The organism is Acidovorax sp. Root568 (genome assembly GCF_001427445.1).
In the GTDB taxonomy this organism is placed as follows: Bacteria; Pseudomonadota; Gammaproteobacteria; order Burkholderiales; family Burkholderiaceae_C; genus Acidovorax; species Acidovorax delafieldii.
Genome location: NZ_LMGP01000004.1, coordinates 111,908 through 162,640 on the forward strand (window position 1 = coordinate 111,908; position 50,733 = coordinate 162,640).

General features: G+C 57.5%; 48 protein-coding genes and 3 pseudogenes (1 of these 51 running past the window's edge). 30 read left to right on the plus strand and 21 right to left on the minus strand.

The window, feature by feature from the left end:
• From ASD75_RS05460 to ASD75_RS05500, 9 genes are all read right to left on the minus strand, one after another.
• Positions 1-315, minus strand: the 5' end (the start) of a protein-coding gene (locus ASD75_RS05460; protein WP_056743881.1) for an ABC transporter ATP-binding protein. It extends 474 nt beyond the left edge of the window; only the first 315 of its 789 coding nucleotides appear in the window; the start codon lies at positions 313-315; the stop codon falls past the left edge of the window.
• Entirely contained in the window at positions 308-1,603 is a 1,296-nt protein-coding gene (locus ASD75_RS05465) for an ABC transporter substrate-binding protein (protein ID WP_082564897.1), read from the minus strand. Before ASD75_RS05465 ends, ASD75_RS05460 begins: the two co-directional genes overlap by 8 nt.
• Positions 1,604-1,688: 85 nt before the next feature.
• A complete protein-coding gene (locus ASD75_RS05470) occupies positions 1,689-2,747 on the minus strand; it encodes a branched-chain amino acid ABC transporter permease (protein WP_231940635.1) in 1,059 nt (352 codons plus the stop codon).
• On the minus strand, positions 2,744-3,628 hold the full coding sequence (locus ASD75_RS05475; protein WP_056743883.1) for a branched-chain amino acid ABC transporter permease: 885 nt from the start codon (positions 3,626-3,628) through the stop codon (positions 2,744-2,746). The genes ASD75_RS05470 and ASD75_RS05475 overlap by 4 nt, the downstream gene beginning before the upstream one ends.
• Complete coding sequence (locus ASD75_RS05480) at positions 3,625-5,592, minus strand: long-chain fatty acid--CoA ligase (protein ID WP_056743885.1); 1,968 nt, start codon at positions 5,590-5,592, stop codon at positions 3,625-3,627. Before ASD75_RS05480 ends, ASD75_RS05475 begins: the two co-directional genes overlap by 4 nt.
• Complete coding sequence (locus tag ASD75_RS05485; RefSeq protein ID WP_056642819.1) at positions 5,589-6,386, minus strand: ABC transporter ATP-binding protein; 798 nt, start codon at positions 6,384-6,386, stop codon at positions 5,589-5,591. Before ASD75_RS05485 ends, ASD75_RS05480 begins: the two co-directional genes overlap by 4 nt.
• Before the next feature lie 112 nt (positions 6,387-6,498).
• Positions 6,499-7,260 carry an SDR family NAD(P)-dependent oxidoreductase gene (locus ASD75_RS05490; protein WP_056642823.1) on the minus strand — a complete coding sequence of 254 codons (762 nt, stop codon included), beginning with the start codon at positions 7,258-7,260 and terminating at the stop codon, positions 6,499-6,501.
• 33 nt (positions 7,261-7,293) lie between these two features.
• Positions 7,294-8,532 (minus strand): thiolase family protein, encoded by a 1,239-nt coding sequence (locus ASD75_RS05495; protein WP_056642825.1) that lies wholly within the window; start codon positions 8,530-8,532, stop codon positions 7,294-7,296.
• A gap of 129 nt (positions 8,533-8,661) precedes the next feature.
• Positions 8,662-9,723, minus strand: coding sequence for a CaiB/BaiF CoA-transferase family protein (locus ASD75_RS05500; RefSeq protein WP_231940634.1), 1,062 nt, complete (start codon positions 9,721-9,723; stop codon positions 8,662-8,664).
• 95 nt (positions 9,724-9,818) lie between these two features.
• On the opposite strand from ASD75_RS05500, the gene ASD75_RS05505 reads away from it, so the two are divergent.
• From ASD75_RS05505 to ASD75_RS05515, 3 genes are all read left to right on the plus strand, one after another.
• Positions 9,819-10,631, plus strand: a complete 813-nt coding sequence (locus ASD75_RS05505; RefSeq protein WP_231940633.1) for an enoyl-CoA hydratase/isomerase family protein — start codon at positions 9,819-9,821, stop codon at positions 10,629-10,631.
• Between the two features lie 12 nt (positions 10,632-10,643).
• Positions 10,644-11,867: a phenylacetate--CoA ligase family protein gene (locus tag ASD75_RS05510; RefSeq protein ID WP_056642827.1), complete on the plus strand. Its 1,224-nt coding sequence runs from the start codon at positions 10,644-10,646 to the stop codon at positions 11,865-11,867.
• A gap of 69 nt (positions 11,868-11,936) precedes the next feature.
• On the plus strand, positions 11,937-12,989 hold the full coding sequence (locus ASD75_RS05515) for an MBL fold metallo-hydrolase (RefSeq protein ID WP_056642830.1): 1,053 nt from the start codon (positions 11,937-11,939) through the stop codon (positions 12,987-12,989).
• A gap of 371 nt (positions 12,990-13,360) precedes the next feature.
• Here ASD75_RS05515 and ASD75_RS05520 read toward each other — a convergent pair.
• A pseudogene (locus ASD75_RS05520) lies at positions 13,361-14,035 on the minus strand (DDE-type integrase/transposase/recombinase); the annotation flags it as partial.
• A gap of 119 nt (positions 14,036-14,154) precedes the next feature.
• Between ASD75_RS05520 and ASD75_RS05525 the strand changes: the two are divergent.
• The 3 genes from ASD75_RS05525 to ASD75_RS05535 all read left to right on the plus strand — a co-directional run bounded on the left by ASD75_RS05525 (position 14,155) and on the right by ASD75_RS05535 (position 15,712).
• Positions 14,155-14,397: a hypothetical protein gene (locus ASD75_RS05525; RefSeq protein ID WP_056642833.1), complete on the plus strand. Its 243-nt coding sequence runs from the start codon at positions 14,155-14,157 to the stop codon at positions 14,395-14,397.
• A gap of 233 nt (positions 14,398-14,630) precedes the next feature.
• On the plus strand, positions 14,631-15,287 hold the full coding sequence (locus ASD75_RS05530; RefSeq protein ID WP_108499779.1) for a tyrosine-type recombinase/integrase: 657 nt from the start codon (positions 14,631-14,633) through the stop codon (positions 15,285-15,287).
• The gene (locus ASD75_RS05535; RefSeq protein WP_020228498.1) at positions 15,284-15,712 is read left to right on the plus strand and encodes a hypothetical protein; all 429 of its coding nucleotides are present in this window, start codon (positions 15,284-15,286) and stop codon (positions 15,710-15,712) included. Before ASD75_RS05530 ends, ASD75_RS05535 begins: the two co-directional genes overlap by 4 nt.
• Here ASD75_RS05535 and ASD75_RS05540 read toward each other — a convergent pair.
• Together ASD75_RS05540 and cadR are read right to left on the minus strand one after the other, a co-directional pair.
• Positions 15,709-16,416, minus strand: a complete 708-nt coding sequence (locus ASD75_RS05540; protein WP_082564899.1) for an SOS response-associated peptidase — start codon at positions 16,414-16,416, stop codon at positions 15,709-15,711. The two genes, ASD75_RS05535 and ASD75_RS05540, sit on opposite strands and share 4 nt — an antisense overlap.
• Entirely contained in the window at positions 16,388-16,825 is a 438-nt protein-coding gene (gene cadR, locus ASD75_RS05545; RefSeq protein ID WP_020228496.1) for a Cd(II)/Pb(II)-responsive transcriptional regulator, read from the minus strand. Before cadR ends, ASD75_RS05540 begins: the two co-directional genes overlap by 29 nt.
• A gap of 76 nt (positions 16,826-16,901) precedes the next feature.
• Between cadR and ASD75_RS05550 the strand changes: the two genes are divergently transcribed.
• The 6 genes from ASD75_RS05550 to ASD75_RS24270 all read left to right on the plus strand — a co-directional run bounded on the left by ASD75_RS05550 (position 16,902) and on the right by ASD75_RS24270 (position 20,398).
• Positions 16,902-17,948, plus strand: coding sequence for a cation transporter (locus ASD75_RS05550; protein WP_056642836.1), 1,047 nt, complete (start codon positions 16,902-16,904; stop codon positions 17,946-17,948).
• Positions 17,945-18,259 carry a DUF3703 domain-containing protein gene (locus tag ASD75_RS05555; protein ID WP_020228494.1) on the plus strand — a complete coding sequence of 105 codons (315 nt, stop codon included), beginning with the start codon at positions 17,945-17,947 and terminating at the stop codon, positions 18,257-18,259. Before ASD75_RS05550 ends, ASD75_RS05555 begins: the two co-directional genes overlap by 4 nt.
• Positions 18,260-18,372: 113 nt before the next feature.
• Positions 18,373-18,873: a signal peptidase II gene (lspA, locus tag ASD75_RS05560; protein ID WP_020228493.1), complete on the plus strand. Its 501-nt coding sequence runs from the start codon at positions 18,373-18,375 to the stop codon at positions 18,871-18,873.
• 82 nt (positions 18,874-18,955) lie between these two features.
• Positions 18,956-19,573: a hypothetical protein gene (locus ASD75_RS05565; RefSeq protein WP_020228492.1), complete on the plus strand. Its 618-nt coding sequence runs from the start codon at positions 18,956-18,958 to the stop codon at positions 19,571-19,573.
• Positions 19,574-19,595: 22 nt separating this feature from the next.
• Entirely contained in the window at positions 19,596-19,841 is a 246-nt protein-coding gene (locus ASD75_RS05570) for a hypothetical protein (protein ID WP_199227788.1), read from the plus strand.
• Positions 19,842-20,104: 263 nt separating this feature from the next.
• A complete protein-coding gene (locus ASD75_RS24270; RefSeq protein ID WP_366931137.1) occupies positions 20,105-20,398 on the plus strand; it encodes an HNH endonuclease in 294 nt (97 codons plus the stop codon).
• Between the two features lie 212 nt (positions 20,399-20,610).
• Here ASD75_RS24270 and ASD75_RS05575 read toward each other — a convergent pair whose 3' ends face one another.
• A complete protein-coding gene (locus ASD75_RS05575) occupies positions 20,611-21,645 on the minus strand; it encodes an IS630 family transposase (RefSeq protein WP_056642839.1) in 1,035 nt (344 codons plus the stop codon).
• Positions 21,646-22,037: 392 nt separating this feature from the next.
• Between ASD75_RS05575 and ASD75_RS05580 the strand changes: the two genes are divergently transcribed.
• The 5 genes from ASD75_RS05580 to ASD75_RS05600 all read left to right on the plus strand — a co-directional run bounded on the left by ASD75_RS05580 (position 22,038) and on the right by ASD75_RS05600 (position 26,918).
• Complete coding sequence (locus ASD75_RS05580; RefSeq protein ID WP_056642842.1) at positions 22,038-22,367, plus strand: helix-turn-helix transcriptional regulator; 330 nt, start codon at positions 22,038-22,040, stop codon at positions 22,365-22,367.
• Positions 22,368-22,582: 215 nt separating this feature from the next.
• On the plus strand, positions 22,583-23,587 hold the full coding sequence (locus tag ASD75_RS05585; RefSeq protein WP_056642845.1) for a CBASS cGAMP-activated phospholipase: 1,005 nt from the start codon (positions 22,583-22,585) through the stop codon (positions 23,585-23,587).
• A 12-nt stretch (positions 23,588-23,599) separates the two neighbouring features.
• Positions 23,600-24,769, plus strand: coding sequence for a cyclic GMP-AMP synthase DncV-like nucleotidyltransferase (locus ASD75_RS05590; protein WP_056642848.1), 1,170 nt, complete (start codon positions 23,600-23,602; stop codon positions 24,767-24,769).
• A 3-nt stretch (positions 24,770-24,772) separates the two neighbouring features.
• On the plus strand, positions 24,773-26,488 hold the full coding sequence (locus ASD75_RS05595) for a ThiF family adenylyltransferase (protein WP_056642852.1): 1,716 nt from the start codon (positions 24,773-24,775) through the stop codon (positions 26,486-26,488).
• Positions 26,460-26,918 carry a Mov34/MPN/PAD-1 family protein gene (locus tag ASD75_RS05600; RefSeq protein ID WP_158276489.1) on the plus strand — a complete coding sequence of 153 codons (459 nt, stop codon included), beginning with the start codon at positions 26,460-26,462 and terminating at the stop codon, positions 26,916-26,918. Before ASD75_RS05595 ends, ASD75_RS05600 begins: the two co-directional genes overlap by 29 nt.
• A 69-nt stretch (positions 26,919-26,987) precedes the next feature.
• Here the strand turns inward: ASD75_RS05600 and ASD75_RS05605 are convergent, their stop codons facing one another.
• From ASD75_RS05605 to ASD75_RS23135, 7 genes and pseudogenes are all read right to left on the minus strand, one after another.
• Positions 26,988-27,572: a hypothetical protein gene (locus ASD75_RS05605; RefSeq protein ID WP_056642858.1), complete on the minus strand. Its 585-nt coding sequence runs from the start codon at positions 27,570-27,572 to the stop codon at positions 26,988-26,990.
• Positions 27,573-28,612: 1,040 nt separating this feature from the next.
• On the minus strand, positions 28,613-29,917 hold the full coding sequence (locus ASD75_RS23120; protein WP_233250702.1) for a hypothetical protein: 1,305 nt from the start codon (positions 29,915-29,917) through the stop codon (positions 28,613-28,615).
• Positions 29,918-29,992: 75 nt separating this feature from the next.
• Positions 29,993-30,460 (minus strand): annotated as a pseudogene (locus ASD75_RS24275) (TniQ family protein); the annotation flags it as partial.
• 36 nt (positions 30,461-30,496) lie between these two features.
• A complete protein-coding gene (locus tag ASD75_RS23125) occupies positions 30,497-32,362 on the minus strand; it encodes a TnsD family Tn7-like transposition protein (RefSeq protein ID WP_082564902.1) in 1,866 nt (621 codons plus the stop codon).
• 32 nt (positions 32,363-32,394) lie between these two features.
• Entirely contained in the window at positions 32,395-33,789 is a 1,395-nt protein-coding gene (locus tag ASD75_RS05615; protein WP_056642864.1) for an ATP-binding protein, read from the minus strand.
• Positions 33,786-35,990 (minus strand): DDE-type integrase/transposase/recombinase, encoded by a 2,205-nt coding sequence (locus ASD75_RS23130; RefSeq protein ID WP_082564903.1) that lies wholly within the window; start codon positions 35,988-35,990, stop codon positions 33,786-33,788. The genes ASD75_RS05615 and ASD75_RS23130 overlap by 4 nt, the downstream gene beginning before the upstream one ends.
• On the minus strand, positions 35,987-36,577 hold the full coding sequence (locus ASD75_RS23135; RefSeq protein WP_082564904.1) for a TnsA endonuclease N-terminal domain-containing protein: 591 nt from the start codon (positions 36,575-36,577) through the stop codon (positions 35,987-35,989). Before ASD75_RS23135 ends, ASD75_RS23130 begins: the two co-directional genes overlap by 4 nt.
• A gap of 831 nt (positions 36,578-37,408) precedes the next feature.
• Here ASD75_RS23135 and ASD75_RS05620 point away from each other — a divergent pair.
• The 4 genes from ASD75_RS05620 to ASD75_RS24025 all read left to right on the plus strand — a co-directional run bounded on the left by ASD75_RS05620 (position 37,409) and on the right by ASD75_RS24025 (position 40,226).
• Positions 37,409-38,173, plus strand: coding sequence for a glucose 1-dehydrogenase (locus tag ASD75_RS05620; RefSeq protein ID WP_056061838.1), 765 nt, complete (start codon positions 37,409-37,411; stop codon positions 38,171-38,173).
• A 5-nt stretch (positions 38,174-38,178) separates the two neighbouring features.
• Complete coding sequence (locus tag ASD75_RS23140; RefSeq protein WP_143227254.1) at positions 38,179-39,204, plus strand: AraC family transcriptional regulator; 1,026 nt, start codon at positions 38,179-38,181, stop codon at positions 39,202-39,204.
• Positions 39,205-39,214: 10 nt separating this feature from the next.
• Positions 39,215-39,724 (plus strand): hypothetical protein, encoded by a 510-nt coding sequence (locus tag ASD75_RS05630; protein ID WP_056061844.1) that lies wholly within the window; start codon positions 39,215-39,217, stop codon positions 39,722-39,724.
• Between the two features lie 151 nt (positions 39,725-39,875).
• The gene (locus ASD75_RS24025; RefSeq protein ID WP_156400946.1) at positions 39,876-40,226 is read left to right on the plus strand and encodes a hypothetical protein; all 351 of its coding nucleotides are present in this window, start codon (positions 39,876-39,878) and stop codon (positions 40,224-40,226) included.
• A gap of 71 nt (positions 40,227-40,297) precedes the next feature.
• Here ASD75_RS24025 and ASD75_RS05640 read toward each other — a convergent pair whose 3' ends face one another.
• Positions 40,298-40,651, minus strand: coding sequence for a hypothetical protein (locus ASD75_RS05640; RefSeq protein WP_056061850.1), 354 nt, complete (start codon positions 40,649-40,651; stop codon positions 40,298-40,300).
• Between the two features lie 444 nt (positions 40,652-41,095).
• Between ASD75_RS05640 and ASD75_RS05645 the strand changes: the two genes are divergently transcribed.
• From ASD75_RS05645 to ASD75_RS05685, 9 genes and pseudogenes are all read left to right on the plus strand, one after another.
• Complete coding sequence (locus ASD75_RS05645; protein WP_082564905.1) at positions 41,096-43,108, plus strand: ATP-binding protein; 2,013 nt, start codon at positions 41,096-41,098, stop codon at positions 43,106-43,108.
• A gap of 38 nt (positions 43,109-43,146) precedes the next feature.
• Positions 43,147-43,905, plus strand: coding sequence for a response regulator transcription factor (locus tag ASD75_RS05650; RefSeq protein WP_056743889.1), 759 nt, complete (start codon positions 43,147-43,149; stop codon positions 43,903-43,905).
• Between the two features lie 204 nt (positions 43,906-44,109).
• Positions 44,110-45,315 (plus strand): ABC transporter substrate-binding protein, encoded by a 1,206-nt coding sequence (locus tag ASD75_RS05655; RefSeq protein WP_056743890.1) that lies wholly within the window; start codon positions 44,110-44,112, stop codon positions 45,313-45,315.
• Positions 45,316-45,433: 118 nt separating this feature from the next.
• Positions 45,434-46,294, plus strand: a complete 861-nt coding sequence (locus ASD75_RS05660; RefSeq protein WP_056743891.1) for a branched-chain amino acid ABC transporter permease — start codon at positions 45,434-45,436, stop codon at positions 46,292-46,294.
• 5 nt (positions 46,295-46,299) lie between these two features.
• Positions 46,300-47,310, plus strand: coding sequence for a branched-chain amino acid ABC transporter permease (locus ASD75_RS05665; RefSeq protein WP_056743892.1), 1,011 nt, complete (start codon positions 46,300-46,302; stop codon positions 47,308-47,310).
• Positions 47,307-48,083, plus strand: a complete 777-nt coding sequence (locus ASD75_RS05670; RefSeq protein WP_056743894.1) for an ABC transporter ATP-binding protein — start codon at positions 47,307-47,309, stop codon at positions 48,081-48,083. The genes ASD75_RS05665 and ASD75_RS05670 overlap by 4 nt, the downstream gene beginning before the upstream one ends.
• Positions 48,080-48,781 carry an ABC transporter ATP-binding protein gene (locus ASD75_RS05675; RefSeq protein ID WP_056743896.1) on the plus strand — a complete coding sequence of 234 codons (702 nt, stop codon included), beginning with the start codon at positions 48,080-48,082 and terminating at the stop codon, positions 48,779-48,781. Before ASD75_RS05670 ends, ASD75_RS05675 begins: the two co-directional genes overlap by 4 nt.
• A gap of 39 nt (positions 48,782-48,820) precedes the next feature.
• Complete coding sequence (locus ASD75_RS05680) at positions 48,821-50,305, plus strand: M81 family metallopeptidase (protein ID WP_056743898.1); 1,485 nt, start codon at positions 48,821-48,823, stop codon at positions 50,303-50,305.
• A 24-nt stretch (positions 50,306-50,329) separates the two neighbouring features.
• Positions 50,330-50,733 (plus strand): annotated as a pseudogene (locus ASD75_RS05685) (M20/M25/M40 family metallo-hydrolase); the annotation flags it as partial.

Below are 50,733 nucleotides of genomic sequence, written 5' to 3' on the forward strand. Positions count from 1 at the left end.
CACCACCAGGTTCTGCTCCACTGTCATGTGGCGGAGAACCTTGCGCCCTTCCATGACATGTACCAACCCCTTGCGAACGACATCGACGGGGTTGGCACCGGTGATGTCCGCACCATCAAATTGAATACTCCCCGCCGTCACACGACCATCCTCTGTCCTGACCAGGTTGGAGATGGCCTTGAGCGTGGTGCTCTTGCCAGCGCCATTGGCGCCCAGCAAGGTCACGCACTGTCCAGCGGGGACTTTGGCGGTAATGCCTTTGACAGCAAGAATGACGTCGCTGTAGAGGACTTCAACGTTGTTCAGTTCAAGCACGGGTAGCTCCAGATGATGTGGCCTGGGTCTCGGTGGCCCGAGACCCAGTCAACACAGGAACCGGAACGTTCTGCTCGAGAAGTTTGTACTTTCCCTTTTCGACGGTGCCGATGTTGACGGCTGTGCCCGAGGTCGGGAACGGCGCATCATTGTTGAACTTGATATTGGGCAACAAGCCAAAACTGCGCTCGGTAGGCATGGGGGTGGACAGCAGTGCAGCGCGAACCTCTTCGCCCGTCACACCGCCAGCACCTTTGACCTTGACAACATTTTCAACGGCACGAACCGTCAACATCGCTTGGCTCATGCCCATAATGCAGGCAGAGTTATAGGCGGCTTGCAACTTGTATTGGCTGCGCAGTTTCTCGAAGAAGTCCCGTGCCGGTGTTGCGCCTTCGGCGGCCATGGCCATGCCATAGACCTCATAGTTTCCATCCATTTGGCTCAGGTCACCCAGCGCTTTCCCCGACGAAAGCAACCCGTTATGAGCGCTAACCACTATCGGAATATTGGTTTTTCCAAGGCTTTGCAGGGCGCGCCGTGTCGCCACTACCGATGCTGTATTGTTGAACACCTGCAGTACCGTGGCCCCCTTGCGGACCAGGCGGCTGACCTGCTGGGTAAGGTCGGTCGGCTGTGCTTCGGTATAAATCGTTTCAACGACTTCAATGATCTTCGGATTGTCCTTAGCGAACTTCTCGACACCTTTGTGGATGTCCACGTAGGCCGGCGATACTTCCGATGAAATCACCCCCACCTTGAGAGGAGCAGACGAACCCGACTTCTTCTGCATCCACACATAAAACGCAGCCGCTTCGTGCGGGTAAGTGGCACGGGCATTGAACACCCAGTTATCACCCTTCCAAGCAAATCCATATCCTGCTGTCGACTGGACAAGAGGCACCTTGTCACTAGGCAAGCGCTGCTGCAGCGCATTGGTATCTGCACCGCCCACACCCAGAACAGCCACCGGGTTGAGCTCGGACTTGATGCCTGGCCAGAGGCTGGCCACTTGGGCGACGTCATAGCGGGTGTCGAAATCCTTGATTCGCAATGCGACGCCCTGCGCTTTACCGACCTCTTCGCTCCACCAGTCGAGCACCGCACGGCGGCATCCCGTCATATCTTTCATGATGTCTGCGAAAGGTCCGGTGAAGTCAGCCAGGCCAGCCACGTTGTAAGTAGTCTGAGCTTGTGCCATGCCGCCAAGGCACAAGGCTGACGCCAGTAAAGCGCCGCGTTGCCCCAGTTTGACCATTGCCGACAACTTTGCTCGATTCGTTTTCATAAAAAAAGTCTCCTTTTGTAGTAGCGCTTTGCATTGGAGCAGCCCTTCCCAGCGCCTAAGGTGGCTGCAGAAAACAGGATTGCGGTCAATATGGGTAAGGCCACATGCGATAAGACCGCTTGACGATGTTCCACCGGTGCATCAGACCGCGTGGCTCAAAGATCAGAAAGGCCGCGATGACTCCACCCAGGAAAATATTCATCACTGCGAAAACAACATCTCCGCTCAGGAAGGAAAAGTTCTCGACCAGTGAAGGGCCCACGATGGTGATCGTCTCCTGGGCAGTACGGATAACAAACACGCCGATCAGCGCGCCCGTCACCGACCCCATGCCACCCACAATGATCATCGCGATGAACCATATCGAGTGGATCAGGGTGAACTGGTCAATCGCCACGAACCTGACGTAGTAAGCCCAGAGCCCTCCACCGATGCCCGCGTAAAACGCACCCAGCAAGAAGGCAAGTACCTTGGTGCGCACGACATTGATGCCCATCATTCCTGAGGCCACGTCGTCATCGCGCACTGCCGCAAAAATTCGACCATGGCGGCTGCGTGCGACGCCGTAGGCGCCCGCAATCATGATGAAGGCCACTACCAGACACAGGTAGTAAATGCGGGTATCGGTGTTGAAAACGAAACCAAGGAGCTGTGCTGGTTCCAGAGTGATGCCGTTAGATCCCCCCAGCCACTTGGCAGGCAGGTTGAGCACAAAGAAGTGGAACAAAATCTGCGCAGCAATCGTGGTCAAGGCAAGGTAAAAACCCTTTATGCGCATTGCGGTTAATCCAAACACCAGCCCAAAAAGCGCCGCGCACAGCCCGCCGATGGGCAAAGCCAGCCAGAAAGGCAGGTGGCCTTTCGTCGCTAGGAGCGCTGTTGCATACGCACCAACCCCCATGAACGCAGCTTGACCCAAATTGATCTGACCCGCTAGACCAGTATTGATCTGCAGCCCCATGACCACCACTGCAGTAATCAGCATAGAGGTCATGATCGCCACCCAGCGGACCTCGCTGATCAGGGGCAGCGCAAACAACGCTATAACAAACAGGCCCAATGCCACCGCCTGGCTGCGCGTGCGAATTAGTGCTTGGTCTTTGGCGAAAGAAGTCGCGAATACACCTGCGGGATCCATGCTCATACCCTCTCAATGGTTTTCCACCCGAACATGCCGGTGGGACGAATTAACAACACCACCAGCATGATGATGAAAGGAAAGACGGAGCCCAGCGCTCCCCCCACCAGGGGATCGAGATAGGCCGAAGCCAAACCCTGAATCACACCCACCAAAACACCGGCGATCAGCAAACCTGCGAGGGACTCCAACCCAGCCAGCAAGGCCACCGGCAAGGCAGCCAGGCCGATGTCGGAGCTCATCATGTTGATGGAGCGGCCACTCAAATGCACTATCGCCCCCAGTGTGGAAAGCACGGATCCCAGCACCCACGCAAAGGCAATGGAACGCTGCACCGAGATGCCCATGGACATGGCCACCTGGTGGTCTTCCGCCACGGCCGTCATGGTCAAGCCAGCCCTTGTCCGGTTGAAAAACCAGGAGAGGCCAACGCCGATGAAGATGGTCATAATTCCACCGTAGAGCATCGAACGGGAGACGATGAGATCGCCAACGATGATCGGATCCAGAGGAAAGATGATCGGAAAAGCACGCACCTGTGGACCAAAAAGCACCAACACAACGCCTCGGATCAGAATCAAGAGACCGATCGTCACCATGACCATCGAGAAGACGGATTCCCCAACCAGACGGGCAAAAAATATCCGCTCAATCATGAAACCAAAAATTGCAGCACTAACGAATGCCACGGGCAATCCGACCCACAGCGGTAGACCCATCTGAATAATCGTCCACCACACCATGTAGCCGCCAAAGACCACCAACTCACCTTGTGCAAAGTTGAACACCTTTGACGCGCGATAGATCACGACGAAACCCATGGCGATCAACGCATACAGAAGCCCTGACAGCGCACCGTTTATCAGGTAGTTAATAAAATCGATCATTTCCGTCCTCTGCTTCGGGCTGCGCCCAGGTGGTCTGACCCTGCGGCGTCCGTGTCATGGATGGACACCAGAGCCTCGAAATTGCCGCGCCGACCGTCCTGGTAGGTCACAGGAATATCGATACGCACGGCGTGCAAGCCGTCATATAAACCGTTGATCAGCGTGGCGTATCGCACCTCCAGGAATTCGCGCCGCAGCTTTCTCGAACGTGTTAGTTCGCCCTCGTCCGGATCAAGCTCTTTTGGAAAATTGGCGAATCGCTTGACCCGCGCATGCGCCGGCAAAAACTGATTCACACGGGTAATTTCCTGACTGATCAACTCTGCGACCTCTGGCCGCTGTGACAAATCGGTAAAGGTTGAAAATCCGATCCGCTTGTCTTCTGCCCACCGCGACAGAACAGCCATGTCGATATTGATGAGAGCGGCCACGAAGTCCCTCGTCTCGTCTCCCACCGTCATGATGTCCTTGATGAAGGGACTGAACCGAAGGCGGGTCTCGACGAACTGCGGCGGGAAGGTTTCTCCGCTGCGCAAACGCTTGAGGTCCGACAACCGCTCCAGGAACACGAGCTCGCCTAGCTCAGTTTTCGTTACGGCATCGCCCGTGTAGAACCAGCCATCTTTCACCTTCGACTCTACGGAACCCTCTCTGCGGTAGTAGCCCAGAAACGGGCTTCCGCCACGAATCTGCAGCTCTCCGTCCGCACTCAAGCGCCATTCCAATGGTGGGCCCGCCTCTGGATGCGCCTTCATCCAGTGCCCTACGGTCTCCAGATCAAATCGGTCACCCTGGTGGCATGTCAGCAACCCGGTTTCGGTGGAGCCATAGATGTTGCGCAGAGGTATACCCATGGCATGGAACATGCGAAACACATCCGGTGCCATGGTGGCACCACCGCAGCTGGCACAGCGCAGCCGGGTCAGGCCGAGCAGATCTCGCAACGGGCGCAGAACCAGTGCATTGGCGATAGGAAACAGCAACCGGTCCAGCAGGCCAACGGGTTTTCCATCCAAGCGCCCCACATTAACGGTGTGACCGATCTTCATGCCCCACTCGTAGACACCTCGTCGAATGGGTCCTGCGTCGAGCATGTGCGCCTGCACAGAGGACGCCATGCTTTCCCACTGGCGCGGAGCAAATGTCATACCTTCCACCGCCAATTCCCGAATGTTGGACAACACCTGCTCCGGGCCCTCGGGGAAGTTCACTACCATGGGCAATCCCAATCCCATGGTGATGCCATATATTTGTTCAGTGGCCCAGGATGGCGCGATGTAACTCAGGTATTCCATACCCGGCTTCACATCCATGGAATCGATCAAGCGCTGGGCGTTGTCGATCAAAAAGCGATGCGTGAGGATCACGCCCTTGGGCTGCCCCGTCGTGCCGGAAGTGTAAGAAAGAACCGCTATGTCATCGGGGGCTCCCGCATCCACTAGCGCGTCGTACATCTTTCCGTTACGTTGATGGATTTCACGCCCTTGCCGCTGCATGCCATCGAAGGTTTGCAGGATGGGGTCGTTATACGACCACATACCCGTTTCATCCCAATACACAATGTGGCGCATCTTCAACGTCTTGTTCCGGACATCCAGGCCCTTGTCAACCTGCTCTTGGTCCTGCGCGAACAAGATGACTGCTTCGCTGTCGTCCAAAAGATAGGCCACCTCCTCCGAAGTGAGGTCCGGGTACATGGATACAACTTTGCATCCCAGTGCATGCGCGGCATACTCGGCCCAGTAATGCTGCGGCTCATTCTCACCAATGATGGCAATGGTCTCACCCGCTTTGACGCCTGCTTGGTGCATGCCCAGCGCAATCTCTCGAACGTTGCGCTGCACATCCGCAAAGCTGTACTCCCGCCAAATGCCGCGCTGCTTATGGCGCTGGGAAAGACGGTTGGGGTTAGCATGCGCATGCTTGCGCAGCAACTGGGGAAGGGTCGCGATTTCGAGTTTCATTGGACGCCCTCCCCAAGATAGGCTTTAAGCACTGCGGGATTAGCCTGGATCTCCTTGGGCGTTCCATCGGCGATCTTGCGTCCAAAGTCCAGCACAGCGATGCGGTCAGCCAGGTCCATCACCACACCCATGTCGTGCTCCACCAAAACAATAGGAATGCGCTTTGCCTCGCGCACATCCAGAATGAAACGTGCCAAGTCTTCTTTCTCTTCAGTATTCATACCGGCCATAGGCTCATCCATCAACAGAATCTTCGGGTCTTGGGCCAGTGCGCGCCCCAAGTCCACGCGCTTGCGAAGCCCATAACCGAGGCTGCCCACCGGCGCATGCCGGATGGATTCAATTTCAAGAAATTCAATGATTTCTTCCACCACCTCCCGATGCAAAACTTCTTCCCGTTTTGCCGGGCCGAAATGGAAAAATGACTGCACGAGATTGGCCCGCATGTGCATGTGGCGCCCCACCATCAGGTTCTCGATAACGGTCATGCCCGAAAAAATGTGCGTACCTTGAAAGGTGCGCGCTAGGCCCTGTGCCGCCACGTCGTGAACCGCCATGTCGCGCACGTTGTGCCCGGCCAGGGATATCTCGCCTTTCTTGGGGCGGTAGAACCCGCTCAGGCAGTTCATCAGAGAAGACTTTCCCGCTCCGTTCGGCCCGATGATTGCCAGCAGCTCGTCCTTGCGCACATCAATCGAAACATCATTCAGCGCCACAACTCCACCGAACTGCAGCAGCAGATTCTGGGCTGTCAGCACCACGCCTTCCCGCTGGCTTTGAATGGCTGCATTCATTGGTACCTCCACTCTGAATTCTTGGCTTTGTCCATCGAATTTCCTTCATAAGACCTTTGCAGGGTCTACGCATCCATTTGCGGGAATGCTCGCAGCGATCAATGGACCACGACTAACAACGGACACCCGCATCCAGGCTGATCGTGGTGGCATTCAAATAGGCGTTTTCCACAACGTGCCGAACCAGTCCACCGAACTCTTGTGCCTGCCCCATGCGATGAGGAAAGAGGATGACGTTGTCAATAATGTTTTGCGACACCTTCGTTGGCATGCCTGCAGACATGGCGGTCTCAAACAGACCAGGCGCCACGGCCACCACTCGGATTCCGTGTTGCGCAAGATCCCGCGCCACCGGAAGCGTCATTCCAATGACCGCCGCTTTGCTGGCGCTATATGCGGCCTGGCCCACTTGACCCTGCCACGCAGCACCAGATGACGTGTTCACGATGACCCCCCGTTCACCGTCGACATTGGGCTCGTTCTGCGACATGGCCAACGACGCATAGCGCACCACGTTGAATGTCCCGGTCAGGTTGATGGCGATCACCCGGTTCCAAAGATCCATCGGGAATAACTCGCCCTTTGAAAGCGTCTTGCAGGGACCCAGAATTCCCGCGCAATTTACCGCCACATGCAGCGCACCAAATTCCGCCACTGCCGCGTCTACGCCAGCCTTCACACTGGCCTCGTCCGAAACATCAACCTTCTGGATTCGCACGCGCTCGCCCATCGGCAGCACCTCGCTCGCAAGGCGCTCTTCGTCCAGATCAACCGCCATGACGCTCGCTCCGGCCGCAAGCAATGCCTTGCAAGTGGCGAGCCCCAGGCCTGAAGCAGCTCCTGTGACGAAGGCAATGGTATTTTTGACATCCATACTGTTTCTCTTGTCTCTTATTGAGTGCAGCGCTCAGCGCGCCAAGATGGTGATACAGGCAACAGCTTCTTCAATGCCCTCAAGACCGCCACCGTTTTCTGCCAGCGCAATCCTTGCGTCAGTCACCTGCCGCAGTCCGGCTTCCCCGCGAAGCTGAGTTACCAACTCATGGACTTGGGCAATACCGGTGGCCCCAACAGGGTGCCCCTTAGACTCCAGGCCGCCGGACGGATTAACGGGAATGCGGCCACCAATCCGGGTATCACCCCGCTCGGCAATCACACCGCCCATGCCGAACTCACAGAAACCGAGGTTTTCTGTCTGAATGATTTCACCCATGGCCGTGGCATCGTGCACCTCGGCCACCGAGATATCTGCTGGGCCAACACCTGCCAGTTCATATGCCCTGCGCGAAGCCAGTGCTGTGCAGTGGTTGGTGTAGTCGTCTTCGCTCCGGTCGGAACCGCTTTGCACTACTGCCGCCAACACCTTGATGGCACGCTTTTCATCGATGTTCAAGCGCATAAGCGCCGAGCGTGTGCAAATGATGGCTGCTGCTGCGCCATCAGACACCGGGGAGCACATGGGCAGAGTCAATGGGTAGGTGATCGGCGGCGCGGCGAGCACCTCTTCGATGCTGTAAGCCATCCGGTACTGCGACAGCGGGTTGTGCATGGAGTGCGCGTGGTTCTTGGATGAAACGGCGGCTAACTGGCGCTGCGTCGTCCCGAAAGTGCGCATGTGCGATCGTGCAAACGCCGCATACACGTCCATGAAAACGCTGTACGGCCTGGGTGAGGTACTCCCCTCGGGCACCGCCACGTCGCGCCCCATCTTCATCAACTCCCCACGAATCTCTTCTGCACGCGAGAGATCCCAGGCACTGTCAAACACCGAGAACATCTTGAGCTTGTCGGATGAGAACATCTTCTCTGCACCAACAGCCAAAGCGACATCGCCAGCACCCGACTTGAGGTGATTGCAGGCTAGAACGAACGCCGACGAGCCGCTTGCACAAGCGTTTTCGACGTTCACCACCGGAATGCGCCCAATCCCCATGGCCCGCAGCGCAATTTGCCCACGAATCATGTGCTGGCCATCCATATGCCCCTGGGAAGTGTTCCCAAAAAAGGCCGCTTCCAAGTCTTCTTTTTCCAATCCCGCGTCCGCCAAAGCAGCCGCCGTGGCCTCGCGTGTGAGCGCCTTGATGTCTTTGTCCAGATGCCGTCCGAATGGCGTCATCCCCACACCAACCACATAGATATCTTCCATCGCATTTCTCCGTGGCGGATCTTCTTGATCCATGAAAGTCAAATAAATTACTTTGCGTAAGATGTTTTTACTGTACAGTAAAATTCTCAACTGCTTGCCAGGGATTACCCTTGGTATCACATTCGCGGCTCAGCAAAGCGGCAGGAATCGCATGCCCCGCGCAGTCTCAATATCGCCCTGCTCAGTCACGCTGTACAAACCACGAGCCACGTTGTGGGGATGAGCGGCGGCTTCGGCCATGGTGAGCACCGGCGCAAAGCAACTGTCAGTGCCTTCCATCAGTGCATTCCAGTACGTACTAGGTTGGGAAGCAAAGCGCTGCGCAATCCGCGCCTTGAGAGACGGCCACAAAGTCTTGTCCATTTGCCGTGCGGGGTCGACATCCGTCAGCTGCAATTGCGTCAACAGCAATGCATAGAACTGTGGCTCGATTGCACCGACCGTGATGTATCGCCCATCGCTGCACAGATAGCGGTCGTAGAAGGGTGAGTCATGGAAGACACTGGGTTCGCTGCCTTCCAATCCGCCACCTTGACGAATCAGTTGCACGAGCGGCGACAGCATTGCCAACACATCAATGATGGCGCCGTCAACCACGCAGCCCTGGCCCTTATCCCGCGCGCCTAGCAACGCCGACACCATGCCAAATGCAAACCCGAGGGCGCCGGCAGCATCCCCAACCACTGTGGGTGGAAGCATGGGAGGGTGTCCCGGTTGCTCGGTGATCGACATGAGCCCAGTGAGAGCGACATAGTTCATGTCGTGCCCGGCGGCCTGAGCCAGCGGCCCATCCTGCCCCCAGCCCGTCATGCGCCCATACACAAGCCGCGGGTTGTATTCACCACATACATCGGGACCCAAACCCAGGCGCTCCATCACACCCGGGCGGTTGCCCTCAATCAACCCGTCGCTTTGCGCGACCATGTCCAGCGCCCGCGCCTTGTCCTCGTCGTTCTTGAGATTCAATGTGACGCGTCGTTTGCCGCGCGACAAGAGCGCCCCGTCCTTCGGAGTGAGCTCATCAGGCAATGCGCTCGCACCTGGCCGCCCGACCACAGTAACGTCAGCGCCCATCTGCATCAACATGAACCCAGCTAAGGGCCCTGGGCCGATCCCCTCGAACTCGACGATCTTGATACCCGATAGCGGGAACATGAGCGGGCTGCTCTTACTTCGCATGAAGAACTCCATTTGTTTAATTGTTTTACTTTAGGGTAGAATTTTTAACCTATGGGTAATGGAAAACCCCATGTCCCTCAAAACAGAGGCAAAAGCAGAATCGATCCATGAACACGCAAGCCAGCAAGGAACCCCTGATGTCGACACCGGTTGTGATTACAGACGTACGAAAAGGCACCATGTGGATTCGCCTGAACCGACCTGATGCAATGAACTCGCTGACCCCGGCGGTGCTTCGGGGAATAGACCACGCACTCAACGAAGCACAGAGCCGCGGAGACGTGATATCCGTCGTATTGACGGGCACTGGACGGGCCTTCTGCGCGGGCGCCGACCTCAAGTACGTCAAGACGCAAGCGGGCGAAAGTGGCACCAGTGGCTTTCTGGACAGCGTACTGTCCACCATGAACCGGATTGACCGCTTTCCAAAACCCGTGATCGCCGCCCTGAACGGCATAACTCTGGCGGGCGGGCTCGAACTGGTGCTGTGCTGTGATCTAGTGCTGGCGGCAAGGAGCGCCAAAATTGGCGACGCACATGCCAACTACGGCCTGATCCCCGGAGGGGGGGGGTCGGTGCGCCTGCCGCGGGTCATTGGCCCCACACGCGCCAAGTACCTTCTCTTCACGGGTGACTTCGTGGACGCGGCAGATCTTGTGGAAGCGGGCCTCGTCAACCAAGTGGTGGACGACGACCAGCTCGAAAGCGTTGCACAAGCCGTGGCCGACAAAATTGCCACGAAGAGCCCCCTTGGCCTGCGCCGCATGAAAACGCTGGTCGACGATGGTTTGCAACAGCCTCTAGACACCGCCCTGCGATTGGAGCTTCTGGCCTCTGAAGTGCATTCCCACAGCGCCGATCTCCACGAAGGCCTGGCCGCATTCAACGAAAAACGCACCCCGCGCTTCACGGGCCACTAGGACGGCAACGCCATGCATACGTTACCCACCACCGATCGATTCAGACTACTGCGTGCTTCGCAGCAATTCGCCTACGACCGCGCCCCGGCCATCCGCGCGGTCTATCAGCTTGCAATGATGACGCCGCAGGATCTCCAAGGCCCTGCCGACCTTGCACGGCTCGCCGTCACAAGTAAGGATTCACTGCTTGATAAGCAGCGCCAGTCACCGCCATTCGGTGGGTTTCTCGCTGCCGACGACACATCTATCCGCCGCATTTATGTCTCCCCAGGCCCCGTCTATGAACCCCATTCTTTCGACGAAGACACTGGCAAGGGCTTCTCGCATGTGTTCAGGCAGGCGGGAATCGGCCCCGGTGACCGTGTACTCAACACCTGGTCCTACCATCTTGTTCCAGCCGGCCTATTGCTAGATGCGGGCATTGCTGCCACCGGGGCGACGCTCATTCCCTGCGGGCCCGGCGGCGCCGAGCAACAAGCGCAGCTCATCATGGAACTGGGCATCACCTGCATTTGCTCCTCCACCTCCTTCTTCGTGACCTTGGTCGAAACGCTTGAGCGCATGGGCTACGACCTGCCTTCTCAATGGAAGGTCCGCTCCGCAATGCTGGGCGGCGAACTGGGTGACTGGATGGGCAAGCGCCGCGCATTGGAGCAGAAATACGCAATCCGCACGTTCTCGGCTTATGCCACCGGCGACTTCGGGCTGATTGCTTACGAGGAACTAGGACAACTGGGCTACACGGTCCAGCCTGACCGGCTCGTCCAGATCTGCGACCCGCACACCGGCGCACCCCTTCCGCCGGGCGAACCCGGCCAGATAGTGGTCACCACGCTGGACAGCGGTTGGCCTCTGGTCCGCTTTGGCACAGGCGATGTGGCGCAAGCGCTGGCCCATTCCCCGGATGGTCTCGTCGAACGAATCAGTTTGTTGCAAGGCCGAGTGGGCCAAGGTGTCAAAGTACGCGAAATTTTCATCTATCCACGCAACGTGGAAGAGCTGATCATCCGGATCCCGGCTATAGAACGTGCCCAGATCATCGTTGAAAAAAAGCAGCATCGGGAAACTGCAACCTTGCGCGCGGTGCTAACGCCAGGGGCTTCTCACTACGCCACGCAAAGCGATTTGATCGAAGTGTTCAGGCAATTGACCCGCCTGAGGCTCGACTCAGTCGAGTGGGTAATCCAAGAAGATATGCCCATTGACGCACCCTTGCTGGTTGACAACAAGCAGTGAAATTCTAAAAAGCCATTGGTCTGATGCACCTAGTGGCTATACCGTCGCTTACCTCATGAAACGATAGCAATGATTGAACTCGCAGCCAATCCACTTATTTATCCATTCAAGCCACCATCGTCACGACACTGGGTCGAGATCGCCCCGGGCGTACGCTGGATCCGACTGTCGATGCCATTCCGACTCGACCACATCAATGTATGGGCCATAGATACCCATGATGGCTGGGTGCTGGTAGATACCGGCCTGAATAACCCCGACACCGTGGCCGACTGGCTGGCCCTCATGGCGCACGGGCCGCTGGCACGGCCACTCCAAGGCGTTTTCGCCACACACATGCACCCAGACCACATCGGCTTGGCTGGTTGGTTCACGCGTCGCTTTGGTGTGCCGCTGCACATGAGCCGGCTGGAGTACCTGACCTGCCGCGTGATGCATGCCGACACGAACCGCGAAGCCCCGCCCGACGGCGTGCTCTTCAATAGATGCGCCGGCTGGTCGGAGGCAGCCATTGAAAGCTACCGCAGTCGCTTCGGCAGCTTTGGTAAACATATCCACGCTCTGCCTGACAGCTACCGACGGTTGCAGGACGGCGACCACGTCCAGTTGGGTAAATATGGCTGGCGGATCATCACCACCGGCGGCCACTCACCAGAACATGCCTCTCTGTACTGCCCCGACTTGAAACTGCTGATCTCCGGCGACCAGGTGCTACCGAAGATTTCGTCGAATGTTTCGGTGTTCGCCAGCGAGCCACAGGCCAATCCGCTGAAGGAGTGGTACGAAGGGCTCGACAAACTAATGAGGGATGTTCCCAACGATGTGTTGGTACTCCCCTCTCACAACGAGCCCTTTTATGGACTGCATGAACGCCTTGACTCGCTCAGGTCAGGCCAAAATAGTGCACTGAATCGGTTACGTCAGACATTGACTACCGGGCCTCAACGGATCATCGATACGTTCGCTGCACTCTTTCATCGCTCCATCGGAGAACAGGATGCGCAGCAACTGAGCCTGGCAACAGGTGAGGCAGTTGCTTGCATAAACTTTCTCATCGCACAGGCCACCATAGAAGTCACGATGGACGAAAACGGGGTCGCGTGGCACTCAACAAGATATTGACATTGAAGTGCCGCCCTACGCTCTATGGTGAATCGACCCGGTTGATCTAGACGCCGTCGAGCCTCGAACCGAAGCCCATTGGCAGGTGCAACGGTGTTTCGGCGGCAATCTGCGGAAATCTGACCGAGAAGTCCCCTGAATTTTTATTCGTTTGAGCGACCGTTTTGAGTCGTTATGCACAGTGCGCCGTTATGAGTAGCCCGGTGGGTGTGAACCGCCCCGGGGCGGTTCACCATGCCCATCCGGGATTGGAAAGCTGCCCTGACCCGATTTACCATTCAGTTCGGAGACCGCATCTCCATCAACTGTATGCGTCCGGCCAACCCATCTTGAATCGGATGAATGGGCTGTGATGCAACCAACATAAACTGCTATGTGTCGCATCCCGGACGATCATAGGGTCGCTTGTGGAACAGGTGCGGGTGCTCCTGATACCAATCCTTCATGGCTTGCATCGGCGTCTTGCTCTTGAGTGCTGACTGCGGCAGCTGGTGGTTGTACAAAACCACATAGCGCAGCAAGGTCTGCTCCATGTCCTCGCGGCTGTTGAACCGGTGGGTCTTGAGCACATCGGCAATGCGGCCATTGAATCGTTCGACCATGCCATTGGTTCTCGGTGTTCTGGGCTTGGTCAACCGGTGTTCGATACTCAGTTCTTGGCACAACTGGTCGAACTCATGGTTGCCGCTGGGCTCGCGCTCCCTGCTGGCAAACAGGCGGTCCGTGAACTCCTTGCCGTTGTCGGTCAGCAGCTTGGTGATCCTGATCGGACAGGCCTTGTGCAATGCCCTCAGAAAGGCCCGTGCACTGGCGGCTGTCTTGTTGGCCTTGAGTTGTACGAACACCCATCGCGTGGCCCGGTCGATGGCCACAAACAGGTAGCGCCGTTGCGATTCGTCCTGCATCTGGGGCAGGTACTTCACGTCCATGTGCACATAGCCAGGCTCGTAGCTCTTGAACGCCTTGTGCACAGGCTGTGGCTCCTGGGGCTTGAGGGCGTTGAGGTTGCCCGCCCCATGGCGGCGCAGGCACCGGTCCAGGCCCGAGTGACCTTGCCCCTGTTTCGTGTAGTTCTTAACCCACGATTCACGCGGCCTTTTTACGCTGTGCCTCGTACCAGCGCTGCTCGTATTTCTTGAGCTGCTTCAGCTGTCGCAGCTACACCGTGGTCGGCACCAGTGAAGACCTGCACCGCCTCTTCAGCTTCTACTGGTTCCTGGAAGCCGAGAGCAGGAACACGAGGTCCCGCGAATGGGCTGAATACTTCACGCTCATACGCACTCAAATTGACCTGTTCACCATGGACAAATTCGATGAGGAACTGGTGACCCAGTCCAGAGAGGCCGCCCGCAGCAAGCCTCTGAAATTCTGGAGTCGGTACCGCATCTCGGGAGGCGCACTTGCCTAGCCACGCACAACCATCGATGGCCCCGGCAACCGCCCCTGACGGCGCGCCAGCTGACCTGGTCGTCAGCTCTGCGCCGGGCCCGGCCGGCGCCACCCAAGTCCTGAGCCGTTACCGCGACGACGTGTGGGAGCTGTGGCCCTACTTCGAGCAGTCGAACCTGACCCCCAGCAGCAAGCGCATCGACTGGGCAAACGTTCCTGAGCAATTCAGGCCCGACACCGCAGATCCGGACCGTGTCCGGCCTGCATTGGGCCGGCCGGATGAAAGGCTTTGCCGCCTACGCCGGCGTTGATTGGCGCCTCTCGCCTCACCAACTGCGCCGGGCGTACGCCTGGACCTTCGTGCGGCATCGCCTGGGAAATGTCCTCTTCCTCAAGGAGCAGTTCAAACACTCGAGCATCGAGATGACGCAGCTGTATGCGGCGAACCCTATGCAAGATGACGCGCTGTTTGAAGACCTGTTCACGGAGATCAGTGCCCGAAAAGTCGAGCTGATCGAAGGCTGGCTCCACGCGGATACGCCCCTGGCGGGGCGCGCCGGCCAGCGAATCGTGAGCATGCGGGCCCACGACTTCCCTAGCCGCGAAACTCTCATCGAGGAGACGGCCGATTGGATCAATATCCGCAGCACCGGCCATTCGTACTGCTTGGCCCAGGATGATGGCTGTGGCGGGGCCGGTCTGTATGAGCCGTGGCGGTGCGGCGCCTGCAATGACTCTGTGATCGACAGTTCCCAGCGGATCGCGTGGCAGGCAATACACGCCCACCAACTGGAGCTCCAAGTGGAGGCCCGCGAGTTGGGACCGGCAGCGGTCCAGCGCGTGCAACGAGACCTCCACCGGGTCGAAGACGTCTTGAAGCAGCTGGGGCCGGGGATCGAACCGCTATGAAAGCCAGATGGGACCGACGCCAGGCGCCCGAAGAGGTTCGCGGGCGCAATCGAGACACAACGACCGCCGATCTGTGGGAGGCTCTGGCACGCCTGCAGCGTGCCGAGGCCGTTCCGACGATCACAGCCCTAGCGGTCGAGGTCGGCGTCACTCCAGCGTTGATTCACAACCGCTACCCGGATGTCGCGAAGGAGGTTCGCCGCCTGAGCGGCCGAGAGCCCGGCGCAAGCGAGGACAGCCTCAAGGCGGCGCTCAAACGCGAACAGGAGACTGCCCGTGATTTGCGCGCCGAGAACTTGGACCTGCGCAAGCAGCTTCAGGCCATGGCCTCGGTGAACGAAGCGCTGCGGCAGGAGGTCAGGATTCTGCATGCGACCGGCCACGCGAAGGTCGTGAGCTTCGTGCCCGGGGCACCGACACGCTAGTCGAATAGGGAAGCTGTTTGAGGAACGGCCTTAGCCGGCGCTCGCTCGACCGGCTCGCCGGTGGCTGCCAGGCGCTCAGGCGGACAAGCCTGCATGAAGTCCATCGAGCCTTCGGCGGGCGCGTCCAGCCAGGCGTCGTACTGGGATTCGTCCAGCAGGACGACCATACGCTTCTCTTCGCCTGGGCGGTGATAGTTGCACATGACGGGATGGGAGTCGGCGTTGACCGTCATGAGCGTGAAGGTATGAACGCGCTCTCCTGCAGGCGAATGCCAAGTGTTCCATAGCCCGGCGATCGCCAAGGGGCTGCCGTCGGCCGCGCTGATACGTGTGGGCACGTGCACGTTCGAGCGCCAGTCTGGCTCGTAGATGGCCTCAGCCGGGACAATGCAGTGCTGGGCCTTCTTCCAAGCGGCCTGGAACGGCCTCGCGGTGGCAACTGTTTCGGAGCGGGCGTTGTACGTCAGCTTCACCTTGCGCATATCGGTGGCCCAGAAAGGGATCAGGCCGAACCGCGCGACAACGGCCTCGCGCTCAGGAACCGCCTCGTCGCCCGATTCGAGCTCGGGCGGGCGCCTCACGATGGGCGCAAAGCGTCCTGGAAAGACATCTCGATCGAGAACATCCAAGCCGCTGTCGCGGATGGCTCGAAAGAATTCGCGCAGCCGCGCTGCGTCAAGAACCGAGTGGTAACGAGCGCACATTCTTTGAATTCTGCTTGGCCGCGCGCTCAAGTCCACCCAGGATGCCGCAGTTGACCGCGGCACGGCCAACCGAGCAGCTGCGGTGCAGTGAGCGCAATTCGGCTTCCAACGCCTTCAGCTCCCGGATGCGGACCACGACCTGCTCGATGTGACTTGCAATCAGCTCATCCACGACGCCGCAATTCTCGGAAGGAGCGTCTTTGAAGTGCAGCAGCGTGCGGATCTCAGCCAGCGTCATGTCCAGGCTGCGGCAGTGCCGAATGAAGGCGAGCCGCTGGGCGTGCTCAGCCGTGTAGCTGCGGTAGTTCCCCTCGGTCCGGGCGGGGGACGGCAGCAGTCCCTCGCGCTCGTAGAAGCGGACCGTTTCGGGAAGCGTATTGGTGGCCTTGGCCAGGTCGCCGATCTTCATGGATGAGCCGCCCTTGCAGCGGGCTTGACTTTGTAGTTGCTAGAGGGTTTCCAATTATGCAGTCCGAGGAATACCCATGAGCGCCACCACAAAATTCGAAAGTACCTTTGCCGTTCCGAAGATGGATTGCCCGTCCGAGGAGAACATGATCAAGATGGCCTTGCAAAGCGTCGAAGGCGTGCAGTCGCTCACCTTCGACCTGCCGGGCCGAAAGCTGGTGGCCGTGCATCGCGCGCCGGTCGCCGAGGTGTTGCAGCGTCTCGAACCGCTGGGCTTGGGCGCGAAGCTGGTGCATTCGGCCGCGGTAGACGATAGCGCCGCCGGCAGCTTCAAGAGCACCTTCCATGTCCCGAAGATGGATTGCCCATCGGAAGAGAACATGATCAAGTTGGCCCTGCAAGACGTTCCCGGGGTGAAATCCCTGTCCTTCGACTTGGCCAACCGCAAGCTGACCGCAGTGCATGGCGCTCCGGTGGCGCAGGTCCTGCAACGCCTGGAGCCGTTGGGTCTGGGCGCCAAGCTGCTGGAATCGGACGCGGTCATGGGTGACGACGATGAAATCGACCCGCCTGACAATGCGGCCGAGGCCAGGCTGCTATGGATACTGCTCTCGATCAATGCGGCCATGTTCGTGATCGAGATCGTGATGGGCTTCATCGCTCAATCGACCGGGCTCATCGCCGACTCGCTCGACATGTTCGCCGACGCTGCGGTGTATGGGCTGTCCCTGTTTGCCGTCGGCCGAGCAGCTGCCCTTAAGACGCGTGCGGCTCACACGGCGGGCTGGTTGCAACTGGCGCTTGCGCTCATGGCACTCAGCGAGGTCGTTCGACGCTTCATCGCCGGGAGCGAACCTGTCTCGGGCCTGATGATGGGGATGGGCCTGGTGGCCCTGATCGCCAACGTCATCTGCCTGGTCTTGATATCCAAGAAGCGGGATGCCGGTGCGCACATGAAGGCAAGCTACATCTTCTCGGCCAACGACGTGATCGCCAATGCGGGCGTGATCCTGGCTGGCTTCCTGGTGGCCATGACCGGATCCAACTACCCTGATCTGGTCATCGGCACCGTGGTGGGTCTGATCGTCTTGAACGGTGCCCGGCGCATCCTGAGTCTCAAATGACGAACCTGACAGCCATAGACGATCGGCAGCGCGGGGCAGCATTTGCTCACCTCGTGGAGCGGGCGAGATCCCGAGGACCTGACCGGTGGAAGGTCCTGGAGGCCGCGCACGTGCTTGGCCAAGAGCGCTTCTGGCTTCATCTGCGGAGTCATTGGTACATGCTGGCCCTGGCCGCGCGTGAGCGTGACGTGCGGGAAGCCGCGGGCCAGCTGTTTAGGATCCTGCTGGTGCCGCTTGGCCACCTCTCGGGCAGGCTGCCGCTTGGCAACCCTGGCCGGGCCACGGTCAGTGCCTTCGCGCCAATGCTGTGAGACCGGAACTCGCTGAAATTCTGTCCGCGTCAATAGCACTCACGGCCGAGCACGGTGCGGCAACGCGCTGAATCCAACCACGGCCCTGCGATCTGGTCTAACCAACAAGAACGATGAAGTATGTCAACCGACCAGCTCGCTGGTATTGCCTTGCGCTTGTAGTCTTTGCCGCAGACCAGACTGCCAAGACCTGGATTCATCTGACCACCCTGCTCGGCTGGTCGCGCGAGGTCGCACCGTTCTTCAGCCTGGTCCACGTACTGAACCCCGGCGCGGCCTTCAGCTTCCTGGCCGGCACCGGCGGATGGCAACGCTGGTTCTTCCTGGCCATCGCCCTGGGCGCGTCGGCCTGGCTCGCTTGGCTGCTCGCCAAGCCGGTGCGCAGCCTCGAGGGCTTGGCTTATAGCCTCATCCTGGGCGGCGCCCTGGGCAATGCCTTCGACCGGGCTGTGCGCGGGTCCGTGATTGACTATCTGGACTTCCACCTGCACGGCTGGCACTGGCCGGCATTCAACATCGCCGACATGGCCATCGTTGGTGGCGCCGTTGGTCTCATTGCATCGTCAGTTCTGGGGCACCGCGAGGCAAACACATCCTCTCGAAGGCACACGTAACTGTTGCCGCTTAGCAGTCCCGACAACAAGGGAGCCCCCCAACCCGCGCGTGCAGGCGTGCTCTGCTGTGCGAAACTTCCTGATGACCAAAGGAATCATCGCGCTTGACGCTGACGGAGTCCTCCTGGACTACGGCTTGGCCTATGCCAGCGCTTGGCAGAAGGCGTTCGGCACGTACCCTGGCGAGCGCGATCCGCTCGCCTACTGGCCCATCGACAGATGGGAAGTGGAGCGAGTTGAAGGGGATAGGCTTGATCTGCTTCGGCGGGCCTTCGACAACGAGTTCTGGTCATCGATCCCGCCGGTTCCAGGAGCGATTGAGGCGTGCCACAAGCTCGCCGCGGCGGGCTACGAACTGGTATGCGTCACGGCCTTGCCTGCGGAATTCAGGGCAGCTCGCGAGCACAACCTGAGACTGCACGGATTCCCGATTCACCTGGTCCACGCCACCGACAACGTGGCAACGGCCGCGAGCCCTAAGGCCGACACGCTCAACTCCCTAAAGCCGATCGCCTTCGTCGACGACTACTTGCCGTACTTCGTGGGCGTCGATGCCGCGATCCATCGCGCATTGATTTTGCGTGGGATTACCGGGTCGCCCAACGCGGGCGACCTGTTGGTACACACGGATTCGCATCACGCCGACCTTCTTGCGTTTGCGAATTGGTGGTCGCAGCGCGCTGGTGATAAGTGCCGGTAACAGTTACTGCTGTTGAGAAACCATGATCTCGCAGAACTGCGATGAAGTGCCGGTGCTCAACCTGATGCACAGGCCTGACCCCAAGCGCGCGCCGGACATGCAGGACAAACGTACGGTGGTTCCGCTGGAAAAGGGGGACTGGGACACTTGGCTGCACGGCACCATCGAACGGGCAGAGTCGCTGATCAAGGTGCCACCGGTGGAGCTGTTTGTGCACAGGGCGAAGGATCCGGCGCAGCAAGTCGAGTTACCTGTTGAGTCAGCATGACGCATGCGTGCAACAGCCGGTACTTGCGCCGACTGGACGCAGCGATATAAATTATTGGTTGTCCGGGCTAACGCGAACCCGGCCGCGTCCGGGTTACCTGGCGCATAGCCGAGTGGTGCGATGCCCCGGCGCCCGACCTGTCCGGATATCGGCAACGGGAGTAGCTTCAACACTACCCCTGCTGCCAAATGAACAAGCTGGCCAAACTCCGTATCCAGTCCGCGATCGCCCAACAGGGCTGCTGCTTTTACTGCGGGCTAAAAATGATTGAGCCCACGCTTCCTGAACTTTCGCAATCAAGCGCGCCCACACGGTGGCGTAAGTTCCTTCGGTGCACTGCAGAGCATCTCACTGCGCGCCAACAGCAAGGCCGCGATGTAGCGCCCAACATCGTCGCCGCCTGCTGGTGGTGCAATTCCCGTCGGCACAGGGGACGTGAGGAGAAAGCGCCAGATTCATTGAGATATCGGCAGCGCGTGCAAAGCTTGATGAAAAAGGGGTGCTGGCACCCAGCAGGCAGGCTAGTTGTTGATTTACACGCAAACCATAGCCGGTGAAAATTAACCCAGAATTGCTTATTCAGTTTCAGGCTGATTGCGGCGATCCAAATCAAGGCCATCAGCAACTGCTAGCTGGCTGCACCAGTCACCAGGTGAATCCAACTACTTCCCTGGACGCTTGTTCGCGAGATCTGGCTGGCGCACATGACAGAACTGACCTTGCCCCTGTTTCGTGTAGCTCTTATTGATCCGCCCCCTGTGAACTTGACTCAAGCAGCGTAGCGAACCGGGGCGTGGTCGAAGTACTTTCGAATGCGCTCGGGCTGACGTTGCACGCTGCGCAAGTGTTTGGCCGTGGCCTTCACCAACTGCATCTTCGTGCGCGCCGGGGCCAGCTTGGTCACCGCCTGTTTGATGTCTGCATTGGCCATCTCATCGGGGTTCAACTCCGGGCTGTAGCTCGGTAGGTAGAACACCTCGATGGCGTCAGCGTGCTCTGCCAGCCTGGCCTTGACCGGCTTGGCGTGGTGCACCCGCAGGTTGTCCAGGATCAGGAACAGCTTCCTGCTCTGGCCCTTGATCAGTCGGCGCAGGAAGTCGATCAGAATCGTGGTGTTGAGCGCCCCGTCAAAGCTGCTCCAGCGCATCTGGCCCTTGTTGGTCACGGTGGAGATCACCGACAGGCCATGGCGCTTGTTGTTGACCCGCACCACCGGTGTCTGGCCCTTGGGCGCGAAGCTCCTGCCGCGCACGTCGTCGCTGCGCAGCCCGCTCTCGTCGCCCCAGTGAATCTCGGCTCCTTCAGCCTTGGCGCGTGCGGCGATGACCGGGTAGTCCTCATCGAGCCATTTCTTGACCGCCGCTGGCGACTGCTCGTAAGCCTTCTTCATAGGCTTTTGTGGTGTGAAGCCCCAGCGGGCCAGGTACTTGCCCATGGTGCGCACTTGCAGCCGGATGCCAAAGCGCTGCTCAATGAGTTGGGCCACTGCCGCGCGGGTCCACAGCGCATAGGGCATCTTGAGCTGATCTGGCGTCTTGTCGGCAATGAGCTTTCGCACCAGGGCCTCCTGGTCGGCATCGAGCAAGCGGTTTTCTCCGAACTTGCGTCCGCCAATGGTGTCGTGCAGAGCCTTGGCGCCGTGTGCCGCATGGCGCCTGCAGATGTTGAAGACGCCCGTGCGGCTCAGACCCGTGAGCGCTGCAATCTCGTCGTAGGTATTACCGGCTTTACGCAGTCGGATGACCTGCACGCGGCGCTCGTGCCGCGCTTCGCGGCTCAGCGATCTCATGTCGGTTGCTTGCATGAATCTGAGTTGAGGGCGGTACAGATAATTTCAAATGCACAAAGGCCTGGTCAATAACCCACGGTTCACGCGGCCTTTTTACGCTGTGCCTCGTACCAGCGCTGCTCGTACTGCATCGGGCTGAGGTAAAAACTCCAGTTTTCAGGGGCAACCTCAGTCCAGCAAGTACAGCCTGGGCTGGATTCCATTCAAGGCTCGGGCGTTGCAATACAAGGCTCCAGGAGCTGGATACGGGGCTTGTCCATGGGGATGAGGACGGCGTCGTAATGCATCGCTTTACAGAATCTATAGTTAACTGAATTTTTAGGGCTCATTCTATAGTCTAGTATTCATCGCGAGCGATAGATGGCTATACTTATCTAAAGATTCGTTGTTTTTTCTTTAGTTTACTTATGAAAACCGTTGGTCAGTTCGCTGCTGCACTGTCAGCCGCCAAGCAAGAGCAGGGGGTGACCCTGGCGGCGCTGGCAACCAACACGGGGCTCACGCCACTGGCCGTGCGGCAGATCCTCGATGGCAAAGTCTCCCCGCGCATCAGCAATGCCATGGCGCTGGCGTCCGAGCTGGGCCTTGAGCTGGTTCTGATGCCCAAGACGGCTGCTGCATCGTTCGAATCCAAAGGGGGGGAGCGCACCTTGCTGAGTCCGCTGGAACGGCAGCTGGGAGCGCCATCCATTGGAATCGTGGGTGACCAGAATTCGGAAGTGAAGGAGGGCCGATGAAATACCGCGCGCTGGATGTGTACCTTGGGGAGGGTAGACGCCAGTGGCGCAGCGCGGCAGAAAGCGATCAGCCAAGGCGCAATTAAGCTGTATTTAAAAGCAGGCTGTATGTTTATACTGCGCTACTGGTAGTGTATTGACACTGGTTGATACCCATATATAGTGTTTCATAGCACTCGCCATCGCGGAGTGCTAGAAACAACCAGTTATCCCCAATGCCCCACAATGTGCGCAAGCCCTTTCAGATTCTCGCCCTCTCTGGTGGAGGCTTCCGAGGGCTGTACACCGCAAAAGTCATAGCGGATGTCGAGAAAGAGATCGAAGCGCCGCTTGCATCGCGTTTCGATCTGATCACAGGTACTTCAATCGGTGGGATCCTGGCGTTGGCACTTGCCCTTGAGATTCCGGCGCAAGATATCGTAGACCTGTTTGTCGACCACGGGGAGGAGATTTTCGACAAGCGCTGGTCACTCTTCGGATTCTGGCGGTCGCCTTATTCACCGGAGCCGCTGAAGAAGCTACTGTCTGACTCCAAGCTATTTGGCGACCGGCTCTTGGGTGCATGCAAACACCCTGTCATCATCCCGAGTCTGAATTACTCTACCGGTGAACCGGTAGTTTTCAAGACGCCGCATCATGTCGATTTCAAGCGGGATCGCCATTTCACCATCGTAGACGTCGCGATGGCCACCAGCGCAGCCCCGGCGTACTTCCCAAGACACTGCTTCAACAACAGCCAGTATGTCGATGGCGGCTTATACGCCAATGCCCCCGGGCTCCTTGGTTTGCATGAGGCCCACAAGTTCTTCGGCCAGGACATCGACAACGTCCGCCTGATGGCGGTCGGCACGATGTCGTCGCGCTTCACTGTGGACCCCAGACAAGACCGGCAAGGTGGGGTCCGAGACTGGGGCGGCGGGTGGCCGATCAAGATGTCCCGGCGTCTCTTCGGCCTCTCCATTTCGGCGCAGGAGGTCTTGAGCGATTTCATGCTGACGCACCGCCTGGGAAAACACTACTGCCATGTAGACGACGAACTTCACGACGAACGTGCCCGTGCTGTTGCATTGGACATTGCAGACAAAAACGCCCGCGAAGTTCTGCTGAGCGCAGCTACCCAACGCTCCAAAGTTTGCATCAGCAAGCCGGAATTCCAAACCTTTTTGGAGCATTCGCCCTCCAAACCGATCTTCTTCCACGGCGAGAACGCACGCACCTGAGGCCCAAGAAACATGCTCAAACTCAACCGCCTGCTCTTCGCTACTGCCGAAGAAGTGTTCATCAACAGTATCGAACCTACCAAGGACCAGCGCCGGGTGCTGGTTGAAGCCAAGAACGAGATCCGCGATCACTTGAGGCCACGAATCCGAGAAGCGACGATCAAGGCGCTGGGCATGGACAAGGCCGTCACCCCGCGTTTCCGGACACAAGGCTCGTGGTCGTACCAAACCTGCGTGCAGCCAGCCTGGCATCCGCCCCAGGAAATGGACTGGGACTTCGGTGTCTACCTGCCAGTGTCTGTGTGGGAGGAAAGTGGGCCTCCGCACGCCATGGCCCAGCTCTACTTCAAACTGGTCGAAGGCCTCTTGAAGGATCTTTGCAAAGAAAAGGGCTGGAAGCTGTACAGCGGCAAGGACACATGCATTCGGGTGCAGATAAATGCCTGGGCGCATATCGATATCCCGTTGTACGCGGCGCCGGAAGCACAGTTTGCGCAAATCGTCGAGAAACGCGTGTTCGATGCGGCCGCGAAATCGGACGCACGTGAAGCGCTCGCCGCAGAATTTGCAGAAGAGGATTTCACCCTGCAGCAGTGGGAGGACATGGTCGACATCATGATGGCGACGCGCTCGGGCGAATGGAAACCGTCGGACCCCGAAGAGGTATCTCGGTGGTTCCTTGACCGTGTCGAGGAGCACACCGAGCAACTGCAGCGCGTGTGCCGTTACCTGAAGGCCTGGCGTGACCTGCACTGGAAGGCCGGCGACGGCCCCACTTCAGTGTGCATCATGATCGCCGTGGCGCAAGCCTTCGAACCCAAGCGTGGGCGCGACGACGTGGCGCTTGAGAGATCCGCACGGGCGTTGTCGATCGCGCTGAAGGGCAACGTGCACGAGCCCGCTATCGCAGAAGGCAAGGAAGATTTCAACAAGCGCCTGGATGCCAATGGCCGCCAACACGCATCGACCCTTGCTGCAACACTGGCTTCCCAGATCCAGGCAGCCAGAATGAAAGCATCGCACTTGGCCGGTGACGCGATCGATATCCTCCGAGCACAGTTGGGCAGCCGCGTGCCCTACCGGACGGACCTGGTTGAGCCGGACAGCGGCGACGACGTCGTCCGGCTGGTCGGCGCAGATCGGGTATCTCGCCCAGTAGTGAATTCGACAAGCGCAGGCTGAGCAATGCCGGAGGCTGCGGCATCGCTCCTTGGCGAGGCGCTCCGGCTGCTGAGGTCGCGCGGCTTCACGCCCAGCGGCTATCGGCGAGGCACGCGGTCATTCGATGGAGCACTTCCGTGTAAGGGCGGGCCGATCAAGGTCAGGCTCAGCGTCACCGACTGGGACTTTCTGACCTACCCCTCGATCAGGATCCTCGATCACCTCGATGTCCTGCCGCCCCTATCGCCGCACGTGTATGCATCGGGAGGTCTGTGCTACTTTGCCTCTGGCGCAGTGGTGTTGGACCGGTTCGATCCGGCAGAATCGATTGCGCAGTGCCTGGACCAGGCGCAACTCGTGCTGGATCGCATCCGGCATGACCCTGATTTCAGGCACGACGACATCCAGGACGAATTCCTGCAGCACTGGTCGCACGGCGAATCCTCCGCCGTCTATTCGGTGCTGATCGGGAACGTTGACCGAACGACCCAGTCGTCGAACTACTGGTTCTTGGACATTGCAGGTGCTTCGCACGCCGTTGTCGCCGACAACAAGGAGGAAGTCGAAGCGCTTGCCTTGGCGTTAGGGGCCCAGCCTCCCAAAGAGACGAAGTGTCCGTGCTGGCTGTTCGCAACTCAGACGCGGCCTGCGGTACCGAAAGCAATCCCGGCGACCATCAAAGAGCTATTCGCGTGGCTCCAGGCATGGGATCACCGGCTGTACCAGCAACTTCAACGCGTGCTCGAACGCGAGACACAGTATCTCAAGTACTCCATCGCAACGTTCGCCATCCACACACCGCTGGGGTGGCTAGGGTTCGGTTTTGATCTGGATCCGCTACATCGGCTTGGCGCTGCCAGGAAGCCTAGGCTCTATCGCCAATTTCTCCACACGAGAGGGGGAACGAGCAAGATCAGTAGGCTGGCGATCACCGAGTTCGGCCCGGACTTCGTCCACAGCCGCAATCTGACGTTCCCCGACCTGAAAGGAAAGAAGATCACCGTAGTCGGCTGCGGTGCCATCGGCTCGCATGTTGCACCGGGTCTCGTGCGGCTGGGCGCCGGCACGGGTGCAGGATGTCTGGACCTTGTGGACTACGATGACATGAAGCCGGAGAACCTTGGCCGGCATGTGCTGGGCTACCCTGCGCTCTTCAAGAGCAAAGCCGAAGCATTGGCCGAAGAGCTCAAGCGACAGTTCCCATTCGCAAAAATCCGGGCCCGCGTCCGCAGTGTCAAGGGACTCCCAGACCTCTTCGATGCGGATCTGGTGATTGATGCAACTGGCGAGGAGATTGTGAGCGAGATGATCAACGCCATGCGCCTGGACAAAGGCACTGAAGTACCGGTGCTCCACGTACGGATCCGGGGGAACGGGGAATGCGTCCAGACTTTCTGGGCAGAGGGGCGCCGCCTCGGATGCTTCCGATGCCTGTTGCAGGCTGAGCACAATCACTATCGGCAGGAGCGCTTCCCGGTCCTGAAAGAGCTGCCCACGCGCAAACAACTGGGCTGCAATGGCTTCACGCCGTACGCGGTCAGCGCACCGATGGCTGCGGCGGCGCTGTGCTTGGAAGTTGTAGTCGACTGGCTTCAATACGGACGGGCAAGCCCGCGATTCCGAACCAGCGCGATGGCCAATGCGAACGTCTACGGCGTCAAAAATCAGGACGTCTCTCGATTGGCTGCCTGCCCCGCTTGCGGGCCTCGTGATGCTCAAGCCACTGCCATTCGGCCGTAATGGCGCGATGCTGCTCATTGAGCCGCAATTATTGGAGCGGCTATTGGGCCTCAGGCAGCTGACGGCGTCCGCACCCGAGGCTGGCGGCATTCTGATGGGCTACCGCCGCGGCCCCCACACCCACGTGACAGAAGCTACCTTCCCGACGGCGGCAGATGTTCAGCGGCGTTTCGGATTCTTCCGTCATGCCACACATCACCAGCGGGTGTCGCGGCGTCGTTGGAAAGAAAGCGGCGAGACAATAGACTACGTCGGCGAATGGCACACGCACCCTGAAGACGCCCCCTTGCCATCAGGCGTCGACCTCAAGCACTGGCAGGACATCGCGCAGGGGGTTTCTAAACCGATGGTCTTCTTGATCGTCGGCCGAGTTTCTAACTGGTGCGGAGTCGGTATGGGGGCAGAATTGACATGCGTCTCCGACATGTAGGCCTCAATTCAAATCGCCGACCAATCAAAGATTGCCCCCCTCCAAACGGCTCCATATTGGTGATCGTTTTTACAGCGTGCGTCGGAACTCGAAATGACCGCCGGATTCACGACTGGTGAAATAGTTGCCGCTGAGGCGATCATAGGTGGCGACATCGACGACCAAAGACGCGGCTCCCTGGTAAACCATGTTCTGCCCGGGCGATTGATACTTTTCCCTCACCTCGTAGATGTAGTGGAGCAAGGGCCGCGCGGATTCCGGATCTTTCTTGACTGAAAGCGCTATGGTGCGCGACTCAGATCGTGGGGCATCCATCTCAATAGAAAGCGTGAAAAAATTCTGTTTGATCGACACGGTACCCAGTGCAAGACCAGTTTTTCCATCCTTTACCCAGTCAATGGATGCAGCCCAGGTTCCGTTGAGATCGGGATAGAGCCATTGATTGAGACGGGGCACTTTTTCCCATATCCAGCGCCAACCAACGTAGACGAAGAACAGTAGTCCGAGATCGATCACTACCGCACCGCTAAACACGCGAAGGAAGCTGACCTCAATACCTAGCCGTTCCATTCCAAGCGCCACAAGAAAAGCCAGCAGCGCATACAGTCCAGCTAGCATCGAAATCACTTTTGTCATCGGAAGAAGGCTAAACATCACGCCACCTTTCCGTGCTCAAAAACTATCGGGCCATATTGCTTCGACACAACTCCCGTGCAAATCACGCCCTCAAGGCAAGACCCGAAGGCAGCTGCAAGGTAGCGCCCACCGAACCTCAGTCCGTTCGCAGGAGTCTCCACTTGCGCGGAAATCGCGGGTGAAAAATAGACTGACACCTGGATGAGCGCAAGAGCTGTGTCAACGACGTGAAATCCATCGTGAAAAGGGCTCCCCTCCCGCGAGATATTCATCAAGACTTCAAATGTGGTTTTGTCATGGATGCCCCTTGGCTGTTCACTTCGCATAGGGAGGATTGGTATCGTAGACACGCCATCCCACACAATGACCCCCAGTCCAGAGAACGTTGTGTCAACCTGGGTATGAATCCTATGGAGGAGCGCCTTGAGCTTAGTTTTAGGCTCCATGGACTCTGGGGGCTTAGAAATCATGTGATTGGGTGGGCACGAGTTGCGTGGCGTATTGTCCGCCAGTATCTCCCGCATGCTCGTAGCGAACGCCAGTAGGCTTACGCCACATCTCGTGGTAGATCTGATGTTGGCCGGAGCACAGGAACCATTTTTATACCCAGCAACTTTAACCGGCACCATACCCTGGTCTGGTCAAGTAGACACGGAACGCATGGTCACCTTGCAGTGTACTTTGTGGTCAAGTGCATCTAGCTTCCGCAGCAATATACCTCTGCCGTCACATGCCTCCTGTATGGCCACTAAGACAATTGCTTTTAAAACGGTTGGTCCTGTGGGTAATCGTCAATTTAGTCACTTTTGCTGCATCACTTAATTGATGTCTCACTTTTTAGGTTCAGCCGACGAGTGAATTACGCCCTGTCGTCATAATTTATGTGTTTGATGGTGCTGTAAATGCCGTCGTGGCCCCCTCGAAGTTCTAGGCGCTGAGGAGGTCGGGTTCGTCGGGGGCGGAATATCAGCATCGGCGGCAAGCCGCCTCCGCAGAGCAGTTGAAGGATTTTAGTCAGATGATTATTCGCGATATTTGACTAGAAGATGTCGCTTGTATTAATTCAGAGGTTTTAAGTCGACTCGGTTGAGGCGGTGTAATCGGGCTATCTGCTCTGGGTCTGTGTTAAAAGATTCACGAATTGCTTGACGACTTAATCCGCTTGAAAGCAAATCGATTGCAGAGCGCGCGTGTTCCCTGTTACGGGAAGTCGTGTTGAGCCCTGCCGCTAGCAGAACTGTTGTAGGCGTCATATTTGTCTCTGCAAGAGCTAACGCTTGTGCTGCCCACAGTGCCAATCTACGATCTTTGTCGGCGTTGATTTTGCTTATCATCGTGTGCAGCCTACTGCCGGGTGGGGTTGCTCTGGTAATTGAAGAAACTCCTCTTGATGATAGTTGAGAAAGTCTTGATCTGGTGATCTTATGAGGGCGCCGTTCTATGCGAATCGCCTTCATTAATGCGAATACGAGGTCTCTTTCAATGTCATCTATTTTTGGATTTTTATGTTCTTTTTTTCTGTTGGTGGGAGTGCTCAAATTTTTGGAGGCAGGGATTTTTGCTGATGTAAGTTTGGTGATCGGTTTGAGTGGGGGGGCTGTAAAATCTGATGGGCTTAATTTTGCGGTGCTTATCAGCCAGTTCTGGTCCCTTATAATTGCTCTAAAGAGGGGGCGCGATGCACTGGCGAATATTTTTTTAAAATCTCCATTTTTTTTTAATAGTCGACCTAACTTCTTTCTATCGCTCTCAATCGGCGGCAGTGTTTTCAACTTTGGACACCATCTTTTAATCGAATCTGGATGATGGATCCTCAGGAGCCAGTAGAGTCGAGGGTGAGATCTCTGGAATTTCGTAGCCACCTCGCCTGGGTATGCTTTTGAAAAGTTCAGGAGGACTTCTTCGGCGTGCTTCAAACCGTAGACGTACTTCGGACTCCTTTGCTTGATGTGAATGCCGACAGTTCTATTTTTTGAAATTAATAGTGCGGATTCGTCGAAGGTTAGTCCAGCGGCAGTGAAGAGGGATGCAAAGTCCTCAGCTTTAAACCTCCCCAAATCCAGATTGAGTCTGAGATGGCAGTCGCTGCTCGGCGGCGCGATAACGAATTTGTGAGGAGAAATGCTGATTGGCTTACCGTAAACTTTGATAAGAGATTTGATATATCCTGTGGAGAAGTCATGCGGCGATAGTCCAAGAGCTTCGCTGGCGGCGGACTTGACTTGAGCGTGCGACCACAGTGAATTTTTAGAAAAAATTGAATCCGCACAAAATTTACTCAATCGCTTGAAGGCACTGCTTACTGGCGATTTTCTGACCGGCAATGACCGTAGATCCGCGCCGCATTCGCAGACGATGGGCATAGGTCGAAGTACCATTCTGTTAATTGGCACAACAAGCATTTTGCACTTGGGGCATGAAATTCTTAACCATTCTTCATGAACTGTGCATGTCAATGCGGGCTGCATCTGATGAATTCGATGAAGATAGGGCTCACCGTATTTTTTGAAGTCCTCATCAAGACAGGATGGACAGAAACGCACAGCGGGTTGGTGATTGCAAGGAATGAATCCAAGGGACCGAAGTCTCCCACTTCGTGTTCCATACCCCGCTGTCTCTAGGTTCAGCGGTCTCTTGTGAGCCGTGTTGAATACTCGAAAGAATTGACTTGTAGTTAACCTATCGGTGACTTCATTTCCTGGTAGCCCCATTTGATCGGTGATGAATGCTACGACTGCAGGATGAGGCGGGCTTGCCTGATAAATTGAAAGATTGGGACTGAGGTGGGCTACAGAATTTGATATTTTTCGAAAAACACTCTCACCATTGTGAACTACAAATCTTGTGAGAACCGAGCACAGAACTTCGTCTGGGTAAGGGGTGGGAACGTATGGCAGGAATACCATGAAGGGGCTTAGAGAGTTAGTTGGTGCCCAAGACCTTTAGGTGTGCTCGTTGATTCGTCGTTGAGCGTACGCGATAAGGTCCGCAGGCCATATACGAAGGCCTGCAGCACGCTGAATTTTCCATAATTTAATGTCGGACTCTCGTTGCACTAAAAAATCGATTGCGAAGTTAACCCTCCGAATTCTGAACGACTCAGGTGTCTCCGAAAAACGTGATAAGAGCGCCTTAAAGTGGGGTAGTTTGTCGCGGCGCCATTGAGAGGATTGCCCCAGCCCTGAGCAAAGCCGAGCTACTGAGATTCGCATGGGTGGTTCAGCCCTTAATAGCAAGATCATCCTAGTGAGAACTTTCGAGCAGAGCTCCTGATCTCGGGCCGGCCAATTCACCGTACCACGCGTGCTCACCGATTTGCGATATTGCGCATTGGAAGTAAGTAGCCAACTGCGATCATGTCGATAGAGCCAAGCATAGTCAGAAAAGCCCAGAGACCTTGCTTTGGAGATTCCCTCAACGCCAGGCGTTTTTAACACTCCCATCCACCGGTCACGCCGAGACGTTCGTTGTGCCATGAAAAGTGAACGTTGGCGGTGCAGTTTGGTGCCCTTCTCGTACGCTAATTCCCGATATATAGTTTGCACGGAAACCCCATTACGAAGGGCAATAGACTGCAATTCCAAACCTGACAACAAGTCGTGCCCTATCGAAGTTCGAGTTTGGGCGCCGACGAATTTACGACGCTCTTTCACTTCGATTTTTCGCTGTCTACGATACTTGACGATGGTGCCGACACTCTTGCCCGTTTGTTGAGCTATCTGACGGCAGGACAATGACGGGTTGCGTAGGAGATGTTCTATTTCAAGGCCTGGTACTTGTAGGGATTTCTTTGTCTCACCACGAGGAATCGCGTGCGCACTTCCTCGTGTCGCTTCGCGTGAAGACCGCTCTGCGTCAACTGCCAAGCTGAACTCTGCTATGGAGCCAAATAAAAAATCAATCATCAGCAGGTGGCATATCGGATGCAATGAGCGGTCAGGACGCTCAACCAGATCTTCAATCCAGCGCAAAGGACTTCTGGCGGTCTGCAGCAGTCGTGATTGATGCTGAAAGTTAGCGAAGTCGGCAAAGTAGTGCCTCACCTCAGTTGCAACTAATTGGTAGTCGAGGCTTCGACGGCTCGACTGAAAGCCTTTTGCCGACAGGCGGTTTCGATATACGTTGGAGCGATCGGCATTGTTTATCGGCGGTAGTGCTGCCAGCAGGAGATCCGCTGATAGTTGCGCAAATCGGAATTGAAAACCACATTCAGGGGTTATGCATTCCTCGCCGCTAGGAAGGCCTGGATACATTAGGGGTTGGCCAAATAGGCCTTCCTTTGGGACACTTTGTTGTTGCAACTGCAGAGAATGGCGGACGCAGCAGTTCACTCCGGGTAGATGGTGCTGCCGATGCCAGTAGTGGCAGCCGTTCATCTCAATATCTTCGGCTACACATGCGGGGCAAAAGCGGTGTGGCGTGTTGATTCCGAACCGGTTTGCAACGAGACCAAGCCGCAGTTTCAAGTCAAGGGAGTTACTTGAGCGCGAGTCCTCCATTAGTTGTGCATAGCGCTCGTGATCCAAGAACGGCCTGTGATACGGTAGCAGCGTACTGGCTTCCATAAGAGCGGCGAAAGAGTCGTGTGGCAGCGCCCCCGCGTATCGCTCGTTCATGGCATCGAAGTGAGTGGGAAGGGTAAGGCTGGGTGTAACCGTCCTGCCACCAAAAATTTTCCTCACTGCGTCTCGGCCCGTTCCCCACGCATTCAAGATTGCTAACCTGCACAGCCATGAATACAGCAGTTCGTCATGGAGCAGCTCAGGCGTGTAGCAGATAGTTGTTGAAGCGAGGCGAGCGCGGTGCACGTTTGCTAACTCCAGTCAATCAGCAAGTAGTCTCAGCGGGCCAGCGGATCCTCTAAGGGGAGGTCAACCGGCCGAGGCGAGGCCCTTTTTTTGTTCTTTGTCGCAGCGGGACTGGGGGGCACGCTCTCTTCGTGTACATCGTCAAACTCATCGTTTTTTACCCCTTTGGGTCGAGCAGGCTCCTCTGCCCCAAGCAGGGCGCGCATAGCTTTGTACCTAGGACTGAACAGCAGATCGTCAAACATTCGAAGCTTTGCAGGGTTCTTGCTGAGCAAGGCTGCAATTGCCGGTCCAAGAAATGCCATGTCAGTCGCCGCGGTTCGCTGAAACGCAGTAGCGTCGATAATTTCGCGCCCGCCAATCTCATTGTGCTGAGATAGTGTGAACGCGAGCGCCGCGAAGGCCGTATTTCCCGCTGAGGCCGTGTACCAAGCATCAAGGATTTCTTTCGTCAGCTTTGTCTTTGTCTTGACAAACGTATAGTCCCAATACGTATCGCAGAATTCTTCCCACTGAGGGCTATTCCTTGCCATCGGCTCAATTACCAAGCTCCCGAAGGAAGCGAGTTTGCGGGTGTTTCGTACCGCTCCTTCTACGACAGCTTGGACCGCTGGTGTTGCAAGCGCCAACAAGCTAATGCCGAGCCGCTCAATGATTTCACTGAATAGGTTTAGTACAAGCTCCGCATTTTGGGCGCGCGCGCTGCGCAAATTCTGAACTTCATCAACGACAATAAAGCCCAAGGAGACAGCTGTTGCGACTTTGTTCATCAAGTCGACCATGGGCGCAATATTGCGTAGCGCTGCCGCCTTCCGCGAATAGTCGGTTCCTAGCAGTCGGTCGATCTCGTTGAAGAATTGCAGGCACAACGACTTGAGTGTTGCGTCGTGAGGCACTCTGAGAAGAACGTATACGACCTGATGGCATTTCAGATCAGCTCCGTGATAATTCGAGTGGCAAATAACCTGCTTGTATCTCAGCAAAGCTGCAGCTGCGAAAGTAGTCTTGCCTTGCCCGCTAACAGACATCATGAAGTAGCCTTTAGCCGAAGGTTTCCAGTCAGCGGGCATTGGTAGACCATTGGTTCCGGTGGTGGCAATGGCGTGCCTCCTCTGCCGGTCCATCGTAGTCAAAGGGTGGCGCGCTACATAAGTGTCGCGGGCCATCTTGGCCAGGGTGAAGCCAGCCTTTTGATATTCAGGGAAAGGGTAGACGATGTCGTTGATGGTGGACAGCTCCATCAGTCGAACGACCTCGCTACTCCTGCGAAGCGTTGCCGACGGCTTCGCTGGGTAGTGCGCGAGGTTAGTCAGAAAGTCACTTTTGCTTTGCTCCAGAGGCGGCATTGCCTCAATGAACGGATTGCCTGCAAATCGAGAAACTCCTGTATCGTGATACACCGCAGGGAATATCTCAACATCCTTCATCGCTTGCTCCTGTTTAGCTTCACTAGTTCTACCAATCGAGCCTTCTCCTCTCGCTCCACTTCACTCCAGCTTTTCCCAACGGACGCACTGGCCGTGTGCTCTTCGAACTCTGTGTGTGTTTGGGCATGCAACTTGTTTTTGAGTTTTGCGGTTTCTTGATACCTAGCTCGTTGCATATCAACATTAGGTAAACGTTCGGCGGGGGCGCTCTTATGCCGGTTGTTGACAGGCTTGGCCGCCTTTGCGGCAACCCGTACGCGTCGACTTTCATGGTCGGAGCGGGCCCAAAGGCGTGCATTGACAGCCGCGAAGGCCTCCTCCTCGTCAATTGAAATTCCTTCGCTGTCCCTTGCGTCACCAGCGCCCATCACGAAACACGGCCATTCGCCGTGTCTGCTCGCTATCATGATTACCGCTGGCTGCGTCTTGTCGAGTCGGATGTCCAGAGAAGGCCTGTTTCTGGGCGATCGCCTGATGTAGTCGATTGCGGCCTCGTTAGAGGGATGATATGCACGAGTCTTGTAGCGAAGAACACCTCCTGAAATACTCGCTTTATCTGAACTGAGTAACAGTCGGTAATAGTCTTCTTCCGTGTACGGTGCAGACCGAAGTCCCGTTATGTTTTCGAGTCCCCAAACATACGCATTTTTCGGCGTAGGTTCGATGCCGTGTTGTGTAAGGATTTTTCGACGCTTGAGGGCTTGATGGGGACGGTTGTTGTAGTCCTTCACAATTTCGATTAACGCTCGGTACGCATCCGCAAGTGTGTGCACTGCAGCAGCTTCAGCCTTACGTGCGGCCCTTCTTGATTGAGGATCTAAGGGACGGTCTGCGTAAACACCTTTCATCCCCGATGCCGCCATGCGCTGCTTGATAGTGCGGATTAGCCTCTCTACTATTGCTTTGCCGTCTGGGCATAGAGGGGGGAGTGGCGTCAGGTCGATGCGCAGATCATCGACCACGCTTTGCAACATAGATCCACTCATGAAGTCGGATCCACGATCAGGACAGATAACGGCTGGAATGCAGCCTATAGGCCATTGATTGTCAGAAACTTCTATGCCCAATCTCGAGAAGCGTTTTTCGCGAGAGGTAAATGCAATTAAGAGCGTATTGCGAACTTCCTCGTACGAAGGCGCGCGCAAAGAGATGTACGCTGAGACGACAAATCTACTCCACCGGTCAATTAGGAAGTAAATGGTTGGTTTGCCTACCACTACAGGATTTTTTTCGCTGGAGACTAGGTAGAGTCGCCCTCCGGTAGAATCGATCTCATATATTTCACCTGGACCTGCCGAAACTAGCGAGTTGGTGTTGGCAGGGTCACGACGAAGCCTGCGCTCATTTCGTGCTAAGTCTTCCGTAAGCTGCAACTCACCATTTATGTAGTAGCAAAACTGGCGATAGGTTACTGGCTCTGATATCTGTTTTTTTATGTACTGGCGATAAGTATCAGGGTGGCTCTTCTGGAAAAAAGTGCTTAAGTAGGTTTCGTGCGCAGTGGTCTTATTTGTTGGCCCCTTTCTGAGCAATTGCTTATAGCATCTGAGCATGTCGTCGACATCATCCGGAGTGACAACAAAATTATTAGGACCTAGTTCATCGCTCAGAATAGTTTTCCGGCCGCGGCGATTATTGGCCTTATCCGGAATTTCGCCATTTGCATGGTCTTTTTCACCTGACTCTTCACGACCCCTCGTGGTGCGCTTGGGGCCGCGAGGCAGTGCAACCAGTGCTATTTTTGTGCTGCCGAAGTAGTAGTAACGAAGGATGAGACGGTGCAGCGTCTTTTCCGCAACGTCTATGCTTAAAGCTCTCTCTCGAATTAAGGCGGTAAAGTGATGTCTCGATAGGTTCGTCCTATTTTCAAATGCTTGTATTACAGGCGCGATCTGGACCCATGCTGATTGAATTTTTCCTGCCTGAGAACTACCGCTTTCGGCTGGCACGGAGAGCTGTTGTGGAAGTACTATGCGACCCCATTTCGATGTAGGTGAGGTGAGCGCGCTAAGTTGATTCCAAGAATAGAAAATCGGTCGTTTGGCATACCTGGCTTCTTCGGGTGTGCCCACCCACATCGCATATACCCCATCCTCAAAAATATGAGTTAGGCGAAGATACCGACCTGGTCGTTCGGAGTCATGCAGTGCCAAGCCTACATGAAGGGTTGGCTGATTGGGTAGCGCACGAAAATCAGTCATCGCTTCTTCTGATTCAAAAACAGTGGTCGATTGAGCGCCAACGGATGACCAAGCGAGATATCTATTTGACCTGACCAAGCACAGTACCGAAACATGTCCAGCACCTGCGAATTGGGGAGTCGAAGAGTCTTGGTGAGCCTTGCCACTAACTCACTGAGCAACTCGTTGCTTTTGTAGAAGCTCTCGAAAGCAAGTAAGAAGCGTGGATCAAGTTGTGTTTCCGGATTGAAACGATGGCGAAACCACCCACGCATGAAGCGCAGGATTTCAAGTAGTGTCTTATTGAAGCGCGACGTATCTACCAACGTCCAAGGTATGCCTCGTTCTTGACACCATCTGTGCTCCACCTCTAAACGCAATCTCTTTGACGGATCGGCCGCATCTTCAGAAGTCTTAACGCTCGCTGCACGGTAGCTCTTTCCGTCCGCCGTCAGTTCCGTGATCAGAAAGTCGATCGTGAAGGGCTCCGGCAACCCTCTCTTATATATGTGTCGAACCTCAAGTTCCGTACAGAGCTCTAGAGTCCTATCCAAATCCAAGATAGGCCATTGCTCTCGAATGTCCACCACACTCTCACGACGTTCCATAAGGTACAGATAGGTGGCCTCCAGATCGGAAAGACCTTGATGCGGGCGACCCGTAACGATGCCATGCCCACCCAACGAAGTGCCGCGTGAAGGAACGTCGCGTATGTAAAGCCAAGGCAGGTACTCGGCGCCCTGGAGCAGGCCTCGTCCCCTCTTGACGCGTGCTCTTAAATGGCTGGGGTAGAGGAGGGGGTCTGGTTTCCAATGCACGCGTCCATTCTGAGGGAATCACCAAAAAAGTCCATAAAAATTGTTTAAAAAGTCCAAAACATTAGTCGAATAAGGTTTTTAATCCGGGTAATTAAAGTCGTAAACTCGCAAATAAAGTCGTAAACAGACCTCTAGCATTCATGCGGGTTTGCGGGGCGGCCATCTGTAACTGTAAAGTCGTAAACTCGAATTCAACGGGTAAAGAAGACCAATACATGCGAATGTCGCCTTGGTCTGGATTGGACTTGTTGCTATACAAAAAAGAGCGCTCAAGGTGAGCGCTCTTTTTCTTTGGTTTTCCCAGAAGTTCTTGCGGTCCGAGCAGCCCCAAAATGCTCCGATGACTGCAAGAGGCTGGTTGCGGACGCTCGCTTCGTCGGCGCGGATGGGTACTATCGGCCACTACCGGTCAGTCGTTGACGCTGTCCAATTCAGCCAAAACCAAACATTCGGAACTACTGTTGGGCTGGAAAATTCGGTTCTCCCCTCAATCGAATAGTCAAACCCTGATTGGCGCGTTCGGCATGTCGTATGGCGTGATTGGCATATATTTGGCGCCGCTGAACTCCTAGACTTCTTACATCCCGAGAACTTCTCTCGGTCTATCAAAAGGAGTCTGAAATGTCCAATCAAGTAGCCCTGATTACTGGCGGTGCCACTGGCATCGGCAAGGCCGTTGCCCTCAAGCTTGTCGCCAAAGGCGTCACTGTCGTCATGAGCGGTCGTCGTGCGGAAGTCGGGCAAGCCGCCGTCGCCGAGGTTTCCGCCGCGGCCCGCAACGGTGCACAAGTTCGCTTCGTGCAAAACGACGTGGCCGATGAAGCTGCGGTCAAGACGATGATTGACAGCATCGTGGCTGAGTTCGGTCGCCTGGACATGGCAGTCAATAACGCAGGCGTGTCCAACGAGACTGGCACTCTTGTGCAGTCGAGCAGCGACAACTACCGTGAGATGGTCGAGACCAACATCATGGGCGTGTACTTCAGCATGAAACACGAACTCGTTCAGATGGTCAAACAAGGTGGCGGCGCTATCGTCAACTTGGCGTCCATCGCCGGCCTGAATGGCATCGCCTGGAGTGCTCCGTACGCTTCGACCAAGCACGCAGTGGTGGGCCTGACCAAGTCGTCTGCTCTGGACCACGCGACCCAAGGCATCCGCATCAACGGTGTGGCTCCTGGCGCCATCAAGACCGACATCATCGCCGTCCAGCTCGGCGGAGGTGACCCCAACTACAACGAAACAAGCATCTCGGCGATGCACCCCATGAATCGCCTGGGCCGCCCCGAAGAAGTCGCCAACGCCATCTGCTGGCTGCTGTCGGAAGAAGCCAGCTTCGTCACCGGTCACATTCTCAACGTCGACGGTGGCTTCCAAGCAAAGTGAAGAACATGAGCAGCACCGCTCCAGACAAATTAAAGGTCCCATCCACTTTGTGGGAGGGCCTCAAGCGGGCCTCGGTCGACCGCGCAGAGGTCATTCGATGCGCAAGCTTGCCTCTGAGTGTGCTGAAGGACGATGCGCCGATTACTACAGCGCAATTCTTCGCCTTGTGGCGTGCCATCGAAAAAGTTAGCCAAGACCCGGGCATCGGCCTTCGTATCGCAACGGGATTGGACGGGGCTGTGATGCCTCTCCCTTTCGTAGCAGCCCAGCACGCTCGAACTTTCCGGGACGCTTTGAATCGGGTCGCTCGTTTTAAGCGACTGTGCGCACCTGAGGAAGTATCGGTCCAAGATTTTGCCGACCACAGCGCGCTTAGCATCATTTGGCCACATGGTGGTTCAGATACAGTTCCTCGCGCTTTAGTCGACGCGACCATGGTGTCGTTCGTGGAGTTGGGACGCAGAGGAACAGGCGAGCGCCTGATACCAATGTCGCTAGAGCTTGCACGACCGCCTGTAGCAACATTGGCACTTGAGAAATACTTCGGGTGCGACATCAAGTTCGATGCGACCGTCGACCGCATCGCGTTGAGTCGAGAAGACCTAGACAAGCTGTTTGCCACCTACAACAAGGACCTGCTCGATGTTCTCGCTCCGGAATTGGACAGACGTCTTGAACATCATGACGCGTCCGAGTCCGTGACCGAGCAGACAAAGTGGGTTTTGCGGCGTCGTTTGACTGCCGGTCGCCCGGACATTCGCTCCGTGGCCGCTGAACTTGCCATGAGCGAGCGTTCTTTGCAGCGCCGCCTGACTGATGAAGGTGTCAGCTTCCAAGCCCTGGTGACTCAGACCCGACATCAGATGGCTCTGCGGCATTTGGCCGACAACTCGCTCACACTCATCGAAGTAGCCTATTTGCTGGGCTACGAAGACCAGAATTCTTTCTTCCGCGCCTTTCGACAATGGGAGGCGCAAACCCCTTCCGATTGGCGCGCTGCACACGCTGCTGCGTGTCACGCGGGCAACTAAGTGAGTTCCTATGACCCCCACCGAAACCTATGCACCGCTGCAGGCTCTGATTCGTGAATATTTCAAAGGCGAGTACAACGAAATGATGCTCATCTTCGCGGGCTCAGCTGCGTTGACGTGCATTGCCGTTTGGCTCTGGGTTGCGACGCGCTCCGGTTTTGCCTTGGGGTTCGGCGTCACCGTCTTGGCAACTGCGATGCTGCTGTGTGGAACGGCAGCATCACTGCTTGTACGGGACAAGGGCTTGGTCGAAGAACTGAGCTTGAGTATCGGTAAACCTCAACAGAGCCAGGTGTTAGCCAAAGAGCGAGCACGCATAGAGGTTGTGGTATCAAAGTATAGGTATTACCGCTACAGCGCGGCAGTGCTAGCGGCCTTGAGTGTGTTGGGCCTGCTGCTTACAAGCCGAGGCTGGGTGCACGGCGTCGTGACTGGATTGCTTCTGCTGGTGGTCGCACAGGTCGTCATCGACCACTTTTCTGAGCAAAGGGCCACCCAGTACCTCGCAGCGCTTCCGTGAACTGCGGGGGCTTCCCAAGAGGCCTGAGGAGTCGGTGGCCGCTTCGGAAACGACTTAAGTTTCGCTTCGGGCCCTGAGCTGTCCTTCAGCTCATGCACGCAAAGCGGTAATCTGATGGGGCCTACTACATGAATTTAACCGTCAGCTTCGCATGGAACTATTTGCGTTTTTAGATCTGCTGGAGGATGGGCCGTCGCCCAGAGTGCTGGCGCGACTGTCTTTTCTTTCGGCCGAAGAAGGTGGTCGCAGTGGGCCTTGTTGGGGGGTGTACAGACCGAATCACAACTTCGGTGGCCCAGATGACCGGCAGTTCTACATCGGGCAAGTTCAGGTCCCAGAGGGCGAAGTCGTTCACCCTGGAGAGACCCAAAATTTGGAGGTTTGGTTTCTTAACGGACCTGGTCTTGCTGAACTGCTGCAGGTCGGGCGCCAGTGGCGTGTCCAAGAAGGTAAAAACCTTGTGGCCAACGCTGAAATACTTGAGGTGCTCAGTGAGGGCTAGCCCCTTCAAAGCGCAGGTTACACATCAGATTTCGGAAACACCACTGGCTGCTTGTGGCCGAGCTTTGCCTTTCAACGACGGGCAGTAGCAGGCTCACTCCGAACGCGATCGTGAGGGAGGGCGAGAAGGTGTTGAATTGCATCGGTGATAGTCCACTGCTCGAACCCGGGGGTGATGAGGGAGCCGTCGGATGCGACCTCTGAAACGTTGAACCCTTCTTCAACGTCTTCGTAGTAGATGGCTACTTGCCCAAGCTGTGCCACGATAAATACCGATTCGTTCACACCTCCACGCATGACCGATGCGGTGCGAAATGGGACGCGCAAGCGGGCAAACTGTTCGGCGTGTTCTTGCAAACACTTGGCGAGCTGATCGGCCAATAGTCCCTCCAGCTCGTCACGAGAAATTGGAGTCCAGCGGTTCATAGCTTCTTGAATGAGGGCTCACGGAGGATTCTGACGGACTGGCGAACGGCCGGTTATGGCCGATAGTACGCGTTCAACGACGCAGCGTTGATGACAGCAACCGCTGCGTAACTGGCATTCCTGATAGCAGTAGGCAGAGTCACTGCTGCACTGAAAGAGGGAAGAAGCAGACACCATGTGGTCTATCTAAATGCCTGAGCAATTGCCGTTCTCGGCCAGGCAAGCGACGGAAGACGGCTATGGCCGGTTCTACAGTACGTGAACTGAACTTGGCATCCGAAGACACTGCGCATAGGCACACCGTAAGGTTGAATCGCATTGGGGCGACAAACAAAGGTTCAAGGCCCCGCGTTGAGTACATGTGATTGAATCCGAGGCAACGCGCCGAACCGCGCGCACAGGCGTGTCTCTGCGGTGCACCGCCTGTACACCCCCGATCTCCCAATGTTCACTCGCCGTCTTGCCCTGCGCACTTTCCTGACACTTGCACTGTTGGCGGTGTTGCTGCCCCTGGTACTTGCCAGCAGCAGTTTGTTTTATCGCTCTGCTACGGGTGCCATGGAAGAGTTCGCGCTGCAATTGGCTGACGAGGTGTCAGGCAGGGTCCGCGAAAAGGTGGTCTCCTTCTTTGACGTGCCGCTGCGCGTAGTGGCTTTCAATGTCGAGCAAGTGCGCGCCGGATACCTGATGGTTCAGCAACCTGACGTATTGATGCGCCAGTTCATGCTGCAGATCGACCAGCAACCCCAACTGACCTTCATATCCATGGGCATGCCTGATGGTCAGTACTACGCCGGCAGCCGTCCCCCTTTGGGGGAGGACCGCGCTTTGCGCATGCTGCGCGCACGGATCAGTGATGGCCGGGCCATGGAGGTTTTGCGTATCGACGCCGTGAGTCGCGAGCCAACGCTGATTTCCCGCAGCGAGGTGGGCTTTGATGCACGTACCCGTCCGTGGTACCAGTCAGCGATTGCCAATGATGGGGTCGCGTGGTACGCGCCTTATCGCTACATGATCAACGATGCGCAAGGCGCATATGCCGCAATTGGTATGGGGATTTCAGCTCCGGTCCGCTTACGCGATGGCAGTTTGATCGGGGTGGTCACCGCCGATGTGGCGCTGTCCCAGCTCAACGAGTTTCTGGCCGCGCTGGCCTCCGAGTCCGGGGGCAGGGCCTTTCTGGCCGAGGCCTCGGGAGAACTGCTTGCAATGTCCTCGCACGATCCGTCTGCAGGTGTATCGGCTTTGGTGGATGGGCAGCGTGTGCGCATCGATCAAAGCCACGACCCCGTGATGCGTGCGTTGGGTCAGCACATCCTGCAGAGCGGTCAACGCGAGGGAAACCGATTCATGGATGTGGACGGCGTGCGCCACCTGGCGCGTTGGTGGACGCATGCGCTGGATCGCGGCCCTGTGCTGACGATGGCGATCATCCTGCCTGAGAGCCGCTTCAACACGCCGTTGCGGGGAGTGCTACGCAACACGATCTACACCACGCTGGCCGTCTTGCTGGCTTCAGTGCTGTTTTCGGTGTTCGTGGCCAGCCGGTTGGTGAGACCCTTGCAGGTACTCAGTGACTGGGCAGTCAGACTGACCCAGTCCGACTGGAATGCCCAGGCGCCGAAATCCAGCCCTATTCGCGAGTTACGGTCTCTGGCGGATTCCATGGGCTACATGGCAGGGCATTTGAAGGAGCATGCCGAAGATCTGGAGCAAATGGTCGCGCAACGCACCCAGGAGTTGGAGAGTGCTGTGGCCTCCATTGAGCAGACGCTGACCGACCAGCGCCATTTCATCGCCATGCTGTCCCACGAGGTACGTTCTCCACTGGCGGTGATCAACACCGCTGGGCAGTTGCTTGCGCTGCGCTCCAAGGATGTGCCTGCGCAGCTGGCGTTGGCGCAGCGCATCCTGAGGGGCTCGGCGCGATTGAGCTACTTCTTTGACAACTGCCTGACCCAGGACCGCATTGATAGCCACAACTTTGCGGTAGAGCCAGTACCCGTTGACGTGGGGGAGTTATGCCTGTGGGTAACGGAAAACGGTGGCCAGCTGTCTGCCGAGCACCCGCTGTACCTGACGGTGGAACCCGGGTTGCCATCATTGAATGGCGACCCCGTGCTGTTGCGCGTGATGCTCATGAACGTGCTTTCGAACGCATTCAAGTATTCCGAGGTGGGTGCAACGGTGTCTTTTAGCGTGCATCAGCATGAGGGCCAGTGCCGTTTTGTCATTGAGGACGAAGGCCCTGGCATTCCGCTGGAAGAGCAAACGCTGGTGTTTGAGAAGTACCGCCGCGGCCGTACGGCAGAGGGCAAACCCGGTGCCGGACTGGGGCTGGCTTTGGTAAAACGGATCGTTGACTTGCATGGTGGGGCTGTCCAGCTACAGGCCGTCCAACCCCAAGGCACTCGCTTTGTGATCGACATCCCGTTGAACGTGACACCGGTGGCCTGAATGTTGCATTCCGGACAGGTGCCGGAGGTATTCGCAACATGACCCAATCCAAGCCCAGCATTGCTATCGTAGAGGACGACTCCGATCAACTGCACAGCATCGAGGAGTTCTTGCTCGACTCGGGCTACAGCGTTTGGGGTGCGGGTAGCGCCGAGGCGTTTTACAAAGGTTTCACCGTTCAGCCGGTCGATGTGGTTCTTTTGGACCTGGGGCTTCCCGGTGAGGATGGCCTCAGCGTGGCGTCGCTACTCAAGTCCAGACCCGAGGTGGGGGTGATCATCCTCAGCGCCCGAGATTCACTTGACGATCGTCTGGCAGGAATGCGTGCTGGGGCAGATCGTTACCTGGTCAAGCCGGTCAACCTGCTGGAGTTGGCCGCCAATATTGACGCTACAGCGAGCCGACTTGCCCCCAGGACAGCCATAGACCCCGCAGGATCGCTGGTTGCTGCGGCCATACCTGTCGCAAAGGCGGCGTGCTGGGTGCTGGCCATGAAGGACTGGGTACTGTCATCGCCGCAGGGCAAGTGTCTGCAACTGACGACCCACGAGTTCATGTTCTTGCAGCAACTCCTGCGAGCGGATGGTCAGCCCGTGCCCAAGCGCGACCTCAGCACTCACCTGTTTGGTGCTCGTGCCCAAAACGGGGCTGAACGGCTCAACTTGCTTCTCACGAGGCTGCGCAAAAAGGCAGCGGAAGCGTTTTCTGAACCTCTGCCGGTCAAGACGCTGCACCAGATTGGCTACGCCTTTACAGCCTCAGCACAGCTCGTGCAGGACACTCAACGGCTGCATTGACACTCCCGTGATCATCTTGAAGCGGCGCTAAACCAGACGGGGAGCGCGCCGCGGCTTGGCCGCGCCAGCAACGAAAGCGTGCTGGGTTAACCCTGTGCTTGCATGAATCCAAATGAAAGATTTGGAAAGATCAGGAAGGTGGTTTCTTGGACACCATGGCGGTGGCAACTCTTGATCTCCCACTTCTACTCACTGGAGTCCTCCATGCAACGTCGTCATCTTCTGCAAGTCTCGGCACTGAGTGCGCTGTCCGCCTCTATCGGCCTGACCCGCAGCGCCTTTGCGCAGGCCCCTGGCGCCATTCAGTTTTGCTGTCCGGTACCGATGTCCGGTCCTTTTGCGGCCAACGGAAAGTTCGCTGACATGGGGATGCGACTGGCCATTGAGCAATATGGCAAAGCCCTCAATCGTCCGCTGGCCTACACACTCCTGGACACGGAAGGTAAGCCCGCTACAGCCGTGCGCAAGGTGCAGGAGGCAGCCCAGCAGCAAGGTGCTCGATTCTTCGCGGGCGGCATCCTTTCGGGCGAGGCCCTGGCCATGGGCAAGGAGGCCGAGAAGGCTGGCGGCCTGTTTGTGACCACGGCTGGGGCCGATGAAATCACTGGGTCGGACTGCAATGCTGCGACCTTCCGTTGGTCGGTACCCACTTTCGGCGCCGTCGAGCAGACGGTGCGCCCGCTGATCGATTCCATGCCTAAGGCCAAGCGCTGGTACACCATCACACCGCAGTACGTGTTTGGCGATGGCCTGCTGTCCGCGGCCAAGAACATCTTCAAGGAAAAGGGTATCGAGCATGTGGGTAACAGTTACCACTCGCTGACCGAGAAGGAGTTCAGCGGCTACATCACCAATGCTCTGGCCGCAAAGCCCGATGTCCTGCTGCTGCTGAACTTTGGCGCACAATGTGCCGACACGCTCCGCCAGGCCGTGAGCTTTGGTATGCACAAGAACATGACGATCCTGGTGGCCTGGGCCTCTGGTTTGGAGCAGTTCGAATCGCTGGGCGCTGACCTGTGCGACGGTATCTACTTTGGTGCCCAGTACTGGCACACGGTGGATTCCGAACTCAACCGCGATCTTGTCAAACGCACCAATGACAAGCTCAAGATGAACCCCAACTACAGCCTGGCGGGCTCCTATATCTGCACAAAGCTGCTGATCGACGGAATCATCAAGGCCGGGTCCGTGGAGCAAAAAGCCGTGATCGCCGCACTGGAGGGCCACAAATACCAGGGTCTGACCGGTGAGGAGGAGGTGCGAAAGGCGGACCACCAGGTGCTCAAGAACTACTACCTGCTTAAGGGCAAGGCCAAGTCCAAGATGAAGAACAAGGACGACTACGTGGACGTGCTCAGTTCGGGCAAGTCGTTCCTGCCCATCGACCAGACGGGCTGCAAGCGCGCCTGACCCTCGCGGCGTCCGCCGGGCTGGGCATAGCCCCATGCGCGCGCTGTGGCCGCCCCTTTTTTGAGAACCCCAGCGGCACCGACAGGATGCGGCTGGTGGTCGTTCGGCCGAGCACTTTATGAACATTTACCTTCTACAGGTCATCAATGGAATCGGCATTGGCATGCTGTATTTCCTGTTGGCGGTGGGCCTGTCCATTGTTTTTGGTTTGCTGCGATTCGTGAACTTCGCGCATGGGGCGTTCTACCTGATCGGAGCGTATTTTTGCTACCAGATGACGCGATGGGGCATGAGCTTCTGGTTGGCTCTGGTAGTTGTGCCGCTGGTGGTGGGGGCGATTGGCTGGGCCACGGAAAAGCTGGTCCTGCGGCACGTGTATGCCTCGGACCATGAGTTTCACATCCTCGTGACGGTGGGTCTGGCACTCGCAGTCCAGGAGCTGGTGATCCTGCAATGGGGCCCACTGGGTGACAGCGTGGCGGTTCCCGACGCGCTGCAGGGAGTAGTGATGTGGGGCAGTTTCATCTACCCGAAGTACCGCCTGTTCGTGATCAGCTTCACTTCGGTGCTGGCAGTGCTGCTGTGGTGGGTTCTTGAGGGCACGCGACTCGGTAGCGCTGTGCGAGCAGGCAGCGAGTCGACCGAGATGGTCTCGCTGCTCGGCATCAATGTGCTGCGTATTTTCAGCCTGGTATTTGGTTTAGGTGCAGCCACCGCTGCACTGGCCGGCGTGCTCGCATCCCCCATTCGTGGAGCAGAACCCTTCATGGGCATTGAAGCCCTGGCGGTAGCCTTTGTTGTGGTGGTAGTGGGGGGGCTGGGCAGTTTCAGTGGCGCACTACTGGGCGGATTGATGATCGGCATTGTGCAAAGCGTCATGAGCACGCTATGGCCAGAAGGGGCCCGCCTGATGATCTATGTGGCCATGGCGGCGGTGCTGCTACTGCGTCCCCACGGCCTGCTGGGCCGCAAGGAGTGAACCCCATGAAGAAATACACGCATTTCCTGTTTGCAGCAGTGGTGGTGGTGGCCATGCCGTTGCTGATGCAGTCGGGCTCCTTGGCTAGCGAGGTACTCATCTTTGCGCTGGCGGCCATGGGTTGCAATCTGCTGCTCGGCTTCACCGGCTTGCTTTCGTTCGGGCAGGGCATTTTCTTTGGTCTGGGCAGTTACACCGTTGCCTTGCTACTCACCCGCTGGCCTGTTCCCATGCCGCTTGCGTTGCTGCTCGCCACAGTCATGGGAGCGCTCGGGGCGGCCGTGGTGGGCTGGGTGGCCATTCGCCAGCGTGGCACCTACTTTGTGATGCTGACCTTGGCCTTTGCGCAGATGTTCTATTTCATTGCCTATACGGCTACCGGCTTGACGGGGGGAGACAACGGGTTGATGGATATCCCTCGTCCCAATGTGTCCATCCTGGGCTTTGACCTGTGGACGTTGGCGTCGCCCTGGCAGTTCTATGGTTTTGTTTCGCTGATTTTTCTGGTGGTGTTCTGGCTACTGCTCAAGGTGTCACGCTCGACATTCGGGCGAACTTTGCTGGCAGTGCGAGACAACGAAGAGCGTGCGGCTGCCATTGGCTACAACCTCAGGCTGCTCAAGCTGCAGGCGTTTGTGATCTCGGGTGCTGTCACCGGTCTCGCGGGGGCGCTGCATGCCATGATGACCGGCCTGGCTCCGCTGTCCAACGCGGAGTACCACACCAGTGAAATGATCCTGGTGATGACCGTTATTGGCGGGACGGGCAACCTGTTTGCCTCGCTGCTGGGATCAGCGTTCTACCTGCTGCTGGCCGACTGGCTGTCTCAACTGTGGCCGCGTTGGCTTTTGCTGCTGGGCATTGCATTGATGGCCGTGAGCCTCTGGATGCAGCGCGGGCTGTGGGGCCTGGGTGAAACGGTCTGGAATCGGCTGCAAGGTCATCGCAAGCAGTCGGCTGACACGGTGGTGACGCCATCGGCAGCTGCAGTTCCTGCGAAAGGAGAACAGGCATGAGCCCAAAGACCCCGATCTTGTTGGAAGCCATTGATGTCGAGAAGCACTATGGCAAGTTTGCAGCGCTGGGCGGTGTAAGTCTCCAGGTGCGTGCGAATACCGTGCATTCGGTGATTGGCCCCAACGGTGCTGGCAAGACCACGTTGTTCCACATGCTCACCGGCACCAAGGCAGTCAGTGGAGGCCGGATTCTTTTTGATGGGCAGGATGTCACGCATGAGCCAGACCATCGGCGGGTGCAGCGAGGCATTGCGCGTTCATTCCAGGTGACCAGTCTGTTCTTGAGCTTGCCGGTGCGTGAGAACCTGCGCCTTGGCGCACAAGGCGTACAGCCTGCACGCGCCCTGAATCCTTGGCACGAACCGGTAGGGGCGCGTGCGCAGTCGCAGGTGGTTGACGCCGTTCTGTCCAAGGTGGGACTGGAGAACCTCGCAGACACCCCCGCTGGCAATCTTTCGCATGGCCAGCAGCGCCGGCTGGAAGTGGGCATGGCCCTGGCTGCACGGCCCAAGGCCATTTTCCTGGATGAGCCCACTTCGGGCATGGGCATCGATGACCTGGACGACATGAAGCGCTTGATCAAGAGCCTGCGCGACGAACACACGGTGGTCTTGATCGAGCACAACATGAACATCGTGATGGATATCTCGGACACCGTGACGGTGATGCAGCTGGGGCGTGTGCTGGCCGAAGGCATGCCACACGACATACGCAGCGACGAAAGGGTGCGGACTGCGTACTTGGGCAACATGATCACAGGGGGCAAGGCATGATTCTCGATGTTGACAACCTGCATGCCCAGTACGGCAAAAGCCATGTGCTTCAGGGTGTGTGTTTCACGGTGGGTAACGGCGAACTGATCACCCTGCTGGGGCGCAACGGCGCAGGCAAGACCACCACACTCAAGAGCATTGCCGGGGTAGTCGCTCCCACGCAGGGCCGTGTGGCATTTGCCGGCAAACCGCTGCAGGGTCAGGCTTCGCATGTGATCGCCCGGCAGGGGGTGTGTCTGGTACCAGAGCACCGGGGCATCTTCAAGCTGCTGACCGTGGAAGAGAACCTGATGCTGGGCCTGCGAAAAAGCTCACCCTGGCAACTGGACGACGTGTACCGCATTTTCCCCAGGCTCAAGGAGCGCAAGCGCAACGGCGGTGGGCAGCTCTCCGGCGGCGAGCAGCAGATGCTAGCGATCGGCCGCGCGCTGATGAACGACCCCAAGTTGCTCATGTTGGACGAGCCCGTGGAGGGGCTGGCCCCCGTGATCGTGGAGGAAATCGTGGCCCAGCTCAAGACCATCAAGGCCGCAGGCGTTGCCATCTTGCTGGTGGAGCAGAACCTGGAGGTCTGCACGCAACTGGCCGACCGCCATTGCATCCTGGAACAAGGACGCATCGTCTACACAGCCGACAACGCAAGCTTTCTTGCCGACGAAGAGGTCAAAGACCGCTATCTGGGCGTGGGCTTGGCCTGAGCTGTGGCCCATCCCGCATTGAATCCCGAAGGGCGTTTCATGAAGTTTCTGATTGCTCGTCTTAACCACGAGACCAATACCTTTTCTCCAGTGCCCACGCCCTTGAAGGCGTTTGCGCCGGAGTACGACGCGGCAGCCTTCCATGCCAACTTCGGCATGCGAACGGCGATGGCGGCTTTCATTGATGCAGCAAAGCGGGTAGGAGCGCAGTGCGTGACGCCCGTCTCCGCCACGGCAAACCCCAGCGGACCGGTAGATGCCGACGCCTACCGCCAGTTGACGGACCGCATCGTCGCCGCAGCGGTGGGTTGCGATGCCATCCTGCTCGATTTGCATGGCGCGATGGTGGCGCAGAACACACCGGACGGGGAAGGAGACCTGCTTGCCCGGGTGAGGGCGGCTGCGCCTGGCGTTCCGTTGGGCGTAGCTCTGGACCTCCACGGCAACATCACGCAGAAGATGGTCGATAACGCCGATGTGATGGTCGGGTTCAAGACCTACCCGCATGTGGACATGTACGAGGCGGGCGAGCACGCGGCACGTCTCGTATTGCAGATGTTGCAGCAAGGCACGCGCTATGCCGTGCGCTGGCGACAGTTGCCGCTGCTCAGTCACACCCTGCGCAGCACGACCTTGGGCGGCGCTATGGCCGCCGCCGTGTCCTCGGCGCGGCAGGCCGAAGGGGAGGGTGTGCCGGCCATGACCATCTTTGCGGGCTTCTCCTTGGCCGACATCGCCGCACCATGCGTGAGCGTGGTGGCCACGGCGGAATGTACTGCCGAGGGTGAAGCGCTGTGCGCCGCTGCGCTGGACCGCGTGGCTGCCCAGATCTGGGCGGAACGTGAAGGCTACGTGTATGCCAGCGAGCCCTTGGCCGAAGCCTTCGTTCGGGCGCAGCGCATGGCCGAAGGGGTGGGCAAGCCCGTACTGCTGCTGGATCACAGCGACAACTGCATGTCCGGAGGAACCTGCGACACCATGGATGTACTGCAGGCCGCCTGGCAGCATGGCCTGACTGGTATCGCCACGGGGCCGCTGTCTGATCCGGAGGCCGTTGAGCAGCTCGTGGCGGCCGGTGTGGGCGCGCAGGTGTCGGTGCGCCTGGGCAACAAGGTGCCGCTGGCTCGGCTGGGCATTGTCAAAGAGCCCGTGCTGGTGCAGGGCACAGTGCGTGCCATCAGCGACGGCAGCTACACCGTGACGGGCCCGATATACACCGGCCAGCGCTGCTCCATGGGGCGTGCCGTCTGGCTGGATGCCGGCGGCACGCAGATCGTGGTGGTGGAGCAGCCGCACGAACCGTGGGATCTGGGCGTTTTTTCTTGTGTGGGCCTGAACCCCACGGCATATCGTTACCTGCTGCTCAAGTCGCGCATGTACTGCCGACCGGTCTTCGTGCCGCTCTCTGCTGGATTGGTGGAGTGCGATAGCCCCGGCGTGACCAGCTCGGACTACCAGCTGTTCCCGTTCGAAAACCTGCGCCAGCCCGTCTACCCGTTGGGCGACGTGCTCACATATCCCTGACTGAGCTATATCTCTGGAGCTTCTATGGACACCAAAGTCAAACCCGACATCGAAAACCTGCGCATCAACGGCGAACGCCTGTGGGCATCGTTGATGGAGCTGGCGCAGATCGGCGCCACCCCCAAGGGCGGCGTGTGCCGCCTCACCCTCACCGACCTGGACAAGCAGGGCCGCGACCTCGTCACCCGCTGGGCGCGCGAAGCGGGCATGACGGTCACCATCGACAAGATCGGCAACGGCTTCATGCGCCGCCCCGGGCGCAACAACAACCTGCCGCCCATCATGACCGGCAGCCACATCGACACCCAGCCCACCGGCGGCAAGTTCGATGGCAACTACGGCGTGCTCGCCGGCATCGAAGTGGTGCGCACGCTCAACGACCACGGCATCGAAACCGAGGCCCCCATCGAAGTGGCCTTCTGGACCAA

What these genes read in the sequence shown, in the direction of transcription:
- ASD75_RS05465 (WP_082564897.1), bottom strand. Translation starts at nt 1,603, where the DNA reads ATGAAAACGAATCGAGCAAAGTTGTCGGCAATGGTCAAACTGGGGCAA.
- ASD75_RS05470 (WP_231940635.1), bottom strand. Translation starts at nt 2,747, where the DNA reads ATGAGCATGGATCCCGCAGGTGTATTCGCGACTTCTTTCGCCAAAGAC.
- ASD75_RS05475 (WP_056743883.1), bottom strand. Translation starts at nt 3,628, where the DNA reads ATGATCGATTTTATTAACTACCTGATAAACGGTGCGCTGTCAGGGCTT.
- ASD75_RS05480 (WP_056743885.1), bottom strand. Translation starts at nt 5,592, where the DNA reads ATGAAACTCGAAATCGCGACCCTTCCCCAGTTGCTGCGCAAGCATGCG.
- ASD75_RS05485 (WP_056642819.1), bottom strand. Translation starts at nt 6,386, where the DNA reads ATGAATGCAGCCATTCAAAGCCAGCGGGAAGGCGTGGTGCTGACAGCC.
- ASD75_RS05490 (WP_056642823.1), bottom strand. Translation starts at nt 7,260, where the DNA reads ATGGATGTCAAAAATACCATTGCCTTCGTCACAGGAGCTGCTTCAGGC.
- ASD75_RS05495 (WP_056642825.1), bottom strand. Translation starts at nt 8,532, where the DNA reads ATGGAAGATATCTATGTGGTTGGTGTGGGGATGACGCCATTCGGACGG.
- ASD75_RS05500 (WP_231940634.1), bottom strand. Translation starts at nt 9,723, where the DNA reads ATGGAGTTCTTCATGCGAAGTAAGAGCAGCCCGCTCATGTTCCCGCTA.
- ASD75_RS05505 (WP_231940633.1), top strand. Translation starts at nt 9,819, where the DNA reads ATGAACACGCAAGCCAGCAAGGAACCCCTGATGTCGACACCGGTTGTG.
- ASD75_RS05510 (WP_056642827.1), top strand. Translation starts at nt 10,644, where the DNA reads ATGCATACGTTACCCACCACCGATCGATTCAGACTACTGCGTGCTTCG.
- ASD75_RS05515 (WP_056642830.1), top strand. Translation starts at nt 11,937, where the DNA reads ATGATTGAACTCGCAGCCAATCCACTTATTTATCCATTCAAGCCACCA.
- ASD75_RS05535 (WP_020228498.1), top strand. Translation starts at nt 15,284, where the DNA reads ATGAAAGCCAGATGGGACCGACGCCAGGCGCCCGAAGAGGTTCGCGGG.
- ASD75_RS05540 (WP_082564899.1), bottom strand. Translation starts at nt 16,416, where the DNA reads ATGTGCGCTCGTTACCACTCGGTTCTTGACGCAGCGCGGCTGCGCGAA.
- cadR (WP_020228496.1), bottom strand. Translation starts at nt 16,825, where the DNA reads ATGAAGATCGGCGACCTGGCCAAGGCCACCAATACGCTTCCCGAAACG.
- ASD75_RS05550 (WP_056642836.1), top strand. Translation starts at nt 16,902, where the DNA reads ATGAGCGCCACCACAAAATTCGAAAGTACCTTTGCCGTTCCGAAGATG.
- ASD75_RS05555 (WP_020228494.1), top strand. Translation starts at nt 17,945, where the DNA reads ATGACGAACCTGACAGCCATAGACGATCGGCAGCGCGGGGCAGCATTT.
- lspA (WP_020228493.1), top strand. Translation starts at nt 18,373, where the DNA reads ATGAAGTATGTCAACCGACCAGCTCGCTGGTATTGCCTTGCGCTTGTA.
- ASD75_RS05565 (WP_020228492.1), top strand. Translation starts at nt 18,956, where the DNA reads ATGACCAAAGGAATCATCGCGCTTGACGCTGACGGAGTCCTCCTGGAC.
- ASD75_RS05570 (WP_199227788.1), top strand. Translation starts at nt 19,596, where the DNA reads ATGATCTCGCAGAACTGCGATGAAGTGCCGGTGCTCAACCTGATGCAC.
- ASD75_RS24270 (WP_366931137.1), top strand. Translation starts at nt 20,105, where the DNA reads ATGATTGAGCCCACGCTTCCTGAACTTTCGCAATCAAGCGCGCCCACA.
- ASD75_RS05575 (WP_056642839.1), bottom strand. Translation starts at nt 21,645, where the DNA reads ATGCAAGCAACCGACATGAGATCGCTGAGCCGCGAAGCGCGGCACGAG.
- ASD75_RS05580 (WP_056642842.1), top strand. Translation starts at nt 22,038, where the DNA reads ATGAAAACCGTTGGTCAGTTCGCTGCTGCACTGTCAGCCGCCAAGCAA.
- ASD75_RS05585 (WP_056642845.1), top strand. Translation starts at nt 22,583, where the DNA reads ATGCCCCACAATGTGCGCAAGCCCTTTCAGATTCTCGCCCTCTCTGGT.
- ASD75_RS05590 (WP_056642848.1), top strand. Translation starts at nt 23,600, where the DNA reads ATGCTCAAACTCAACCGCCTGCTCTTCGCTACTGCCGAAGAAGTGTTC.
- ASD75_RS05595 (WP_056642852.1), top strand. Translation starts at nt 24,773, where the DNA reads ATGCCGGAGGCTGCGGCATCGCTCCTTGGCGAGGCGCTCCGGCTGCTG.
- ASD75_RS05600 (WP_158276489.1), top strand. Translation starts at nt 26,460, where the DNA reads ATGCTCAAGCCACTGCCATTCGGCCGTAATGGCGCGATGCTGCTCATT.
- ASD75_RS05605 (WP_056642858.1), bottom strand. Translation starts at nt 27,572, where the DNA reads ATGTTTAGCCTTCTTCCGATGACAAAAGTGATTTCGATGCTAGCTGGA.
- ASD75_RS23120 (WP_233250702.1), bottom strand. Translation starts at nt 29,917, where the DNA reads ATGCCCATCGTCTGCGAATGCGGCGCGGATCTACGGTCATTGCCGGTC.
- ASD75_RS05615 (WP_056642864.1), bottom strand. Translation starts at nt 33,789, where the DNA reads ATGAAGGATGTTGAGATATTCCCTGCGGTGTATCACGATACAGGAGTT.
- ASD75_RS23130 (WP_082564903.1), bottom strand. Translation starts at nt 35,990, where the DNA reads ATGACTGATTTTCGTGCGCTACCCAATCAGCCAACCCTTCATGTAGGC.
- ASD75_RS23135 (WP_082564904.1), bottom strand. Translation starts at nt 36,577, where the DNA reads ATGGAACGTCGTGAGAGTGTGGTGGACATTCGAGAGCAATGGCCTATC.
- ASD75_RS05620 (WP_056061838.1), top strand. Translation starts at nt 37,409, where the DNA reads ATGTCCAATCAAGTAGCCCTGATTACTGGCGGTGCCACTGGCATCGGC.
- ASD75_RS23140 (WP_143227254.1), top strand. Translation starts at nt 38,179, where the DNA reads ATGAGCAGCACCGCTCCAGACAAATTAAAGGTCCCATCCACTTTGTGG.
- ASD75_RS05630 (WP_056061844.1), top strand. Translation starts at nt 39,215, where the DNA reads ATGACCCCCACCGAAACCTATGCACCGCTGCAGGCTCTGATTCGTGAA.
- ASD75_RS24025 (WP_156400946.1), top strand. Translation starts at nt 39,876, where the DNA reads ATGGAACTATTTGCGTTTTTAGATCTGCTGGAGGATGGGCCGTCGCCC.
- ASD75_RS05640 (WP_056061850.1), bottom strand. Translation starts at nt 40,651, where the DNA reads ATGAACCGCTGGACTCCAATTTCTCGTGACGAGCTGGAGGGACTATTG.
- ASD75_RS05645 (WP_082564905.1), top strand. Translation starts at nt 41,096, where the DNA reads ATGTTCACTCGCCGTCTTGCCCTGCGCACTTTCCTGACACTTGCACTG.
- ASD75_RS05650 (WP_056743889.1), top strand. Translation starts at nt 43,147, where the DNA reads ATGACCCAATCCAAGCCCAGCATTGCTATCGTAGAGGACGACTCCGAT.
- ASD75_RS05655 (WP_056743890.1), top strand. Translation starts at nt 44,110, where the DNA reads ATGCAACGTCGTCATCTTCTGCAAGTCTCGGCACTGAGTGCGCTGTCC.
- ASD75_RS05660 (WP_056743891.1), top strand. Translation starts at nt 45,434, where the DNA reads ATGAACATTTACCTTCTACAGGTCATCAATGGAATCGGCATTGGCATG.
- ASD75_RS05665 (WP_056743892.1), top strand. Translation starts at nt 46,300, where the DNA reads ATGAAGAAATACACGCATTTCCTGTTTGCAGCAGTGGTGGTGGTGGCC.
- ASD75_RS05670 (WP_056743894.1), top strand. Translation starts at nt 47,307, where the DNA reads ATGAGCCCAAAGACCCCGATCTTGTTGGAAGCCATTGATGTCGAGAAG.
- ASD75_RS05675 (WP_056743896.1), top strand. Translation starts at nt 48,080, where the DNA reads ATGATTCTCGATGTTGACAACCTGCATGCCCAGTACGGCAAAAGCCAT.
- ASD75_RS05680 (WP_056743898.1), top strand. Translation starts at nt 48,821, where the DNA reads ATGAAGTTTCTGATTGCTCGTCTTAACCACGAGACCAATACCTTTTCT.